This window comes from Rhodococcus sp. O3, assembly GCF_048897285.1.
Taxonomy (GTDB): Bacteria; Actinomycetota; Actinomycetes; order Mycobacteriales; family Mycobacteriaceae; genus Rhodococcus.
The window spans coordinates 1-46,707 of the sequence record NZ_JBMBTE010000038.1 but is presented as its reverse complement, the minus strand read 5'-3'; the positions used below and the strand labels follow the sequence as shown (position 1 = coordinate 46,707).

39 protein-coding genes are annotated in these 46,707 nt (G+C 68.4%); 21 read left to right on the top strand and 18 right to left on the bottom strand.

Features of this window, described 5'->3' with window-relative positions; genetic code table 11:
- Positions 1 to 51: 51 nt before the first annotated feature.
- The 7 genes from ACN675_RS13265 to ACN675_RS13235 form a co-directional block, all read right to left on the bottom strand.
- Positions 52 to 1,758, bottom strand: a complete 1,707-nt coding sequence (locus tag ACN675_RS13265) for a thiamine pyrophosphate-binding protein (RefSeq protein ID WP_420751279.1) — start codon at positions 1,756 to 1,758, stop codon at positions 52 to 54.
- On the bottom strand, positions 1,748 to 2,698 hold the full coding sequence (locus tag ACN675_RS13260) for an SDR family NAD(P)-dependent oxidoreductase (RefSeq protein ID WP_420751278.1): 951 nt from the start codon (positions 2,696 to 2,698) through the stop codon (positions 1,748 to 1,750). Before ACN675_RS13260 ends, ACN675_RS13265 begins: the two co-directional genes overlap by 11 nt.
- 39 nt (positions 2,699 to 2,737) lie before the next feature.
- Entirely contained in the window at positions 2,738 to 4,564 is a 1,827-nt protein-coding gene (locus ACN675_RS13255) for a flavin-containing monooxygenase (RefSeq protein WP_420751277.1), read from the bottom strand.
- Between the two features lie 33 nt (positions 4,565 to 4,597).
- Positions 4,598 to 5,977 carry an aromatic ring-hydroxylating oxygenase subunit alpha gene (locus ACN675_RS13250; RefSeq protein ID WP_420751276.1) on the bottom strand — a complete coding sequence of 460 codons (1,380 nt, stop codon included), beginning with the start codon at positions 5,975 to 5,977 and terminating at the stop codon, positions 4,598 to 4,600.
- A 29-nt stretch (positions 5,978 to 6,006) separates the two neighbouring features.
- Positions 6,007 to 6,852: an SDR family NAD(P)-dependent oxidoreductase gene (locus ACN675_RS13245; RefSeq protein ID WP_420751275.1), complete on the bottom strand. Its 846-nt coding sequence runs from the start codon at positions 6,850 to 6,852 to the stop codon at positions 6,007 to 6,009.
- Positions 6,853 to 6,857: 5 nt separating this feature from the next.
- Complete coding sequence (locus tag ACN675_RS13240; protein ID WP_420751274.1) at positions 6,858 to 8,390, bottom strand: SMP-30/gluconolactonase/LRE family protein; 1,533 nt, start codon at positions 8,388 to 8,390, stop codon at positions 6,858 to 6,860.
- Positions 8,391 to 8,805: 415 nt separating this feature from the next.
- Entirely contained in the window at positions 8,806 to 9,477 is a 672-nt protein-coding gene (locus ACN675_RS13235; protein WP_420751273.1) for a FadR/GntR family transcriptional regulator, read from the bottom strand.
- A 190-nt stretch (positions 9,478 to 9,667) separates the two neighbouring features.
- Here ACN675_RS13235 and ACN675_RS13230 point away from each other — a divergent pair, with 190 nt between their 5' ends.
- Positions 9,668 to 11,491 (top strand): 2-isopropylmalate synthase, encoded by a 1,824-nt coding sequence (locus tag ACN675_RS13230; protein ID WP_420751272.1) that lies wholly within the window; start codon positions 9,668 to 9,670, stop codon positions 11,489 to 11,491.
- Positions 11,492 to 11,581: 90 nt separating this feature from the next.
- Here the strand turns inward: ACN675_RS13230 and ACN675_RS13225 are convergent, their stop codons facing one another.
- The gene (locus ACN675_RS13225; RefSeq protein ID WP_420751271.1) at positions 11,582 to 12,376 is read right to left on the bottom strand and encodes a FadR/GntR family transcriptional regulator; all 795 of its coding nucleotides are present in this window, start codon (positions 12,374 to 12,376) and stop codon (positions 11,582 to 11,584) included.
- A gap of 121 nt (positions 12,377 to 12,497) precedes the next feature.
- Between ACN675_RS13225 and ACN675_RS13220 the strand changes: the two genes are divergently transcribed.
- From ACN675_RS13220 to ACN675_RS13200, 5 genes are read left to right on the top strand one after another with little or no spacing between them, the layout of a single operon-like run.
- Entirely contained in the window at positions 12,498 to 13,670 is a 1,173-nt protein-coding gene (locus tag ACN675_RS13220; protein WP_420751270.1) for an acyl-CoA dehydrogenase family protein, read from the top strand.
- Entirely contained in the window at positions 13,667 to 14,620 is a 954-nt protein-coding gene (locus ACN675_RS13215) for an acyl-CoA dehydrogenase family protein (RefSeq protein ID WP_420751269.1), read from the top strand. Before ACN675_RS13220 ends, ACN675_RS13215 begins: the two co-directional genes overlap by 4 nt.
- Positions 14,617 to 15,426 (top strand): enoyl-CoA hydratase/isomerase family protein, encoded by an 810-nt coding sequence (locus ACN675_RS13210; RefSeq protein WP_420751268.1) that lies wholly within the window; start codon positions 14,617 to 14,619, stop codon positions 15,424 to 15,426. Before ACN675_RS13215 ends, ACN675_RS13210 begins: the two co-directional genes overlap by 4 nt.
- Positions 15,423 to 16,619, top strand: a complete 1,197-nt coding sequence (locus ACN675_RS13205; RefSeq protein ID WP_420751267.1) for an acyl-CoA dehydrogenase family protein — start codon at positions 15,423 to 15,425, stop codon at positions 16,617 to 16,619. Before ACN675_RS13210 ends, ACN675_RS13205 begins: the two co-directional genes overlap by 4 nt.
- Positions 16,616 to 17,734, top strand: a complete 1,119-nt coding sequence (locus ACN675_RS13200; protein WP_420751266.1) for an acyl-CoA dehydrogenase family protein — start codon at positions 16,616 to 16,618, stop codon at positions 17,732 to 17,734. The genes ACN675_RS13205 and ACN675_RS13200 overlap by 4 nt, the downstream gene beginning before the upstream one ends.
- Here ACN675_RS13200 and ACN675_RS13195 read toward each other — a convergent pair.
- The 5 genes from ACN675_RS13195 to ACN675_RS13175 all read right to left on the bottom strand — a co-directional run bounded on the left by ACN675_RS13195 (position 17,685) and on the right by ACN675_RS13175 (position 24,245).
- A complete protein-coding gene (locus ACN675_RS13195; protein ID WP_420751265.1) occupies positions 17,685 to 19,391 on the bottom strand; it encodes a class I adenylate-forming enzyme family protein in 1,707 nt (568 codons plus the stop codon). The genes ACN675_RS13200 and ACN675_RS13195 overlap by 50 nt on opposite strands.
- A complete protein-coding gene (locus ACN675_RS13190; protein WP_420751264.1) occupies positions 19,388 to 20,614 on the bottom strand; it encodes an FAS1-like dehydratase domain-containing protein in 1,227 nt (408 codons plus the stop codon). The genes ACN675_RS13195 and ACN675_RS13190 overlap by 4 nt, the downstream gene beginning before the upstream one ends.
- Positions 20,615 to 20,627: 13 nt before the next feature.
- Complete coding sequence (locus ACN675_RS13185; RefSeq protein WP_420751263.1) at positions 20,628 to 21,611, bottom strand: MDR family oxidoreductase; 984 nt, start codon at positions 21,609 to 21,611, stop codon at positions 20,628 to 20,630.
- Between the two features lie 194 nt (positions 21,612 to 21,805).
- Positions 21,806 to 22,552 (bottom strand): SDR family NAD(P)-dependent oxidoreductase, encoded by a 747-nt coding sequence (locus tag ACN675_RS13180; protein WP_420751281.1) that lies wholly within the window; start codon positions 22,550 to 22,552, stop codon positions 21,806 to 21,808.
- An 88-nt stretch (positions 22,553 to 22,640) separates the two neighbouring features.
- Positions 22,641 to 24,245 carry a class I adenylate-forming enzyme family protein gene (locus ACN675_RS13175; RefSeq protein ID WP_420751262.1) on the bottom strand — a complete coding sequence of 535 codons (1,605 nt, stop codon included), beginning with the start codon at positions 24,243 to 24,245 and terminating at the stop codon, positions 22,641 to 22,643.
- A 142-nt stretch (positions 24,246 to 24,387) separates the two neighbouring features.
- On the opposite strand from ACN675_RS13175, the gene ACN675_RS13170 reads away from it, so the two are divergent.
- The 5 genes from ACN675_RS13170 (at position 24,388) to ACN675_RS13150 (ending at position 29,441) form a co-directional block, all read left to right on the top strand.
- A complete protein-coding gene (locus tag ACN675_RS13170; protein ID WP_420751261.1) occupies positions 24,388 to 25,557 on the top strand; it encodes a CaiB/BaiF CoA transferase family protein in 1,170 nt (389 codons plus the stop codon).
- On the top strand, positions 25,554 to 26,840 hold the full coding sequence (locus ACN675_RS13165; RefSeq protein ID WP_420751260.1) for an acetyl-CoA hydrolase/transferase family protein: 1,287 nt from the start codon (positions 25,554 to 25,556) through the stop codon (positions 26,838 to 26,840). The genes ACN675_RS13170 and ACN675_RS13165 overlap by 4 nt, the downstream gene beginning before the upstream one ends.
- A gap of 16 nt (positions 26,841 to 26,856) precedes the next feature.
- A complete protein-coding gene (locus ACN675_RS13160; protein ID WP_420751259.1) occupies positions 26,857 to 27,624 on the top strand; it encodes an enoyl-CoA hydratase/isomerase family protein in 768 nt (255 codons plus the stop codon).
- Positions 27,625 to 27,774: 150 nt separating this feature from the next.
- Positions 27,775 to 28,908: a carboxylate-amine ligase gene (locus tag ACN675_RS13155; protein WP_420751258.1), complete on the top strand. Its 1,134-nt coding sequence runs from the start codon at positions 27,775 to 27,777 to the stop codon at positions 28,906 to 28,908.
- A gap of 98 nt (positions 28,909 to 29,006) precedes the next feature.
- Positions 29,007 to 29,441 carry an HD domain-containing protein gene (locus ACN675_RS13150; protein WP_420751257.1) on the top strand — a complete coding sequence of 145 codons (435 nt, stop codon included), beginning with the start codon at positions 29,007 to 29,009 and terminating at the stop codon, positions 29,439 to 29,441.
- 66 nt (positions 29,442 to 29,507) lie between these two features.
- Here the strand turns inward: ACN675_RS13150 and ACN675_RS13145 are convergent, their stop codons facing one another.
- Entirely contained in the window at positions 29,508 to 29,753 is a 246-nt protein-coding gene (locus ACN675_RS13145) for a DUF2631 domain-containing protein (RefSeq protein WP_420751256.1), read from the bottom strand.
- Positions 29,754 to 29,900: 147 nt separating this feature from the next.
- On the opposite strand from ACN675_RS13145, the gene dxr reads away from it, so the two are divergent.
- The 5 genes from dxr (at position 29,901) to ACN675_RS13120 (ending at position 36,392) form a co-directional block, all read left to right on the top strand.
- Positions 29,901 to 31,064 (top strand): 1-deoxy-D-xylulose-5-phosphate reductoisomerase, encoded by a 1,164-nt coding sequence (gene dxr, locus ACN675_RS13140; RefSeq protein WP_420751255.1) that lies wholly within the window; start codon positions 29,901 to 29,903, stop codon positions 31,062 to 31,064.
- A gap of 15 nt (positions 31,065 to 31,079) precedes the next feature.
- Positions 31,080 to 32,300 carry a M50 family metallopeptidase gene (locus ACN675_RS13135; RefSeq protein ID WP_420751254.1) on the top strand — a complete coding sequence of 407 codons (1,221 nt, stop codon included), beginning with the start codon at positions 31,080 to 31,082 and terminating at the stop codon, positions 32,298 to 32,300.
- A gap of 45 nt (positions 32,301 to 32,345) precedes the next feature.
- Entirely contained in the window at positions 32,346 to 33,500 is a 1,155-nt protein-coding gene (gene ispG, locus ACN675_RS13130) for a flavodoxin-dependent (E)-4-hydroxy-3-methylbut-2-enyl-diphosphate synthase (RefSeq protein ID WP_420751253.1), read from the top strand.
- Positions 33,501 to 33,593: 93 nt separating this feature from the next.
- Positions 33,594 to 34,430 carry a GNAT family N-acetyltransferase gene (locus tag ACN675_RS13125; protein ID WP_420751252.1) on the top strand — a complete coding sequence of 279 codons (837 nt, stop codon included), beginning with the start codon at positions 33,594 to 33,596 and terminating at the stop codon, positions 34,428 to 34,430.
- Between the two features lie 123 nt (positions 34,431 to 34,553).
- Positions 34,554 to 36,392: a penicillin-binding transpeptidase domain-containing protein gene (locus ACN675_RS13120; protein WP_420751251.1), complete on the top strand. Its 1,839-nt coding sequence runs from the start codon at positions 34,554 to 34,556 to the stop codon at positions 36,390 to 36,392.
- Positions 36,393 to 36,414: 22 nt separating this feature from the next.
- On the opposite strand, the gene ACN675_RS13115 is transcribed toward ACN675_RS13120, so the two are convergent.
- Together ACN675_RS13115 and ACN675_RS13110 are read right to left on the bottom strand one after the other, a co-directional pair.
- Positions 36,415 to 37,755, bottom strand: a complete 1,341-nt coding sequence (locus tag ACN675_RS13115) for an APC family permease (protein WP_420751280.1) — start codon at positions 37,753 to 37,755, stop codon at positions 36,415 to 36,417.
- A 72-nt stretch (positions 37,756 to 37,827) separates the two neighbouring features.
- On the bottom strand, positions 37,828 to 38,700 hold the full coding sequence (locus tag ACN675_RS13110) for a LuxR C-terminal-related transcriptional regulator (RefSeq protein WP_420751250.1): 873 nt from the start codon (positions 38,698 to 38,700) through the stop codon (positions 37,828 to 37,830).
- A 157-nt stretch (positions 38,701 to 38,857) separates the two neighbouring features.
- Between ACN675_RS13110 and ACN675_RS13105 the strand changes: the two genes are divergently transcribed.
- From ACN675_RS13105 to ACN675_RS13095, 3 genes are all read left to right on the top strand, one after another.
- Positions 38,858 to 40,483 (top strand): AMP-binding protein, encoded by a 1,626-nt coding sequence (locus ACN675_RS13105; protein ID WP_420751249.1) that lies wholly within the window; start codon positions 38,858 to 38,860, stop codon positions 40,481 to 40,483.
- Between the two features lie 67 nt (positions 40,484 to 40,550).
- Positions 40,551 to 41,408 (top strand): type I methionyl aminopeptidase, encoded by an 858-nt coding sequence (map, locus tag ACN675_RS13100; RefSeq protein ID WP_420751248.1) that lies wholly within the window; start codon positions 40,551 to 40,553, stop codon positions 41,406 to 41,408.
- A gap of 27 nt (positions 41,409 to 41,435) precedes the next feature.
- Positions 41,436 to 42,002, top strand: a complete 567-nt coding sequence (locus ACN675_RS13095; protein ID WP_420751247.1) for an alpha/beta fold hydrolase — start codon at positions 41,436 to 41,438, stop codon at positions 42,000 to 42,002.
- Positions 42,003 to 42,048: 46 nt separating this feature from the next.
- Here the strand turns inward: ACN675_RS13095 and mtr are convergent, their stop codons facing one another.
- On the bottom strand, positions 42,049 to 43,422 hold the full coding sequence (mtr, locus tag ACN675_RS13090; protein ID WP_420751246.1) for a mycothione reductase: 1,374 nt from the start codon (positions 43,420 to 43,422) through the stop codon (positions 42,049 to 42,051).
- A complete protein-coding gene (locus tag ACN675_RS13085; protein ID WP_420751245.1) occupies positions 43,419 to 44,465 on the bottom strand; it encodes an alpha/beta hydrolase in 1,047 nt (348 codons plus the stop codon). The genes mtr and ACN675_RS13085 overlap by 4 nt, the downstream gene beginning before the upstream one ends.
- Positions 44,466 to 44,705: 240 nt before the next feature.
- Here ACN675_RS13085 and mqo point away from each other — a divergent pair, with 240 nt between their 5' ends.
- Positions 44,706 to 46,235 carry a malate dehydrogenase (quinone) gene (gene mqo, locus ACN675_RS13080; RefSeq protein WP_420751244.1) on the top strand — a complete coding sequence of 510 codons (1,530 nt, stop codon included), beginning with the start codon at positions 44,706 to 44,708 and terminating at the stop codon, positions 46,233 to 46,235.
- 91 nt (positions 46,236 to 46,326) lie between these two features.
- Positions 46,327 to 46,707 (top strand): precorrin-2 dehydrogenase/sirohydrochlorin ferrochelatase family protein (locus ACN675_RS13075; RefSeq protein WP_420751243.1); only part of this gene is annotated, 381 nt, incomplete at its 3' end.

The following is a 46,707-nucleotide window of genomic DNA, read 5'->3' as shown; positions in this document are numbered from 1 at the left end:
CGGCGGTGTTCGAAGTGACGTGGTTCGGGATGTCGTGGTTCGAGCCGGTTGTCACTGTTGTCCTTCGGCGTACCAGGTGCGGAACTCGTCGTAGCTCGGCATTTCCTCGGAGTTCGCCTTCGGATCGATCGCGACGTGGACGACACCGGGTTTGCCGCTCGCGTAGGCCCGCTTGATCGCGGGTGCGATGTCTTCGTCCTTCTCGACGTATTCGCCGTAGCAGCCGAAGCCCTCGGCGATCTTGTCGAAGCGGGTCTCGGTGCTCCAGTGCACACCGGTCTCGAGCGAGCCGTGCCCGTAGGTGCGTTTGTACACGCCGACCTCGAGGCCCCACGCGTAGTCGACCGCGACGACGCACACCAGCGGAAGGTTCAGTCGCGCTGCGGTTTCCAGCTCGGCGATGTGGAACTGGAACGACGAGTCGCCGGTGATGAGCATCATCGGCCGCTTGCCCCCGTCGGCGACACCCGCGCCGACCGCGTACGGCAGGCCGGTGCCCAGGTGGCCGAAGTTCTGGTTCCACATCACGTCGTGCGGTTTGGCCTGCGAGTACGTCCAGCCGAAGATCGTGGTGGCGCCGCCGTCGCGGACCATGATGCCGTCCTTCGGGAAGTCCTTGGTGGCCTCGACGATCAGGCGCGCCGGATGCACCGGGGTCCGTCCGGACGGCGCCGTCTCGGCCAGCTCGGCGAGGCGCTCTGCGTCCTCCCTGATCCAGCGGGCCAGCTCGGGCGTCGCGGTGCGCGGGGTGTCCTTCAGTGCGTCGACGAGCTGCGGGACCACCGCCCGCAGGTCACCGACGAGGGGGACGTCGATGGGCCGGTTCACGCCGATCGCGGCCGGATCCTGCTCGACGTAGAGCCACTTGCGGTTCGCCTCGTTCGCGAGCCAGTGCCGTCCGCGTCCGAAGTGGACCGGCTCACCGAGTTCGGTGCCGATCGCCAGACACAGGTCCGATTCGACGACGGCCTCGATCGCCGACGGCGAGAACCCGTACGGGAAGGTGTGATCCTCGAGCCCTTCGATGTACGACGTGCCGCCGGACGTCTGGATCACCGGGCACGCCATCAATTCGGCGAGACGGCGTACCGACTCACCGGCGCGGGCGGTGTGCACGCCGTGCCCGACGAGCAGCACCGGCTGCTTCGCCGCCCGGATCAGCTCCGAGGCCTCGGCGACACGGTCGGCGCCCGCGGTCTGGCCCACCAGCCGGTACCGTTCGGGCGGCAGAACCGGGGGAACGTCGAGCTCCTCCTGGATGATGTGCGACGGGTACTCGATGTACACCGGGCCCGGTGTCCCCGACAGCGCCTTGCGCAGACCCTCGCGGATGACTTCGTCGGTCTGGTCGGCGTATTCGATACTGGCGCTGTACTTGACGGAATTCTCGATCAACGCTTCCTGCTGCACGAACTGGATGCGGCCCCTGCGCACCCGTTGTTCGGTGATGCGGGCGCGCTGCCCGCCGAGGAAGACGACGGGGGAGTTCTCGACCTTGGCGCACATGACGGCGCCCGCCAGGTTCGCGATGCCGGGGCCGAGCGTGCCGATGCACACCGCGGCCTTGCCCGTCATGCGGGAGACGGCTTCTGCCATGAATCCCGCGGACTCCTCGTGGTGCGGAGCCACGACGTTCCAGCCGCGTTCCTCGGCCGTATGGAACAGGTGAACGAAGTTCGGGTCCGGAATCCCGAAGATGGTGTTGATGCCTTCGGCTTCGAACAGGTCCAGGATGCGTTCGTAGACCTTAACCGACATGCGTGTTTCCCTTCTGTACGGCAGCGCCGGGGTCGACACCGTTGGCTGTCGCAAAGCTTCTGATGATGTGGTCGACGTGACCCGACCGGGTCGGCAGGATCCACGGATCACCCGTGTCGCGGATCGGGTCGATCTGCTCACCGACCTCCTCGATCGTCCACGACGGCCGGTACACGCCGGGTGTCTCGGCGACGAATGCCCGGGCGATCCGGCCTGCGATCGACACCAGCATTTCCCCTGTGATCGAGCAGGATTCGTGTGCGAGCCAGCCGACGGCGGGCGCCGCCAACTCCGGATCCATCGGAGGATACTGCGAGGTGTCCAGACCTTCGGCCAGTCGCGTGAGGGCCGCCGGCACGATGACGTTGGACTTGACGCCGTGCTCGGCACCTTCGATCGCGGCCACGTTGGACAACCCGATGATGCCGCCCTTGGCCGCGGCGTAGTTGGCCACCCGATGGTTGCCGTACAGGCCGCCGATCGACGACGTCAACACGATCCGCCCGTAGCCGGCCTCGCACATCAGCGGGAATGCCGGGCGCACTACGTGGAACGCGCCGCGCAGGTGCACGTCGAGCACGGCGTCGAAATCCTCGTAGGTCATCTCCGCGAGCGGCGCGTACCTGTTGTTGCCGGCGTTGTGGATCAGGACGTCGATGCGGCCGTACCGATCGACGGCCGCATCGACGATCGCCTTGCCGCCCTCGGCCGTCGCGACGGAATCGGTGGAGGCGACGGCCTCGCCTCCGGCCGCGACGATCTCGCGCACGACGTCGTCGGCGGGACGGTCGTCGGTGCTCTCACCGCTGATCGCCGCACCGGTGTCGTTGACGACTACCTTCGCGCCCAGCGACGCGAGCAACAGCGCATACGCACGCCCCAGTCCGCGACCGGCGCCGGTGATCACTGCGACGCGGCCGTCGAATCGCAGATCAGGCACCGAACGCTCCTCTCGCGGAGGGTATGTCGAGTCGGCCGGTCACTGCTCGAACACCAGGCCTTCCAGCGCACCTGTGCCGCGCCAGTTCTCGAGCAGCTCGGTGAGTTCGTAGAAGCCGCCCCAGAACGGATCGCCGAGGAAGGACCGTCCGTTCGGTTCGCCCTCGCTGTTGTAGTAGCCGGGAGTGCACTCCGTCGTGAACTTGCTGTTGTCGACCGAGTACTGACGGATGGTCTGAACCCATCCCTCCTCGGCTTCCGCGGTCGGCTCGACGAGCGTGACACCACGGGTCTGCGCCTCTTTGATGATGTACGCGATGTGGTCGGCCTGCTGCTCGAACATCAGCGTCGTGGCCGCGGTGACACCGCCCTGGACGAATCCGGTTGCGAAGTGGTTCGGGAAGCCGTGCGCCATGATCCCGTGCAGTGTGCGGAATCCCTTGCCCCAGTGATCGTAGAGCGACGTTCCCTCACGTCCCGTGAACGGTGCGATGGCGAACTGGCGCTCGAGGGCCGTGGTGATCTCGAATCCGCTGGCGAAGACGATGCAGTCGAATTCGTGCTCGACACCGTTCGCGATGATGCCCTTCTCGGTGATCCGCTCGACCCCCTTGGTCTCGGAGACATCGATCAGGGTTACGTTCGGCCGGTTGAAGGTGGGCAGGTATTCGTCGTTGAAGACCGGCCGTTTGCACATGTTTCGGTAGTACGGCTTCAGTTTCTCCGCCGTTTCCGGGTCCTCGACGATCGACTCGACACGCTGACGCAACCGCTCCATCGCCTTGTAGTCCTCGATCTCCTTGAGTTCGAGAAACTTGGCGGGATCGGCGAGCGCGCCCCAGCCGTTGGTCTCGTTGAGCTTCGCGGCCAGGTTACGTGCGACCTCGGTCCAGCCGTCGCAGATGAGGTCGGGCTCGCCCGGGTTGTAGAACGCGAACGCGGCGTTGTGGAAGTTGCGCTGCCGCTCCGCTCGCCAGCCCGGCTTCAGGCTCTTCACCCATTCCGGATCCGTCGGGTAGTTGGCACGTTCGAAGATGTACGACGGAGTCCGCTGGAAGACCGTGAGGTGCTTCGCCCCGCGCGCCAAGTGCGGAATTGCTTGGACTGCACTCGAACCCGTGCCGATGACAGCTATCCGCTTGTCGCCGATCCTGTCGAGTCCACCGTGCAGGTCGCCGCCGGTGTACTCGTAGTCCCAGCGGGCGGTGTGGAAGGTGTGCCCCTTGAAGTCCCCGATGCCGGGGATCCCGGGGAGTTTCGGGCGATTGTACGGACCCTGGCACATCACGACGAACCGGGCGGCGATCTCGTCGCCGCGATTGGTGCCGATACGCCATCGCCTGATCTCCTCGTCCCATTCCAGCGACCGGATCAGGGTGTGGAAGATCGCGTGCTCGTAGAACCCGAAGTGGTTTCCGATGCGCTGAGCGTGCTCGAAGCACTCGTCGCCCTTGGAGAACTTCTCCTTCGGCATGTAACCCGTCTCCTCGAGGAGAGGGAGGTAACAGTAAGCGTCCGAATCGATCTGGATTCCCGGATAACGGTTCCAGTACCAGACGCCACCGAAGTCGCCGCCGAGTTCGATGATCCTGAAGTCCTCGACGCCGGCTTCCTTCAGCTGGTGGGCGGCGATCAGGCCGCTGAACCCGCCGCCGAGGATCACGACTTCGATTTCCCCGACGATCGGATCGCGGGGTTCGACCGGAAGATGGGGGTCTCCCGTGTAGAACTCTTCGAACTCGCCGTCCGCCTCGAGATACTGCTGCTGGCCGTCGGAACGAAGGCGCTTGTCGCGCTCGAGGAGATACTTCCGGTGCAGTGCTTCCTGATCGACCTCGGGTGTCTGCGAAGGGGCGCAGGGTTCCATGTGAATGTCCTCGGTTGGTGGGGAAATCGGTGGTCAGGCGAGGTCGCGGGGTGCGCCGGTGCCCATGTAGGTGGCGAGATTGTGGTGCAGGTTGACGACGCTGCGTTCGCGATACGGGTTGGGTTTCGGGCCCGAGAAGCCACGGGTCTTCATGCCCTGCTGGACGGCGGCCATGTTGGAGAAGTCCTGGGGCAGCACCGTGCGCCAGCCCGGATCGTCGGCGGGGGTGTACTCCCATTCGGTCTTGGGTTCCTCGCCGGCCGGAAACAGTTCGTACACAGCGGCTTCGAAGATGCACTTGTCGGGGTCGTAGCCGTAGGGGCGTGCGCTGTAGCAGAGCATGTTGTTGACCGCGTGCCCGATCTGGAAGTTCGGGAAGATCTGCCAGGCGGTTCCGCTCTTCGCGACCGCCTGCGGGTCGACCGTCGGCCAGATCACCCCGCGCGCCTCGTCGTCGCGGCGTGCCGAATCGAGCCAGTGCCGCAGCACCTGGTCCGGGGGAGTGCCCTCGGGGAGTTCGTCGAGCAGGCGTTGTGCGGCGTCGACGAGGGTGCGGGTGGTGTTGGTGTTCGCGTTCTCCCAGGTGAAGTTCTGTAGCTCGATCGTGGCCTTGCGGGCGTCGGGGCCGTTGCCCACGCGCAGCTTCGCCTGCTGTTCGTCCATGCCCTTGGGGGCGTCGTAGCCGATGTTGCTGTGCTTGCCCTGCGCCCGTGACCACCCGAGGAAATTGCCGAAGTTCATGAACTCCGGGTGGGTGTACGGCACGTGGTAGGTCTCCATGAAGGCTTCGAGCGCGACCTTCCAGTTGCATTCGAACACAAGCCATTTGCGCCAACGGTAGCGCATGTTGTGAAGCTGGAACGGTTCGAGCAGCGAGGCCGCCGGTTCCAGGTAGTCGCGTAGAGGTTCACAGTCGGGATCCATGTTGATCCAGATCCAGCCGCCCCACGTGTCGACCTTGACGTCGACCAGTCGCGACCGCTCGTCGGTGAGCGTGCCCTTCCAGTCGTCCCGCTCGGCCGCGAACGTGTTGTTGCCGTCGAGGTCGTAACGCCAGCCGTGGAATCCGCACACGAACTGCCTGGCACAGCCGCGCGCCTCGTGGGCACCGTCCGGGGTGTCGACGAGTTTGCGTCCGCGGTGCGAGCACACGTTGTGGTACGCGCGGAGGGTGTCGGGGCCGGTGCGAACGACGATGATCGAGTCGTCGAGGATGTCGTAGGTGAGGAAATCGCCGACCTTGACGAGTTCCTCGACGCGGCCCACCTGCTGCCACACCTTGGCCCACAACCGGTCGCCTTCGGCGCGGGCGTAGTCCTCGGACAGGTACGCCTCGACACCGATCGTGAGAGGCGTCGAGAGTGGTTCGGCTGCTTCGGAGGTGTCCTGGATGTTGTCGACTGTGTCGGTCATGTGAGCCTTCTCCTGGTGAAACGTGCGTGTCAGCGGGTGATGGCGGCGCGGAAGGATTCGTCCTTGAGGAAGAGTGAGGTGTGGTCGGCGCCCATGTGCGTCCACTTGAGATTCAGGCCGCCGTCGACGAGGAGCGTCTGCCCGGTGATGTAGCTCGACAGGTCCGAGAGCAGGAACAGGATCGCCCCGGCCTGTTCCTCGGGGCGGCCGCGCCGGCCCATCGCGATGGCGCGCCGGTCGCGTTCGGGGTCCTCGTCGACGTAGGTGCCGGACGCCGGTGTCGCGGTCACGCCGGGAGCGATGGCGTTGACGCGGATGCCGTCGACGGCCAGTTCCACGGCCATCGTGCGGGTCGCGGCCACCAGGGCGGCCTTCGCGGTGCCGTATCCGATGTGGAACGGTGCGGTGTTCATGCCGCTGATCGACGAGATCGAGACGATCGAACCGGGGTTGCCCTGCGACTTGATCTCGGCGGCGACGGCCTGGCTCATGAAGAACATCGTTTCGAGGTTCTGGGTGAACAGTGCACGCCAGTCCTCGCGGGTGACGCGGGTGGCCGGCATCCACGTGGCGGGTGCCGCGCCCCCGGCGACGTTGACGAGCCCGTACAGGTCGCCGTCCGTCCGGCGAGCCGTCTCGACCACCGCGGCGATGCCCTCGTCGGTGGAGGCATCCGCAGCGAGGGGAACCACCCGGAGTCCTTCGGAGACAAGGGGTTCGATGTGCTTGTTGAGATTCTCCTCCGAGCGGCTCACCGCGATCACGGTGGCTCCCGCTTCGGCGACACTCCGGGTGACCGAGGTTCCGATACCACCACCGGCGGCGCCGGAGACGACGACGATGCGCCCGTCGAGACCGAGAAGTTCGTTGCTCACCGCACTCACCGGACCTTGCGGATCGCGAGGACGCTGCCTTCTGCGTCGGCCGACACGTAGAGGGTGCCGTCCGGTCCGGCGGCGATACCCGCGAAGGGGCCCTGCGGTCCGGAGAACGGGGGCAGGCCGAGGAGCGGCTTCGGCGTCACCCCTGCGGGCGCGCCGACCGGAAGGTTCCGCGCGACGACCTGCTGAGCCTTGGTTTCGAGGTCGACGCCGATGAGGGTCTTCGCATCCACGTCGACGATGAACAGCGTGCCGTCGTGGACGACGATGCCCTCCGGTCGTTCGAGGCCGTCGATCAGGGTGTCGACACCGGAAGCGGTGATCGACAGGATCCGTCCGGCGCCGGCTTCGGAGACCAGGGCCGTGCCGTTCGACGCGAAGGCGACGCCGATCGGCTCGTTCAGGCCGTCGGCGACGGCCCGGGCTTCACCGGCCGCGACGGCATAGACCTTTCCCGCGCCCAGGTCCGCGGTGACGACGGTTCCGCTGTGGGACACCGCGACTCCGTAGAGCGCTTCGAGCCCGTCGGCGAGGACCTCGCTCTCGGCGGCCGCCGGGTTGTATCGGGAGACGATTCCGTCGCCGGTGACGATGAACTCGCCGTTGCCGACGGCGGTCACCCCGCGGATGTAGCCGGGCCAGCCGGGGCTGAACAGCATTCCGAGAGTGCGGGTCCCGCCGCCCGGTTCGAGTGCGAGCAGGAAGGTGCCGTCGGCGATGTAGACGGTTCCGTCCGGTCCGACGGTCAGGTCCAGTGGCCAGGTCAAGCCGTCCGACAGTGCCTCGCGGGTCTCACCGCCGGCGAGGATTTCGGTGACCTTGCCCGTGAAGCTCGACACGAACAGCCGGTCGCCGAGGAAGGTGAGGTTGTCGAGTCCGGGATTCAGCTGGGCCAGGACCGTGCGGTCGCCGTTGCGCGGGTTGATCCGCAGTACCTGGCCGGAGGCGACCTGGGTGGAGACGATGAAGCCTTCGGAGTCGAACTTCACCGCGTCCGGGACGCCGAGATCGCCGGCGACGCGTTCGGGCTCGCCACCGTCGGGGTCGATGCGCCAGATGTCGTTCGTGCCGAGCAGCGGGTAGTAGAGCTTGCCGTCCGGCCCGACCTCCATGCCGTTGGGCATCGGGAGTTCGTCGAGGAGAACCTTGGGCGCGCCGCCGGCCGGGTTCAGCTCCATGAGGCGGCCCCCGACCCGGCACTCGTTCACGAACAGCCGGTCCTGGTGGATCGTGATGCCGTTCGCGCCGGGCAGGTCGTGGCGCAGCAGGCGGGTGCTGCCGTCGGCGCCGCGGATGCTGACCCGCCCGTCGTAGTACTCGGTGATGTACATGTCGCCGCGGCTGTCGAACGCGACGTCGTCGGGGGCGACGATGTCGCTGCCCTTGGGGCTGATCGTTTCGAGTGCACCGGTCCCGGGGTCGAACGCGCTGATCTGGCTGCCTGCGACCTGCGCGACGTAGATACGGCCGTCCGGGCCGCTACGGAGACCGTTCGCGCCGAACAGTCGGCTCGGCGGAGTGAGTCGTTCCATGGCCCATCCGTCGGTGAGCCTTGTCGATGTTCCGGTGTAGCGCGCCCCTGCTGTCAAGATCGGGTCCCCTCCCGTGACGAGAATCTGATTCTCCGAAGTGCGGAACTCGGTGGTGCATTTCGTGTGAGTGTTGTCGCGACGGTGCGCTGCGTATCCCGGATCGAGTGACGCAGGCCACTTTCATCGAGGGCGAGTGTAGACACGAAACGGTGAGCTTTACAAGTATTACTATCCTTATAAGGATGAGGGGTCCGGTGAGGGTGTCGAGTGCGCGGTGACCGAATCCGGTCGAGCCGGGGAGCGGGTGATTACGTGCAGAAAGCACACCGTGCTCCGGTCGCGGGATCGGCAACCGGAGGTGTCTTCGTGGTGATCGGGTACGGCTCGGAAGCCGACGAGGTTTCGGTGGGGGCTGTTACCGGATGAGCTTCGTTGTGAGTGAGGTCAAGTGGTCGCGCGTGATCGTGGCAGCGGTCGTCCGGTCGCGGCGTGCGATGGCGTCGTAGAGGCGTTCATGGGTGGCGTGATCGGCGTCGTCCCCGAATGTGCCGCGGGCGCGGAGCATCTCGATCATGGCCTGGCGGTTGCGGGGTGTGAAGCTGTCGAACAGGTCGAGAAGAATCGGGTTGTGAGCGGCGATCACGACGCCGCGGTGGAAGGCGATGTCCGTGTCGACGTGTTCTTCGATCCCCGCGCGGTGGGTTTCGCGTTCTCGCAGTGCTTTTTTCAGCGTGCGGAGTTCGGTGGTCGTGCGACGGTCCGCGGCGAGGGCCGCGGCTTCGACTTCGATGGCGATGCGGGCTTCTATGACCGTGCGGACGTCGGCTCGAGCGACGGTCCGCGTCCAGTCCTCGGGGGCGTCGAGGGCGACGACGAACACGCCGGCGCCTTGCCGGGTGGCGAGGATGCCGCGGCCGGCGAGTTGGCGGATCGCCTCGCGGACGGTGGAGCGGCCGACGCCGAGTTGCGGGGCCAGGGTCGTCTCGCCGGGCAGCTTCGCGCCGAGGGGCCATTCTCCGGAGCGGATGCGCTCGAGCAGCACTTCGGCAGCCTGATCGGCGAGAGGTTCGCGGCGGACGAGGGTCATGATCCCATCATCGCAGAACTCCCGACCCCTCTACTTGTCTGAGGAGTTGTGCTACTGTTCCCGACGTGCGCTCCTTCGCATTCCTTCTCCTTCGCCGCCACGGCGGGGTTTAGCCGGACCGGCTCCCCGTCGTGGAGTCGAACATGCGCCGGTCCCCGTCCACGACGATCGACGAAGGACCTCTTTCCGGATGAGCACCAGCATGTTCTCTCGCATCTCCACTCCTGCCGGCCCGATTCCCGCCGATGCCCCCGGCTGGAACAGGCAACGGCACTCCCGCATGCCCTCGCACCGATACTGCGACGTGTTCTCGCGTGTCGCGGTGCCCCTGACGCAGCGGCAGTGGCCGATGAATCGGCTCACCGCGGCGCCGTTGTGGGTGCCGGTGGATCTACGGGACGGCAACCAGGCGCTGGCCGAGCCGATGGACCCCGAGCGCAAGCGCCGCTTCTTCGAGTTGATGGTTGCGATGGGCTACAAGGAGATCGAAGTCGGCTACCCGTCCGCCTCCCAGACGGACTTCGACTTCGTGCGGCTGGTCGCCGCAACCGACATCGCCCCGCCCGATGTCACCATCGTGGTTTTCACGCCCGCCCGTCGTGACCTGATCGAGCGGACGGTGGAATCCGTCCGCGGCATCGGCAACGAGGTCGTCATCCACATGTACACCGCCACCGCCCCGGTCTGGCGTGACGTCGTGCTCGACCGCGACCGCACAGCGCTGAAGGAACTGATCCTGGCCGGCGGGCGTGACGTGCTGGAACTGGCCGGTGATCTGCCGAATGTGCGATTCGAGTTCTCGCCCGAGGTCTTCAACCTCACCGAACCCGACTATGCGCTCGAAGTGTGCGACGCGATGACCGAGCTGTGGGACGCGACCTCCGAGCGGCCGGTGGTCGTGAATCTTCCGGCGACGGTGGAGATCGCAACCCCGAATGTGTATGCCGACCAGATCGAATACATGCACGAGAACCTCGCCCGCCGCGACGCGGTGATCCTGTCCGTGCATCCGCACAACGATCGTGGCACCGGGATCGCCTGCGCCGAACTCGCCGTCCTCGCAGGAGCTCAGCGGGTCGAGGGTTGCGTTTTCGGCAACGGGGAACGCACCGGCAATGTCGACATCGCGACCCTCGCTCTGAACCTGCACGCGCAGGGCATCGACCCGATGATCGACTTCTCCGACATCGACGAGATCCGCCGCACCGTCGAGTACTGCAATCGCATCGAGATCCACCCGCGACATCCGTACGTCGGAGACCTGGTGCACACCGCCTTCAGCGGCACCCACCAAGACGCGATCAAGAAGGGTTTCGCGGAGCATCAGGCTCGCGCCGCCGCCGAGGGGCGGCCCGAGTCCGAGATCGAGTGGCGGGTGCCGTACCTGCCGATCGACCCCACCGACATCGGCCGTAGCTACGACGCGGTGATCCGGGTCAACTCACAGTCCGGCAAAGGCGGAATCGCCTATCTGCTCGAAAGCGAATACGGCATCGAACTGCCGCGCCGGCTCCAGACCGAATTCGCCCGCCACGTGCAACAACACACCGACGCCACCGGCGGTGAAATTACTCCGGTCGAGCTGTGGGGAATCTTCGAAGCCGCGTACCTCACGCAGTCGGACGTACCCGGCGCCCCGGCGCTGCTCGGCTTCGACGTGACCGGCACCGTCACCACGATCACGCTGGGTATCGGCGACACCGAAAACCGCAGCGTGCACGAGGGTGTGGGTCCTGTCGAAGCGTTGACCGCCGCGCTGGCCCGGCACGACATCCATATCGAAGTGCTCGGCCTCCACCAGAGCAGCATCGGTACCGGGAACGGCACCGACGCCTTCACGCTGGTCGAATGCCGCAGCCGCGAGGGCACGGGTTGGGCCGCAGGACGCCATCGCTCCGTGCTCACCTCGAGTCTTCAGGCGATCATTCGCGCCGCACGCGATGGGTCGCGGCGACCGCAGCAGCACGGTGAGCCGATAGTTCCGGCATCCGCGCAGGTCGTGGCCTCGGGATGAGGCGTGGGTCGACGGCACAGTCACCGTCGACCCGCGCCGGGTCGGAAGACGGTTGGCCGGGGTGCTGTGAGCACCGTCCGGGTGATCGCTCTAGATCCGGGGGCGCTGACCCGCCTGCCGGGCCATCGCGGACGACGCGTTCACGACGCCGTCGTCGAAGCGATCGAGAAGAATCGCCTGGGTCGCGGCCAGGTGTGCGCGGGCGATGCGTTCGGCCTCGCTGTCGCGGCCGGCCGCGATCTCGTCGACGATCCGGCGATGGATCCGCACCGCCTCCCGCGCGTCCTCCTCGGAGGGGTACTCGCCGCGGCGGGTGAGCACCTCGGCCCAGGCGACCTCCTGCGCCGACCACAGCGCCACCAGGCTGCTCACCACGTATCGCACCGTCACGTTGGGTGTGAAGGAGACGACGAGATCGTGGAATTCGCGGGCGATCCGGGTGAAGGCGACGCCGTCGTCGACCACCTCGGCGCTCGCGTTCACGTTGGCCTCGAGGGCCGGAACGACGACCTCTGCGCGGTCCGGGCGGCGCGCCAGTTCCGCCGCGCACATCGGTTCGAGTTTCTGCAGGCCGGCAGCGAGATCGCCGAGGGTGACGCGGGCGCCCTGGAGTGCCAGGCCGAGGTGGTAGGCGGCCGAGAATTCGTCCGGCCGGTGCACCTCGGCACCGCCGACGTTGCCGCGACGCACCGTGACCAGCCCTTCGGTCTCGAGGATGCGCAGTGCTTCCCGGATCGAGGGGTAACTGACGCCGAAGTCCTTGACCAGCTGGTCCTGCGTGGGGAGGCGATAGTTGTCGTCCGAGAGGATGTGGTCGCGAAGCTCGGCGGCGACCGTTTCCGCTATGCGCCGCTGGGGAACTCGGCCGCGCCGCGGGGTCGTCACGAAGTGCGCCTTTCATCCATGCGCGTCAGTCTATCCGTAGGTCGAGTCATACTTCCAATTATTGACAGTCTTATAACATCAAGTATTGCTATCCTTATTAGGATTGACGTAGTGTCCGCTCATGGACTTCACGATGGGCGGGGAGGCCCCGGAGTTGCGGCGCGAACTCCGTAGGCTGGTGCAGGACCATGTTCCCGAGCACTTCCTCGGAGCGTTCACCGACGATCCGGCCGATCTCGAAGCGGCCCAAGCATTCTGCCGGCTCCTCGCCGAGCGCGGGCTGCTGTGCGCGGCCTGGCCGGAGGAATTCGGCGGGCGTGGAGCCACGATCTGGGAACAGACCGTCGTTCGCGAGGAGATGTGGGCGCACCACGAACCGCGCGGCGCGCAATACATGGGCGTGAACTGGGTCGGGCCCACCATCATGCGGCACGGAACCGCCCGCCAGCGGGACGAACACCTGCCGCCCATCGCGCGCGGCGAGGTGATCTGGTGCCAGGGCTTCAGTGAGCCCGAGGCCGGTTCCGATCTCGCGTCGCTGCGCACCGCAGCCCGCCGGGACGGCGACGGCTGGCTCGTTTCGGGCCAGAAGATCTGGACGTCCTACGCGACCATGGCGCAATGGTGCTTCCTGCTGGCCCGAACCTCGACCGGGGAGCGGAAACAACAGGGGCTCACAGTCTTTCTCGTCCCCATGTCCGCACCGGGAATCGAGGTCCGGCCCATCCGGTCCATGCTCGGACCGCACCACCTCAACGAAGTCTTCTTCGACGACGTGCGCGTCACCGAGGCGGACGTGCTCGGCGAGGTCGACGACGGCTGGTCCGTCGTGCAGGAGGTCCTGTCCTACGAGCGGGTGGGAATCGCCCGGTACGCGCGCTGTGAGCGACTGTTGCAAGCGGCACCCTCCGTGCTCGGCGACCGCTGGGACGACGTACCCGTCGAGCTCCGGGCTCGCTGGGCGCGCATGCTCACCCACTGCCGGCGTGCGCGTCTGCTCGCGTACCGCGTGGTGTCGCTGCAGGAGGACGGCACCGTCCGGCCCGGCGACGCCGCGGCCTACCGGATCGCGGTCACGACTCTCGATCAGGGCAGCGCCGAGGTGCTCACCGAGATCGCCGTGTACGCGACACCCCCCGACGGCCGCGCGGAAGAATTCGACAATGCGACGGCCCTGTGGTTCCGCCGGGCGGTGGAGGACCACTGGCGGTACTCCCAGGCCGCGACGGTCGCATCCGGCAGCATCGAGATGCAGCGCATTCTTCTGGCCCGAGCCCTCCTGGCGGCATCATGAACATCGAATTGAGCACGGAAGCAACGGACTACGGGCAGGAGGCGCTGCGGGCACTCGAAGCGGCCGGTGGCGACGAGCTCGTCCGGCGCGTCGAGAACGACCCATCGCTCCGGCAGGACATCGTCGTGCCCGTGCTCGCCGAACTGGGCGCATGGGATCTCGATCCGCGCGGCGACGCCGACGAGCTCGAGGCCGCCGCCGCACTGTGCCGCAGCGTCGGGTACTGGGCGGTGCCCTATCCGGTCGCCGAGCGCCTGGCCCGTCCGGCGGATCTGGACGTCGACGGACTGGTCGTCGTCGCCGATTCGGATCCCAAGGCACCCATCGCGAACCTCGATCTGCGTTGGGTCGCAGTCGCACTCGACGGACGACGCAGTCGTGCGATCGCACGCCCACCGAGCACGCCGCCGCGCATGTCCGCGTTCGCGGCGCAGCTCGATCTGCTGCCGATCGACGACAACGGTCTCGGCGACCTCGCGCTCGCACTGACCCTGCCGTGCTGGACCCTGCTCGGCATGCTCGACCGGGCAATGGATCTCACGCGGACCCACATCCAGCTCCGCGAACAGTTCGGTGCTCCGCTCGCGCGCCTGCAGGGGGTGCAGTTCCAGCTCACCGAGGCCGAAGTCGAACGCAGCGGGCTCGACGTGCTCGCCAAGTACACGCTGTGGAGCATCCAGGCGGGTAACGCCGAGGCACTCGACGATGCGCTCGCGCTGCGGCTCGCGGCCGTCGAGGCAGCGCAGGTCGTCTTCCGCGTCGCTCACCAGCTGCACGGGGCCGGCGGCTTCTGCGACGAGACGACGGTGTCGTGGATCTCCCGCTACAGCATCCCCCTGCGACGCATCCCCTGGGGCCCGTCCGGCACGCTCGACGCCCTGACCCGCACCGTCGGCCGGCGCGGCCTGACCGGCCTGTTCAGTCCGACCGCCGAGGAGGCGCTGCTGTGACCTACGACCTCCCGGACGTGCTCACCGTCGAATCCGACGGACCCGTCCGGATCGTCACCGTCAACCGCCCGGACGAACTCAACGCGGTGAACAAGGAATTGCACTGGGCGCTCGCGCACGTGTGGCGCCGACTCGCGGCGGATCGGGACGCCGCCGTCGTCGTGCTCACCGGGGCGGGCCGGGCGTTCAGCGCCGGCGGCGACCTCGACTGGATCTCGTCGTTCCTCGACGACCCGGTCGCGCGCGACGAGAGCATCCGCGAGGGCGCCGAGATCATCGAGGAACTGCTGCGATTCCCGTTGCCGGTGATCGCCGCCGTCAACGGTCCCGCGGTCGGGCTCGGGGCCAGCATCGCGGTGCTGTGCGACATCGTGCTCATGTCCGAGCGCGCATTTCTGGCCGACCCGCACGTCGCCGTCGGGCTGGTCGCCGGTGACGGCGGCGCAGCCTTCTGGCCGCTGCTCACCCCGATCCTGCGGTCGCGGGAGTATCTGTACACCGGCGACCGCATCCCCGCGGCCACCGCCGTCGAACTCGGACTCGCCAGCCGCGTCACCGCACCCGACGACCTGCTTCCCGAGGCCCGGCTGCTCGCGGCGCGGCTCGCCGCGCAGCCGCCGCAGGCCTTGCAGGGCACCAAACGCATCGTCAACATGTACCTGTCCCAGGCACTGGCGGGGCCGATGCAGGCCGGCTTCGCCGCCGAGGTCCACACGATGCAGACGCCGGAGCATCGGGACCGGCTCCTGGCGTTACGGGAGAACACCGACCGGCAGAACGGCAGGCGGAAGGAGCCCGCGAGATGAGCCCGGCACCACCCGCGCTCGACGAGTTCCGCGCCGAGGTTCGTGCCTGGTGTCGCGATCACGTTCCCGCGCAGTGGCGCTCGGCGCAGACCGGCGTCTCCGACGACGAGTTCGTCGCCTTCCAGAAGGCATGGTTCCGGGAACTGCGCGACGCCGGATACGCCGTGCCGCACTGGCCGAAGGAATGGGGCGGCGGCATGTCCGTCGCCGAACAGGTGGTCCTCTACCAGGAACTGGCCGCCCACGACGCGCCGCGGCTCGTGCTGCCGTTCGTCTCCATCCACCACGCGGCCTCCACGCTGCTCGCCGCCGGCACCGACGACCAACGCCGGCGTCACCTGCCCGCGATCCTCGACGGCGAGATCTGGTGCCAGGGCTTCTCCGAACCCGGCGCCGGATCCGACATGGCAGCACTCTCGACGACGGCCCGCAGGGACGGTGACACCTACATCGTCGACGGGCAGAAACTGTGGGCGAGCGGCGCAGTGCACGCGGACTGGTGCCTGCTGCTGGCCCGCACCGACCCCGACGCACCGAAACGGCGCGGCATCTCCTACTTCCTGATGGACATGCGCACGCCCGGGGTCGAGGTCCGGCCGATCCGGCAGGCCACCGGCGAATCGCACTTCTGCGAGATCTTCCTCGACGGCGTCGCGGTACCCGAGGCCAACCGCGTCGGGCCGGAGAACGAGGGGTGGAAGGTCGCGCAGGAAACCCTCGGTGCCGAGCGCGGCATGACGATGCTCGAACTCGCGGAACGGCTCGGCACCGGCGGATTCCGCCGGCTCGTCGAGCTGTGCGCACGGCCCCGGCCCGACGGGAGCGTACCCCTGGACGATCCGGTCGTCGCCGATCGGCTGGCCGCACTCGAAACCGAGATCACCGGACTGCGCGCGCTGTGCGCCGATTTCGTCGCCGACGACCGGCCCGGTCCCGCGGACGCGTCCATCGTCAAGCTGTACTACAGCGAACTGCTGCAGCGCACCACCGATTTCGGTGCCGACGTCGCCGGTCTCGCCGCCCAGACCGAATTGCGCAAGCCGCTGTCGAGCAGCTGGGAATCGGGACCGTGGGTCCTCGATTTCATCGGCTCGTGGGAATGGACGATCCCGGGAGGGACCAGCGAGATCCAGCGCACCATCATCGGCGAACGCGCGCTGGGCCTGCCACGCGAACCGAGGAGCGCGACATGACCGGCACCCTCGATCTCACCGAGTTCCACGACGAACTCCGGACCGTCGCACGGAATGTGCTCGCCGCCGCGGATCGCGACAGCGCACCGCCCTGGACTCGCGTCTCCACCTCGGGATGGCTCGGACTCGAGGTCGACGAGGAATTCGACGGCGCCGGAGCGGGATTCGCGGAGACGGCCGTCGTCCTCCGCGAATACGGACGGGCCGCGGCCCGGGGCCCGCTCCCGGCTGTCGCTGCTCTCGCGGTGCCGGCCCTCGGACTCGTGGATCCCGGTTCGGTGCGGGACCGGCTGCTGCGCGAGGCCGTGGCAGGCGCGACCGTCCCGGTCCTCGTGCTCGGCGGCGAGACTCTCGGGGTGACGCCCTTCCGCCTCGACTCCGGCGTGGAGGGGCCGGTGCTGCACGGGGAGACCTCGTTCGTGCTCGACGCACCCGGCGCCGACCGGCTGCTCGTGCCGGCGACGAGATCCGACGGCACGGTCGTCCTCGTCGACGTGGATCCCGGCGCCGGTGGTGTCGAGGTCACGGACCAGCCGGTGCTCGATGCCACCCGTTCCTTCGGCCGGGTCGTCGCGGAGGGCGCCGTGGTCGCCGCCGACACCGTTCACGCGTTCCGCGACGGTGCCTCGGCCCTGCGGCATCTGGCCGACCGGGCGGCCGTCGCGGTCGCATGCGACAGCCTCGGCCTCGCCGAAGCCATGCTCGACACCACCGTCGCCTACGTCGGTGTACGCGAGCAGTTCGGACGCAGGATCGGTTCGTTCCAGGCCGTCAAGCACGCGTGTGCCGACATGCTCGTCTCGATCAGCGTGTCGCGGCGCCTCGTCGCTGCCGCGGTGCGGAACGTCGCGGAGGGCGCGCCGGACGCCGCGGTGTCGGTTTCGATGGCGAAATCGCACGTGTGCGCCGCGGCCGTCGACATCGCAGGCAAGGCCATGCAACTGCACGGCGGCATGGGCTACACCTGGGAGAGCGGCATCCACGTGTACCTCAAGCGCGCGACGCTGAACCGCTCGCTGTTCGGGTCGCCCACCGAGCACCGCCGTCGGCTGGCGCAACGCTACGTCAGCCCTGCAGGCGTGCGACCGCGAGCTTGCGGACCTCGTCGGTCTTGATCTTCGCGCTGCCGGTCAGCGAGATCTCGTCCTCGTCGAAGAACAGCACATGGCGCGGAACCTTGTAGCTCGCCAGCTGTTCCCGGAGGTGACTGCGGATCTTCTTCGCCTCGAGGTTCGCGTCGGCGTGCGGCACGATGCACGCGACGACGACTTCGCCGAGCGTCTCGTGCGGCACCCCGACCGTGCGGGCGACCTTGACTCCCGGGAGACCGATCAGCACCTCGTCAACCTCGAGCGGTGAGACGTTCGCGCCCCCGGTCTTGATGATGTCGTTGAGCCGGCCCTCCCAGAACAGCCGGCCCTCGTGGTCGAGGCGTCCTCCGTCACCGGTGTGGAAGAAGCCCTCGGCATCGAGCGTGTCGGACAACGGGATTCCGAGGTAACCGAGCATCAATGTCGGTCCCTTGACGCAGATCTCACCACTGGTCCCGACGGGGACCGGGACTCCGGACAGCGGTTCGACGACCTTGACGGTGACACCCGGCAAGGGCACCCCGCTGCTGCCGGCGGTCACCTCGTCGGGGGTGTTCGCCGGGTACGCCGTCGAGATCGTGAAGGTCTCGGTGTTGCCGTAGGCATGGCCGGGTTCGCGGTAGTCGACCGACACCGAGGGGTGACGTGCGATGGGAGTGCTGTTGTCCACGAACCGCATCGCGCTCAGGTCCGCCTCCGCCCAGTTCGGGGCGGCTTCGAGTTGTGCCCACTGGTGCGGCCACGCGACCGGGAAGTTCACCCGTTCGCGTTCCATGAGGTCGAGCGCTTCGGCGGCGTCGAACACGGACTGCAGGACGAGCGAGCCGCCCTTCGACAGGGTCGCACCGAGCGCCATCCCGAAGTTGCCCGACCAGAAGAAGCCGTTCGCCGACCAGCAGCGCACGTCGTCCGCGGGCTCGAAGCCGTACATCCGCCCGAACCGCCACGACTGGATGCTCACCCCCCGGTGGGCGCTGAGGATGCCTTTCGGCTTGCTCGTCGTGCCCGAGGAGAAGAACAGGACGGCGGTGTCGCTCGGTTTGACCGCCGCGGCCGTCGCCTCGACGACTCGCCTGGGCACGTCACGTCCCCCTGCGACGAACGTGTCCCACGACTCGATCGCCCCACCGCCGGGTGCCTCCCCGACCGTGGCGAGATACCGCAGGTGCGGATAGCGCGCCGACCGCAGATCGCCGGGGGAGGACCGGCCGATCTCCGGTTCGAGTTCGACGAGTGCCTCGGCCAGGTCCCGGTTCGCGACGGTGCGTTCGAACAGCAGCACCGAGACGCCCGAGGTCTCGATGAGGAAGTCGAGTTCGGCGGAGGTCGAGAACGTGCTGAGCGCGACCGCGACGCCGCCGGCGAGCGATGCGCCGAAGGTCGCCGCGATCCACTCGGGCCGGTTGGTCATCAATACCCCGACCCGGCCGTCCTTCCCGACTCCCAACGCGCGCAATGCCTTCGCGACCTCGATTGCGCGTTCCCAGAATTCGGCGTAGCTCCAGCGGGTGACACCGCCGGCTTCGTGCATCACGAGGGCCTCACGATCGGCGTACGCCGTGGTGACCTCGCGCAGGAACCCGGGCAGTGTCAAGGTACCGAGCCCGGGCTCCTCGGTGAGCGGTGGTCCCGAGACGATCGAAACCGGTTGTGCCGATACAGCATTCTCGACGGTCGTCATGTCGGCCCCCCTTGTGCTCGATTCGTTCGGTACGGCAGTTCGATCTCTGCGGTGCAATCGACCAGGACGGCGGAATCCTGGTTGGTCAGACGAAGTTTCACCTGGACGAGGGGCACACCCCACGGGGTGTCGGTCTGCTTGTCGATCACCTCGGCGTCGAAGTACGTGACGTCGCCCTCGAAAGCGGGACCGCGGAAGTCCGCCTTGGTGTGACGGACCATGCCGTCGTTGCCCGCCCAGTAGGACAGGTAGTCGGTGCACCAGGCGCCCATCGTCGCGCCGTAGCCGTAGGCGCGGGCCATTCCGACCTCACTGGCCTTGTCGGCGTCGATGTGCCCACGCGACGGCCCGACGTAGAGCCCGTCCCGCTTGCGCGGATCGATCCTGGCGCCTTCCTCGTCGAAGCCGAATCCCTCGACCCATCCCGGGTCCTGGTTGATCCACGGATCCTCGAGGCCGGCAGGTGCGGTCCACTGGAAGGTGCCCCAGATGTTGAACAGGAACGCGCGGTATTCGGTGGTGAACGTCGCGATGCTGTGCGGGCCGATCACCCGTCGCGGCAGGGTGTCTCCGACCTTGACCTCGTCGAAATGCGGTGAGACGCCGAGTCGGTTGGACAGGATCCACTCGTGGCGCAGTGATTCGATCTCGGTGAGCTCCTCGGCGGTCCACCGTTTGATCTCCCCGAGCTGGTTCTCGTACATGCCGCGCTCGGTCGCCTCGGACGAAAGGTACCGGATCGCGGTGGACCGCTCCTTCGCGACGAGCGCTCCGTGCTGGTTGCGGTGAACGGTGTCGCCGCGCGAGAACATCGTCGGACCGGCGAACTTGGTCTCCACCACCTTGTAGTCGTGGAAACGGCGATCCTGGAAGAGCTTGTCGCCGGGGCGGACCGGGGTGCCGTAGAACCACCATTCCTCGCCTCCGAAGATCAGGTGGCTGCCGGGAATGCGGCCCACGCAGGCGGGTTGCGCGCCGTGGCCGTAGTCGAGGGCCACCGCGATCGACTGCGGTGCGACGATGCCGCCGAACCGCGATTCCCGCGCGAACTCCTCGTCCCAGTGGAGCGGGTTCGGGTAGTCCATGGCCATCACCCAGCGCCGGATGTCGGAGCCGCTGCACGGATCCCACAGCTGGCCGCCGCCGACGGGCTTGCCGACGCGATGATCGACGTCGGACAGGTCGAGTTCGGTGACCTCGGCCGGATTCGATTTCTTGCTCACGTCTACTCCTTGATCATCGATTGACGTCGACGACGATGCGACCGCGCACGTTGCCGTCCATGAGCTTTCCGGCGGCACCGATCGCTTCCTCCAGCCCGACCTCGTGGGCGATCGCGTCGAGCGCGCTCGCGTCGAGATCGCGGGCCAGCCGGTCCCACGCGGCGGTGCGCCGGGGATGCGGGGCCATCACGCTGTCGATACCGAGGAGGGAGACGCCGCGCAGGATGAACGGTGCGACCGAGGCGGGGAAGTCCATGCCCTGTGCGAGACCGCATGCCGCAACCGCGCCGCCGTAGCGGGTCTGGGCGCACGCGTTGGCGAGGGTGTGGCTACCCGCGGTGTCGACGACGCCGGCCCAGCGTTCCTTCTGCAACGGTTTGCCCGCCGCGGACAGTTCGGCGCGATCGAGGACGGCCGTGGCACCCAGCGAGGTGAGATAGTCTGCCTCCGAGGTCTTTCCGGTCGCGGCGGTGACGCTGAACCCGGCCTTGGCGAGCAGAGCGATGGCGACGCTGCCGACGCCCCCGGTCGCGCCCGTCACCAGGATGTCGCCCTGATCGGGGGCGATCCCGAAGGCGACGAGAGCGTCGACGCACAGGCTCGCGGTGTAACCGGCGGTCCCGATCGCCATGGCCTGCCGTGTGGTGAACGCCTCGGGCAGCGGAACCAGCCAGTCGCCGTCGATCCGGGCACGCTGAGCCAGTCCGCCCCAATGGGTTTCGCCGACGCCCCAGCCGTTGAGCACCACGCGGTCACCCTTCGACCATCGTTCGTGCGAACTGTCGGCGACGACGCCTGCGATGTCGATCCCGGGCACCATGGGGAACTTGCGTACGACCGGGGACCTACCGGTGATCGCGAGAGCGTCCTTGAAGTTGAGGGTCGAGTACTCCACGTCGACGGTGACGTTCCCGTCGGGCAGATCGGTGTCCTGCAGGCTCTTGCGCGTCACCGTCTGTCCGGTTTCGGGCTTCTCGATCACCAGTGCGGAAAACATCGTCGAAACAATTCCTTCCTCGAGCCGTCGAGCGATATCGGATGTGCATTCGTCGGACCGGGCGCCGTGTTCGGAAGCGGCGTCGCCGGAGCCTGTGCAGCGGACATTACGTCAATCCTTGTAAGGATGACAATACTTGAATCCTAGGGAGCCGATGGCGATATCAGCAGCGTGACCGAACGTGGGGATCGGCCTCAGCGCGCGGTCCAGCCGCCGTCGACGACGATCGTCTGGCCCGTGACGTAGCTGCCCGCGTCGCCGGCGAGCCACACGACCGCACCGACGATGTCGTCCGCGATGCCCTCCTTCGGGAGCGGCGTGTTGCGGCGCAGATACTCGGTGGCCCGATCGCTCTCGTAGAGCGGACCGGTGATCTCGCTGCGGAAGAAGCCGGGCGCCACGGTGTTCACCCGGATCGAGTGCCGTGCCCACTGCACTGCGAGTTCGGAGGTCAGACCCGACAGGCCGAGCTTGCTCGCGGCATAGGACGCCTGCGGGATGCCCGGGACACCCACCCGGCCGCTGATGGACGAGATGTTGACGATCGATCCGCGACCGGCCGCCCGCATGTGCGGAAAAACGTCCTGCGCGAGGCGGAACGGGGCGAGCAGGTTCAGATCGAGCGTGCGCCGCATCGCGTCGAGCGGCTCGGACTCGGCGCGTTCCTCGGTGAACATGCTCCCCGCGGCGTTCACCAGGATCTCCGGGTGTCCGAGGTGGTCGAGCACCGTCGGCACGACCTCGGCGACCCGGTCCAGGTCGGACAGATCGCAGGCCACGGGCAGGCCGTCGATCCGCTGTGCCAGGTCGGCGAGCCGGTCGCGACGCCGCGCGACGAGCGCGACCTTCGCGCCCAGCGACGCCAGGGACTCGGCCACGGCTGCGCCGAGACCGGAAGACGCCCCGGTTACGATCGCCACCCGCCCGTCCAAGCCGAACATCCTCGCGGCGGCGTCACCGATGGGCGCCACAGGGCTCTCCTCTCGATCGGGGCTCGATCCTCGCACGGATCGGGCGGCGGCGCGGGAGTTATTCACGGCCGGCATTGCGGTGTTCGGTGACACTGCGGTGTTCGGTGACACTGCGGTGTTCGGTGGCACTGCGGTGTTCGGTGGCACGGTGGGCGGCGACGAATTCGGCGAGACCCGCGCGCTGGATCTTGCCCATCGCATTGACCGGTAGCGCGTCGACGCGGGTCCAGAGCTCGGGAATCTTGTACGACGCGAGCTCGCGTCGGCACAACGCAGTGATCGCGTCGAAATCCGGTTCGGGGCGGTCACTTTCGACGACCGCTGCGACACGCTGGCCGAGCCGGTCGTCGGGGATCGGGTACACGGCGGCCTTGGTGATGTCCGGGTGGGTGGCGAGTACGCGTTCGACCTCGAGGGGGTAGACGTTGGCGCCGCCGCGGATGATGACGAGTTTCTTGCGGTCGAGGACGGTCAGCCACCCCTCGCCGTCGACGGTTCCGATGTCGCCGGTGGGGACGGGGCCGGACCCCGTTGGCCGGATGCGTCCGTTCTCCCAGTATCCGAGCATCGGCGTCCACGTGTGCGCCCACGGGCCCTCGCCGGTGCCGGCGAGTTTCAGTTCGCCGAGTTCACCGTGGGGAAGCCGGTGGCCGTCGTCGTCGTATGCGGCGACGTCGTACTGCGGTAGGACCCGCCCGCTGGTCCCGGGGCGCCAGTCGTCGCCGGCCGGATCGATGGACACGACCGTCGGCGCCTCGGTCAGTCCGTAGGTGACGCGGGGAACCAGTCCGTGCGTCTCGGCGAAAGCGCGGCGCAGTGAGTCGGGGGTGTCGCCGCCGCCGCTCCACACCTCGCGCAGCGACCCGAGGTCGATGTCCGGGCGACGGGCCAGGTCGAACAACTGTGCCGGAGCGCCGTTCCACACCGTGACCTTGCGGGTCGTGATCCATTCGGCGACACCGTCGAGGTCGCGGCGGTTCATCACGACCGCGCAGCCGCCGGCCTGGGCGGTGAGAAGGGTGGACAGAACCATCAGATTCAGGATCGTCAGCGGGAAGCTGTCGCCCTTGCGTAGATCCGGTCCCCAGCCGCGGCTGACGACGAGGGTCGCGCCGGGCAGCAGCAGATTGCGGTGGCTGTGGACGACTGCCTTCGGACTTCCGGAAGTGCCACTGGTGAAAGCGATTCCGGCGGGGGAGTCGAGACCGACGTCGACCGGGGGCGCGTCGTCGGTGCGGGTCAGCAGGTCGGACCACCGGTCGAGGCGCAGACACTCGGGGGTGTCCAGCGCGCAGTGGTCGCCGGCGAGCACGACCGTCGGCGCGCACAGCTCGTACAGGTTCCGCTGTTCGGCTTCCGCGAGCGCCTCGCCGATCCCCGCCCAGATCGCCCCGATGCGCATGGCGCCGTGGAACGCCGCGACGATGTCGAGGTCGTTGGGCAGGCACGCGGCGACACGGTCGCCGGGACGGACCCCGAGCGACCACAGGGCGCCGGCCGCGCGTCGCGCCTGTTCGTCGAGTTCCGCGTAGGTCCACACGCCCGAGGCGGCGTCGATGGCCGGGGCGTCCGGTCGTTCGGCGAGTGCGGTGTCGAGGACGGAAGCGATGGGGGCCTGCGGCCCCGTGTGCCTTTGTGGCGGCCCCGGGCGCCACAAAGGCACACGGGCAGTGGCCGTTGGATTCGTTTCCACCCCACAGTCATACCACTATCCTTGTAAGGATTCACCTGATAGTGTGACGCCGCCCGGGAGGGATTCGAACAGTGCGTCACCGATCCGACAGAACGCAGTGAGGGTGAGCAGGATGGAACACACAGGTCCGCTGTCCGGCGTGCGGGTCGTCGACCTTACGGCCATGGTGATGGGCCCGTACTGCACGCAGATCATGGCGGACATGGGTGCCGAGGTGATCAAGATCGAACCGCCCGCCGGGGACAACACCCGCTACATCTCCGCGGGACCCGAACCGGGCATGAGCGGGGTCTTCGTCAACGTGAACCGCGGCAAACGCAGCGTCGTGCTGGATCTGCGTGCCGACGAGGACCGTGCGGTGCTGCGCGAACTCGTCACCGGCGCCGACGTGTTCATCCATTCGATGCGCGCGAAGGCGATCGCGAAACTCGGCTTCGGCTACGACGAGGTCGCCGCGCTGAACCCGGCGATCGTCTACACCAACTGCTACGGCTACGGCCGCGGCGGAGCGGACGCCGATCTCACCGCCTACGACGACACGATCCAGGCGGAATGCGGACTGCTGTCCGCCCAGGAACAACTGACCGGTGACGCCGACTATGTCGGCACCATCATCGCCGACAAGGTTGCGGGCCTGACCGCCGTGTACGCCACGGTGATGGCGCTGTTCCATCGGGAACGGACCGGCGAGGGGCAGGAGGTCGAGGTCGGGATGTTCGAGACGATGGCGTCGTTCATGCTCGTCGAACACGCCAACGGCGCGATGTTCCACCCCGCCGTGGGGCCGGCGGTCTACCACCGCGCGGTCGCTCCCAACCGCAGGCCGTACCGGACCAAGGACGGCCGGATCTCGGCGCTGGTGTACAACGACAAACAATGGACCGCGTTCGTCGAGGCAGTGAAACCGGCGTGGGCGGGACCGCATTACGCGACGCTCGAGCAACGGGCCCGCAGCATCGACACCGTCTATGCGCGTCTCGGTGAGACCTTCCTCGAACGGACCACCGCCGAGTGGCTCGACCTCCTGCGCAGCCTCGACATCCCCGCTGCGCCGGTCCGCAGTCTCGACGAACTGTTCGACAACGCCCACCTCGACGACGTCGGCTTCTTCCAGGACGTCGAGACCCCGTACGGCCACGTCCGATTCCCCGGGCCCCCGACGTGGCTGTCCCGAACACCCGGCCGTGTCGCCGGAGCCGCACCCCGGCTCGGGGAACACACCCGTGAAGTGCTCGACGAACTGCGGGTCGCCGGCGCGCGAGCGAACGGCACCGACTCGTGATCGGGTCGAATTCACACCGCGGAACATGCACGCCCACCGCCGATCTCGCCGAATACCTGCGGCCGGGAGATCACATCGTCATCGGGCAGGCGTGCGGCGAACCGACCACCCTGATCGAAGCGCTGATCGAGCAGGGCCGCGACATCGGCGGACTCACGGTGTTCGTCGCCACGAGCTTCTCCGGGATCTTCGCGCCCGGCCGGACCGACAGCTTCGCGATGTCGAGCATGGGCGCAATCGGCGCGCTGCGGGCGCTGAGCAAGGCCCACGAACTCGATGTGATTCCCTGCCACGTCAGCAGGATCGGGCCGATGATCGAAGCCGGAACCATCCGGTGCGATGTCGCATTCGTTCAGGTCGCTCCCGCGGATGCGAACGGACACCACAGCTTCGGGCTCGTCAGCGACTACGTCCAGTCCGCTGTCGCGACGGCCCGGGTGGTGGTCGCCGAGATCAACGACCGGGTTCCCTTCACCCTCGGCGAATCTCTGCCGTCCTCGAAAATCGATTGCGCGGTGCATGTTTCACGACCGCCGGTCGAGGTCCCGCCGGCGGCGGTCGGGGAGGTCGACGCGTCCATCGCGCACCACGCCGCCGCCTACATCGAGGACGGATCGGTCATCCAGACCGGGGTCGGCGCCGTGCCCGACGCAATCCTGCGGCTCCTGCACGACCGGGTGGATCTCGGTGTGCATTCCGGCATGATCGGCGACGGGCTCGTCGATCTCATCGAATCGGGTGCGATCACCAACGCGCGCAAGCGAATCGACCGGGGCATCTCGATCACCGGAGCGCTGATCGGAACCGCGCGGCTCTATGGATTCGCCCATCGCAACCCGATGATCCGCATGTGCACCACGGCCTACACGCACGACGCGGGCGTCCTCGCGCAACTCGACGATCTCGTCACGATCAACTCGGCGATGGAGATCGATCTGACCGGGCAGGTCAACGCCGAACAGAGTGGCGCGTCGTATTTCGGCGGCACCGGCGGGCAGGTCGACTTCGTGCGGGCCGGCGCGCGGTCACCCGGTGGACACGCGATCACGGCACTACCCGCGACCGCGAAAGGCGGCACGGTCAGCCGGATCACCGCGGCACTGTCCGGTCCGGTGACCACCGCGCGCTCCGACGTCGACGTCGTCGTCACCGAATTCGGCGCGGCGGAACTGCGGGGCCGCACCCTGCGTGAACGCGCGCGGCGACTGGTCGCGATCGCGCACCCGGACTTCCGGGAGGACCTGGAGCGGCAGGCCCACATCATCGAGCAGCGAGGTTTCTAGTGAGCGAGGACCGCGGATGAGCGAGGCCGTACTGTTCGATGCCCGCGACGACGGCATCGCGGTCGTCACGCTGAACCGGCCCGAGACCCGCAACTGCCTGACCTCGGAGATCCGCCGGGGGCTCTACGACGCGTGGGAGCGCTTCGAACACGACCCGGACCTGCGTGTCGCGGTTCTGACCGGGGCGGGGGAGAAGGCGTTCTGTGCGGGTGGTGACCTGAAGGAAATGGTCGAGACCGGCATGCGGGTGCCGCCGCGCGATCTGATTCCCGTCCCGTACGACACCGTCGAACTGTCGAAGCCGACGATCGCCGCGGTCAACGGTGCCGCGTTCGCCGGTGGCTGGCTGATCGCCCAGAGTTGCGACCTGTGTGTGGCGAGCACGACCGCGACCTTCGCCGTCACCGAGGTCAAGGTGGGGCGCAGTTCCCCGTGGGCGTCGCCGCTGATCCACATGATCCCGCAGCGCATCATGATGGAGATCCTGCTCACCGGAAAGCCGATCACCGCGCAGCGCGCGTACGAGATCGGCCTGGTCAACAGAATTGCCGAACCGGCCGATCTGCTCGCATCGGCGCTCGAGCTGGCAGGGGAGATCATCGCGGGTGCCCCGCTGTCGGTCCGTGCGGCGCGTGAGACCGTGATGATCTCCACGGAGATGGGACGGTCGGCTGCGTTGCGGGCGGCCCGGCACGCGTCGGAATCCTGCTACAACAGTCACGACGCGCAGGAGGGGCCGCGCGCGTTCGCGGAGAAGCGAGCTCCACAGTGGCGGGGCCACTAGAGGGCAGCAGTGGCGGGGCCGCTGATTCCGGTGCGACGTGGGTACACACTGACGACCGGAGTGTTGCGGCTCCGGTTCCGTCCCGGGCCGGTGGCGGACGTGACAGCCTGAATGCAACGGCCGAGAACGCTGGCCGGGGCAGGAGCGACGATGACCTCATCCCCATCCCCCGTTGCCGACCCCCCGGCCGAAGGGTCGGGTCCGACCATCGGGGTGGAGGAGGAATTCGTCCTCGCCGATCCCGAGACCGGGGCACCGTGGCTCGACAACGTCGCCGTCGCCGCCGCCGGGCGCGAACTCGGCATCGACCTGCAACTGGAACTGTCCCGATGCCAGATCGAAACCGCCACACCGGTGTGCGCGAGCATCGAGGAGTTGCGGACGCAACTGCGGCGGACGAGATCTCGTGCCGCCGCGGCCGCCGCGTGCGCGGGCGCGGTACTGCTGGCCACCGCGGTACCCCCGGCCGGCCCGCCGCCGCGCCTGATCACCGACCAGGAGCGATATCACAGCCTGCTCGGCAACTTCGGGCTGCTCGGCGAGCAGGTCATCTGTGGCTGTCACGTCCACGTCGCCATCCCCGACCGGGACACGGGGGTACAGGTCAGCAATCATCTGCGGCCCTGGTTGCCGGTCCTGCTGGCGCTGACCGCGAACTCGCCCGTCGCAGCCGGGCGCGACACCGGCTACGCCAGCTGGCGTCATGTGCTGTGGATGCGGTGGCCCAACGCCGGGCCGCCGCCCGTTTTCGAATCCGCGGAGCACTACGACGCGGTGATCGCGACCATGCTCGAGCGCGAGGTCATCCTCGACAAGGCGATGCTCTACTGGGACATGCGTCTGTCGGCGCATCTGCCCACGATCGAGATCCGTATCGGCGACACCCAGGCCACCGTGGACGAGGCGGTCCTGCTCGCGACCTTGGTGCGCGGCCTGGTCGTCACCGCACTCGATCCCACCCGGCAGGGACGACAGGAGCTCGACGTGGAGCCGGAGGTTCTGCGCGCCGCATACTGGCGGGCCGCGCGGGACGGCGTCACGGGGCGCGCGGTCGATACCGTGTCCGGGCGCCTCGTGCCCGCAGCGCACCCGATCTTCCGGCTCCTCGAGCATGTTCGGCCCGCTCTCGAACGCACCGGCGACTTCTGCGCCGCCCGGGAGGCCGTGCAGCGCGTCCTGGCCACCGGGAACGGTGCCGCCCGGCAACGAGCGACTCTCGAGGCCGGCACACTCGCCGACGTCGTCCGGCTCGTGACCTGCGCACCCGAGCCGGACATGTCGTGAAACACCTGTCGGACCCTGCTGGTAACTCTGGATCGACGCGGTGGCTCCGGTGCGTGTCGGGCGCCGCGGCCGGTCACGATCACACTTCGGGGGAGTAGTTGGAATCTTCGATCACGCAGGCGGCGCAGCGGATCGCGACGGTCGCGCACGCCGGTCAGGTCGACAAGGCCGGGCGCCCGTACATCACGCATCCCGCCCGAGTAGCGGCCCGGGTGGCCGGCGACGATCATGCCGTCGCGGTTGCCTGGCTGCACGACGTCGTCGAGGACACGACGGTGACGCTCGCGGATCTCGGGGAGCAGTTCCCGGCAGAGGTCGTCGCCGCAGTCGACGCGTTGACCCGCCGGGACGGTGAGGAACCGGCCGAGTACTACGCGCGGGTGCGCCGGATCCCGCTGGCATTGACGGTCAAGCTCGCGGATCTCGCCGACAACAGCGACCCGCAGCGACTGGCCCGTCTGGACGATGCGACCCGTGAACGACTGGTGGCGAAGTACGCTCGCGCGCGCGCCGAGCTGACATCCTGCGGGTGATCCGTCCGTGGACGCGTCGAGCCCGTCCGGAACGTTCCGGACGGGCCCGACGAAATCTGTGCGGCTCTACCGCGGGCGGCGACGCCTGATGGCGTCGACCACGATGACGAGCACGAGGAGCACGGCGACACCGATGAGGTACAAGTCCTCGACGTGACCGGCGTGGTTGCCGATGAGCATGAACAGCAGGAAGATCGCGCCGATGATGCCCATGGTGCGGTACAGCTTGGGAGCTTCACCGCTCCAACCCCACTCCGCCGAGGGCACCTCGGCCGTGTCGACCTTGGTGGACTGCAACTCGGTACCGGCCACGGTTGTTCCTCCTGCTCGAAAGATCGCGCTGTTGGGCTAATCGTGACATACGACCGCCTGTCGTATGAAGTGGGGGCGGTGCCCGCGCGTCGCCGGCGGCCGTGACCGATTCAGGGACGGCTCAGGTGCATCAGGAACAATGGTCGCGTGGTCGACACTGAATCCCGCTCCCGCACCCGCGTCCTGCTGCTCGGCAGCACCGGATCGATCGGCACCCAGGCGCTCGAGGTCATCGACGCCAACCCCGACAAGTTCGAGGTCGTCGGCCTCGCCGCGGGCGGCGGCAACCTCGAGCTGCTCGCCGAGCAGATCCGCGCGACGGGTGTCTCCGAGGTCGCGATCGCGAACCCGGACGCCGCGGCGCGGCTCGCGTTGCCCGGAGTGACGGTCCGCAGCGGCCCGTCCGCCGTCACGGACCTCGTGCGCGAGACCGAAGCGGACGTCGTTCTCAATGCCCTCGTCGGCTCGCTCGGTCTCGAGCCGACGCTCGCGGCCCTCGCGACGGGGGCGCGGCTCGCGCTCGCGAACAAGGAGTCCCTCGTGGCCGGGGGCGCGCTCGTCACCGCCGCGGCCGCGCCCGGTCAGATCGTGCCCGTCGACTCCGAGCATTCGGCCCTGGCGCAGTGCCTGCGCGGCGGCACCACCGGTGAGGTTGCCCGTCTGGTGCTCACGGCATCGGGTGGCCCGTTCCGCGGGTGGAGCGCAGAGCAGCTCGAGGACGTCACGCCCGAGCAGGCCGGTGCGCATCCGACCTGGTCGATGGGGCCGATGAACACCCTCAACTCGGCGACCCTCGTCAACAAGGGACTCGAGCTCATCGAGGCGCACCTGCTGTTCGGCATCGGCTACGACCGCATCGACGTCACCGTGCATCCGCAGTCCATCGTGCATTCGATGGTGACGTTCGCCGACGGTTCGACCCTCGCGCAGGCGTCGCCGCCGTCGATGAAGCTGCCGATCGCGCTGGCCCTCGCGTGGCCGGACCGGGTGCCCGAGGCAGCTCCCGCTCTCGACTTCACCACGGCGTCGACCTGGGAGTTCGAGCCCGTCGACAACGTCGTCTTCCCGGCGATCGAACTCGCCCGCGCCGCGGGACGCGGCGGCGGCAGCCTCACCGCCGTGTACAACGCGGCGAACGAGATCGCCGCGGAGGCGTTCCTGGCGGGTGCGCTGCCGTTCCCCGGCATCGTCCGCACCGTCGAGTCAGTGCTGAACGACGCACACGAGTGGTCCGCCGAACCCGCTACCGTGGAAGACGTGCTCGCCGCCGACGGCTGGGCTCGGGACCGAGCCCGCGCGCTCGTGAAATAGGAGGAGCGGCTACAGATGATGTTCGTACTGGGCGTGGTGCTCTTCGCCCTCGGCATCACCGCCTCCGTCGCGCTGCACGAGGCCGGTCACATGTGGACCGCGCAGAAACTCGGCATGAAGGTGCGGCGGTACTACATCGGGTTCGGCCCGCGGATCTTCTCGTTCCGCCGCGGTGAGACCGAGTACGGCCTCAAGGCGCTGCCCGCAGGCGGATTCTGCGACATCGCCGGGATGACCGCGCTCGACGAGCTCGCACCCGACGAGTACGACCGCGCGATGTACAAGCAGAAAACCTGGAAACGCCTGGTCGTCATGTCCGGCGGCATCGCCATGAACTTCCTGATCGGCATCGTGCTGGTCTACGCCCTCGCCGTGTCGTCGGGTCTGCCGAACACGGAGACCCGCGCCGTGGTCGGCACCGTCGGGTGCGCGGCCCCGACCCAGGCCGGCGAGGAGGGCGGCTACGCGCCCGCCGAATGCGAAGGCGTCGGTCCGGCCCAGGCCGCGGGTATCCAGCCGGGCGACGTCATCGTCGCGGTCGGCGACACCCGCGTCGAGACGTTCGGTCAACTCGTTCAGGCCACCCAGCCGCTGTCCGGCACGGTCGACTTCACGGTCGAACGCGACGACGAGACCCTCACGTTCCCGGTCGCGATCCAGCAGGTGCAGCGCTGGGTTTACGAGAGCGACGACCCCGACGCCGAACCCGTCTCCCGGGAGGTCGGTGCCATCGGTGTCGGCGGGGAGCCGCGCGTTCTCGAATACACGCCGCTGTCGGCGGTCCCGGCGACGTTCGAGTTCACCGGGTATCTCGCGGCCCGCACCGCCGAGGCGCTCGTGCAGTTGCCGTCGAAGGTGTCGGACCTGTGGACCGCGGTGACCGGCGGGGAACGGGCCGTCGACACCCCCGTCAGCGTCGTCGGCGCCAGCGTCATCGGTGGTCAGTTCGCCGAAGCCGGCATCTGGCAGTCCTTCGTGCTGTTGCTCGCGCAGCTGAACTTCTTCCTCGGCGCGTTCAACCTGCTGCCGCTCCTGCCGCTCGACGGCGGGCACATGGCCGTCGCGATCTACGAGCGCCTCCGCAACTGGGTGCGGAACCTGCGGGGTCTCGCCGACGGACCGCCGGTGGACTACATGAAACTGCTTCCCCTCACCTACGTGGCCGTGGTCGTCGGCGGCGCCTACATGCTGCTGACGCTGACCGCGGACATCGTCAACCCCATCAAGCTGCTCTGACCTGCGCCGCTAGAATCGGCAGGTAGCGACGAAAGAAGGCGAAACGTGACCAGCCCCATCGGTTTGGGCATGCCCGAAGTACCCGCGGTCCTCGCACCGCGACGCAAGACCCGCCAGTTGATGGTCGGAAATGTCGGTGTCGGCAGCGACTACCCGGTGTCGGTGCAGTCGATGTGCACCACCAAGACGCACGACATCAACGCGACCCTCCAGCAGATCGCCGAACTCACCGCCTCCGGCTGCGACATCGTCCGTGTCGCGTGCCCGCGGCAGGAGGACGCCGACGCCCTGGCGACCATCGCGAAGAAGAGCAAGATCCCGGTCATCGCCGACATCCACTTCCAGCCGCGGTACATCTTCGCGGCGATCGACGCCGGTTGCGCCGCGGTGCGCGTCAACCCCGGCAACATCAAGGAGTTCGACGGCCGCGTCAAGGAGGTCGCGAAGGCCGCCGGGGACGCCGGCATCCCGATCCGGATCGGCGTCAACGCCGGTTCCCTCGACCCGCGGCTGCTGAAGAAGTACGGCAAGGCCACCCCCGAAGCGCTCGTCGAATCCGCGCTGTGGGAGGCGAGCCTGTTCGAGGAACACGGCTTCGGCGACATCAAGATCTCGGTCAAGCACAACGACCCGGTCGTGATGGTCGAGGCGTACCGGCAGCTCGCCGCGCAGTGCGACTACCCGCTGCACCTCGGCGTGACCGAAGCCGGACCGGCCTTCCAGGGCACGATCAAGTCCGCGGTCGCGTTCGGTGCGCTGCTCTCGGAGGGCATCGGCGACACCATCCGCGTGTCGCTGTCCGCGCCGCCCGCCGAGGAGATCAAGGTCGGTACGCAGATCCTGCAGTCGCTGAATCTGCGTCCCCGCAAGCTCGAGATCGTCTCGTGCCCGTCGTGCGGTCGCGCTCAGGTCGACGTCTACACCCTGGCCAACGAGGTGTCCGCCGGCCTGGAGGGCATGGAGGTGCCGCTGCGCGTCGCCGTGATGGGCTGTGTCGTCAACGGTCCGGGTGAAGCCCGCGAAGCCGACCTCGGAGTCGCCTCCGGCAACGGTAAGGGACAGATCTTCGTCAAGGGACAGGTCATCAAGACCGTCCCGGAGGCGCAGATCGTCGAAACCCTCATCGAGGAAGCGATGCGCATCGCCGAGGAGATGGAGGGCGACGCCGGGAGCGGCGCACCCACCGTTTCGGTCGGCTGAACCTTCCGACACTCCCGATTCGGGAGTGGGTTTCCGTAGGGCCGTAGCTCATGGCAATCTGGTCGGTATCGGCAGTCGACAGGTGGTGGGCACGTGCTCAAGCTTCTTGGGGTCCGGTCGCTCGGTGGACGGGACACCGCTGCGGTCTTGCGCGTCCTCGCCCGAGACCCGGTGGCGACGTGCATGGTCACCGGCCGTGTCGAGGAGTACGGCATCGCCGGCCGTTCGGTCGGCGGCGAGATGTGGAGCCGCGGCGGGGCGGAGACCTCGCTGTGCTTCTCCGGAGCCAACCTGATCCCGCTGCTCGGGGCTCCCGACGACCTGCAGGCATTCGCCGAACGTGCTGCGCGTGGACCCCGCCTGTGCTCGTCGGTCGTCGGACGCGCCGAACTCGCCATGCCCATGTGGGAACTGCTCGAGAACGCGTGGGGACCCGCCCGTGAGGTGCGCGCCGAACAGCCGCTGCTCGTCCTGGACCGTGAACCGCTCGTGACGCCCGATCCGCTCGTCCGCCGGGTGCGGCCCGAGGAGATCGACGCCTACCTGCCCGCCGCGGTGGCCATGTTCATCGAAGAGGTCGGAATCGACCCGCGTGCGGGCGACGGGGGCGTGAGCTACCGCCGTCGCGTCGCCAGCCTCATCGCGACCGGCCGCGCCTGGGCGCGGTTCGAGAACGGCGAGGTCGTGTTCAAGGCCGAGGTGGGATCGCAGTCGTCGACGGTCGGTCAGATCCAGGGCGTCTGGGTGAGTCCGGCCATGCGTAACGCCGGAATCGGATCGGCCGGCACCGCGGCGGTCGCCGCTGCGATCACCGCGGGCGGCAGGTTGCCGAGCCTGTACGTCAACAGCTTCAACGTGCGGGCCCGCGCCGCGTACGCACGCATCGGCTTCCGGCAGGTCGCCACGTTCTCCACCGTCCTGCTCGACTGAACTCTGCTCGACCGAACGACGCTGCTCGACCGAACGGCTCCGCTCGTCCGAACGACGGAGACGCCCACCACGTCCGTTGCGCCTCCCCGATGTCCGGGCATCGGGCTCCTACGATGACGGGCGATGAAAGCCAGCTCAGTTCCCCGGGCGACCTCGCCCGCCCGCCACCGTGTCCTCGTCCGGATCGTGGCGGCCTCGCTCGCCGCGGTCGCGGTCCTCGGCGGCGTCGTGGCCTGCACACCGAAACCCGCCGGACCGGAGTCGGCGGCCCAGGCGTTCCTTTCGGCATTCTCCGAGCAGGACTTCGCGACCGCCGCCGACCACACCGACCGGCCCGAGGACGCCGAAGCAGCTCTCGTCGAGACGTGGGACGGACTGCAGGCCGAATCGCTGAGCGCCGAGACTACGGGCGTGCAGATCCACGGCGAGGCCGCGACCGTCAGCTACGCCTACGAGTGGCACCTGCCGAAGGACCGGATCTGGCAGTACACCGGGACGATGCAGATGGGACGCAGCGGCGACGACTGGATCGTGCGGTGGACCCGCTCGAACCTGCACCCGCAGCTCGGCGACCGCCAGACGATGCACCTGCGCACCAAGGCCGCACCCCGGGCGCGCGTCAACGAACACTCGGGCGGGGACGTGCTGGTGCCCGGGACCGTGTACTCCATCGCGTTCGACGCGTCCGCGAACAGGGATGTCCTCGGTGCTGCCCGCGCCCTGTCCGCCGCGCTGACGCGGTTCGACAAGTCCCTCACCGCCCAGTCCATCGCCGAATCCGCGACCGCGGCGAGCGGCCCGCTCGCCGTCATCCGGCTCGTCGCGGACGACTACGCGACCGTCTCCGATGCGCTCGACGCGATCCCCGGGGTCAGCGTCGTCGAACAGGCCGATCTCGTCGCCACCGACCGGAACTTCGCCCCCGACCTGCTCGGCCAGATCAAGAAGACGGTGATCGACGAGGTCGACGGTGTCGCAGGCTGGAGTGTCGTCGTGATGAACCAGTACGGCGTCGACGTCGGTGTCCTCACCGAGACGGCTCCGCAGCCGGCGCCGTCGTTCTCCATCAGCCTGGACCGGCCGATCCAGCTGGCCGCACAGGCCGCCGTCGACGCCCGCGTCGAGCAGGCGATGACGGTCGTGATCGAGGCCTCCACCGGCGCGGTCCTCGCCGTCGCCCAGAACAAGGCAGCTGATCGGGACGGACCGGTCGCGATCGCGGGACACTACCCACCCGGATCCACGTTCAAGATCATCACTTCGGGTGCGGCGATCTCCAACGGTCTCGCCACCCCCGAGACGATGGTGCCGTGCCCGGGCCGGATCACCATCGGGGAACGCAGCGTCCCCAACTACAACGAGTTCGAACTCGGCACGGTGTCGATGGCGACGGCGTTCGCCCGGTCCTGCAACACGTCCTTCGCGAAGCTGGCCTCCGAGATGCCCGCCGACGCGCTCACGAACGCCGCCGCCGCGTTCGGCATCGGACCCGAGTACGACGTTGTCGGGCTGCCGGTGTTCTCGGGATCGGTACCGCCCGCGGAGAACGTCGTGCAGCGGGCCGAGGACGGTTTCGGGCAGGGCAAGGTGGTCGTCAGCCCGTTCGCAATGGCGCTCGCCGCCGCGACCGTCGCGGCCGGCCGGACCCCGGTCCCGTATCTGATCAAGGGACGCGAGACGACGGTCGAGGGAGACCGTCCGGTGATCACCCCGGAGATGGTCGACGGGCTGCGCGGCATGATGCGGCTGGTGATCACCAGCGGCACCGCCGACCGCATCCGGGACCAGGGCGAGGTCTACGGCAAGACCGGTGAGGCCGAGGTCGAGGGTGGGTCGCACGCGTGGTTCGTGGGCTACCGCGGGGACCTCGCGTTCGCCACGCTCGTCGTCCGGGGAGGCAGCTCCGACAACGCCGTCGCCGTCACCCGGGACATGTTCGCGGCGCTGCCCGAGGGTTACTGACCCGCCCGGGCCTCGCTGCGGCTCACTTCTCGACCAGGTGTTCCGGGTCGATCGTGGGGCCGTGGCCACCCCTGCGCTTGGCCAGGAACCAGGTGATCAGCCACAGCACGGCCCCGAGACCGAGCAGGACCGCCGCGATCCGGTACTGCGCCACGGGGCGGTCCACCAGCGGTGACACGAGGAAGATGCAGCTCGCGGCGCCGAGCACGGGGAGGACCGTCGGCGTCCGGAAGTGCGGGTGGTCGATCGGTCGGCGACGCAGCACCAGCACGGTGAGGTTGACGATCGCGAAGACGATCAGCAACAACAGCGCGGTCGTGCCGCCCAGTTCCGGCACCTCGCCGACGAAGGTGATCAACCCGAACGCCAGCAGCGTCGTGAAGACGATCGCGACGTAGGGCGTGCGCCGCGTCGGGTGCACCCTGCCGAGCGCCGCGGGCAGCACGCCTTCGCGGGCGATCCCGTAGACCAGCCGACTGGCCATGAGCATGTTGATCAGGGCCGTGTTCGCCACCGCGAACATCGTGATGAACGCGAAGATCCCCACCGGGAACGCCGGCGCACCCGCCTCGACCACCTTCAGCAGGGGAGTGTCCCCGGTGCCGAGCTCGACGGCCGGTACCAGCGCGATCGCGGTGATGGAGACCAGCACGTAGATCAGGCCGGTGATCCCGAGTCCCAGGAGCAGCACCCGGGGGAAGATCCGGATCGGGTTCTTGCACTCCTCGGCCATGTTCACCGAGTCCTCGAAACCGACCATCGCGAAGAACGCGAGTGCGGTGCCGGCGACGACCGCGCCGAAGACCGAGCGGTCGCCGGTGTCGACCTCGAGCACCCGCGAGAAGTCGCCTTCGCCGATCCCGAGCGCCCACATCCCGATCAGGATGATGATGAGCAGCCCGGACAGCTCCACGCACGTGAGGACGATGTTCGTCTTGACGCTCTCACCGACGCCGCGCAGGTTGATCAGCGCCACCACCAGCATGAACGTCAGGCCCAACGCCGTGATGCCGATGCCCTCACCGAAATCGAGATCGAACGCCTCGACGAAGTTCGCCGAGAACGCCCGCGCCGCCGTCGACGCCGAGGTGATGCCCGACGCCATGACCGTGAAGGTGACCATGTACGTCAGGAAGTGGATCCCGAACGCCTTGTGCGTGTACAGCGCGGCGCCCGCGGCCTGCGGGTACTTGGTGACCAGTTCCAGGTAGCTGAACGCCGTGATCACCGCGACGACGAACGCGAGCACGAACGGCAGCCACACGGCGCCGCCCACCTCGTTCGCGACCCTGCCGGTCAGCGCGTAGATGCCGGTGCCGAGGATGTCACCGACGATGAAGAGCAGCAGGAGTCCCGGCCCCATGACCCGTTTCAGCTGCGGAGACGACGCCGTGTCCGACACAGGGAATCCTCTCCGACCCCGAAACGGGACTGTTCAGGGCAGCAGCGACAGCCGCCGGGCGACGACGACCGCCTCGTGCCGGGTGTGCACGTCGAGCTTGCCCATCGCGCTGCGCAGATAGCTCTTCACGGTCTCCGGAGTCACCGAGAGGCGTTGCGCGATCTCGACGTTGGTGCAGCCCAGCGCCACGTGGGAGAGCACGTCGGTCTCGCGCGGGGACAGCACGACCGCGGTCGCCGGTGCCGGCGCCGGAGTGGTGGTGCCACCGCACGCCCCGGCGAGCCGGTCCGACAGCGCCCGCAGCTGCTGCCGCAGACCGGCGTCGCCGACCGTCTGGGCGAGACTACGCAGTTCGGCGTGTACTTCCCGGACCTCCGCCGTCGCCAGCGGATCGCGGTCCACGGGGCTCATCCGCGCCATCAGCGCGAGCCGCCGGTCGACCTCGTCGCGCACCGTGATCTCGTCGGAGAGACGCCGCGCCGCCTGCACGAACGCGCCCACCGCGCGATCACCCAGCGGCGCACACTCGCGGATGGCCCCGTACAGCACCGCCCGCGCGGCCCCGCCGACGAGCACCGGCACCGCGAGGATCGAGCGCAGACCTTCGCCGAGCACCGGACGATCGAAGTGGTGGGTGATCGACGACGACCGCCCGTAGTCCGCGACCGTGAGCGGCCTGGCCCGGTCCACGACCAGTCCACCGAGCCCGGCCTTCGGCGGCACGATCACTCCCTCGAGCCCGTTGGTGCGGGTACCGAGGAACTCGCTCAGCTGCAGATGGCCGTTGCGGACCTCCCCGGCGAACACGACGGAGACCTGCGCGTCGGCGGCGGTGCGGCGCAACTCGGCGCGCAGCGCGTCGCCGTCGCGGGGACGGAGGAGAGACGAGGGACCGGAAGCCGGCACGATCACCCACCCCTTTCCGGGGGTATCGAGAAGTTTCTGTGACTCGGATCATAGAGGTGGCGGTACGTTCGGGTGACGCGCATCCCCGTGACGTGCCGCCCAGACGCCCCTGTGACTGCAGACAACCCTGTGAACGCTCGACGAGGAGGACGGATCGATGGCTGCCGACTTCGCTGCCCGTGTCCGCGAACTGCTGGACCGCTACGACACCGCGGACGGATGCGCTGCGAACCTGTTGTGCGACGACCATCCCGCCGACGCGGTCGCGTTCACCGTCGTGGATTCCGATCTCTCCTCGACCGACCTGACGTACGGGTACCTGCGCGAGCAGTCGACCCGCTTCGCGGCCGCGCTGAACGACCTCGGTGTCGAACCCGGCGACCATGTCGCGACGCTGATGGGCAAGTCCGCCGACCTGGTCGTCGCGCTGCTCGGCATCTGGCGGCGCGGAGCCGTGCACGTGCCGCTGTTCACCGCGTTCGCGTCGCCCGCCATCGCGTTCCGGCTGCAGGCCAGCGGCGCGAAGGTCGTCGTCGCCGATGCCGACCAGCTCGGCAAGCTGGCGCCCAGCGAGGACATCCCGGCGGACGCACCGTGGCAGATCGTCGTCGCGGGGGACTCCGGCGACGCCGGGATCGGGCTGCACTTCGCGGACCTGCTCGCCGCCCACACCGGCGACGATCCGCGCGGTGCCGCGGTCGCGGTCGGTGGCTCCGGTGGCCTCGTGCAGCTGTTCACCTCCGGCACCACGGGAACCCCGAAGGGCGTGCCGGTTCCGGTGCGGGCGCTCGCCTCGTTCCACGCGTACATGGATTTCGGCCTCGACGTGCGCCCCGACGACGTGTTCTGGAACGCCGCGGACCCGGGCTGGGCGTACGGGCTGTACTACGCGCTGCTCGGTCCCATGGCTGCCGGCCGGCGCAGCATCCTGCTGCACGCCGGGTTCTCGCCGGCGCTGACCTGGCAGGTGATGGAGAAGTTCGGCGTCACCAACTTCGCCGCCGCCCCCACGGTGTACCGCAGCCTGCGTGCCGACTCCGGTCAGAGCCCGCAGATCCCACTGCGCCGCGCGTCGTCGGCCGGTGAGCCGCTGACCCCGGACGTGCTGACCTGGTCCGAGCACAAGTTCGGTGTCGTCGTCCACGACCAGTACGGGCAGACCGAGCACGGCATGTTCGTCGTCAACGCGTGGGCGGACGGCCTGCGCGAGGACGTGCCGCCGCTGTCGATGGGCAAGCCGTTGCCGGGCTGGTCGGTTGCGGTGCTGAAGGAGGACAGCGACGAACTCGCGGACACGAACGAGGTCGGCCGCGTCGCGATCGACACCGAGGCCAGCCCGCTGCTGTGGTTCACGGGCTACGTCGACGCTCCGGAGAAGACCGCCGAACGGTTCAGCGAGGACGGTCGCTGGTACCTGACCGGCGATGCCGGCCGCGTCGACGAGAACGGCTTCTACTTCTTCTCCTCCCGCGACGACGACGTGATCATCATGGCGGGCTACCGGATCGGGCCGTTCGACGTGGAGAGCGTGCTCGTGATGCACGAGCAGGTGGTCGAGGCAGCGGTCGTCGGTATGCCCGACGAGCTCCGCGGCGAGGTGCTCGAGGCGTTCGTGGTGCTGCGGGAGGGTGTCGAGGGCACCGACGAACTCGAGGCCGAGTTGCAGCAGCTGGTGAAGAAGAAGTTCGCCGCGCACGCCTACCCGCGGGCGGTGCACTTCGTGCCGCATCTGCCGAAGACCCCCAGCGGCAAGGTCCAGCGCTTCCTGCTCCGTCAGCGTTGAGTGCCGCGTCCCGCGGGTGATGCCTCGACGGCATCACCCGCGGGCCGGTGGGCATATCCTGGTCGTCATGTCTGTGCGCACAGCTCTCGTCCCCGGCACGCCCACCCCGATCCGTTCGGTTCCCAAGCTCATCGAACGCCCCGAGTACGTGTGGAAGCCGACCGCCGAGGAAGGCAACGAGCCGTGGGTGCAGACCCCTGAGACCATCGAGAAGATGCGCGAGGCGTGCCGGATCGCGGCGCAGGCGCTCGCCGTGGCCGGCGAGGCCGTCGCCCCCGGTGTGACCACCGACGAACTCGACCGCATCGCCCACGAGTACATGTGCGACCACGGCGCCTACCCGTCGACCCTCGGCTACCGGGGGTTCACCAAGTCCTGCTGCACGTCGCTCAACGAGGTGATCTGCCACGGCATCCCCGACTCGACGGTGATCGAGGACGGCGACATCGTCAACATCGACGTCACCGCCTACATCCACGGGGTGCACGGTGACACCAACGCGACGTTCCTGGCCGGTGACGTCTCGGAGGAACACCGCCTGCTCGTCGAACGCACCCGTGAGGCGACCCGGCGGGCCATCAAGGCCGTCGCGCCCGGCCGCGCCCTGAATGTCATCGGCCGGGTCATCGAGGCATACGCCAATCGGTTCGGATACGGCGTCGTCCGCGACTTCACCGGCCACGGCATCGGCGAGACCTTCCACAACGGCCTGGTCATCCTGCACTACGACCAGCCGTCCGTGGACACGGTCATCGAGCCCGGCATGGTCTTCACCATCGAACCGATGATCAACCTCGGCACGCCCGACTACGAGATCTGGGACGACGGCTGGACGGTCGTCACCAAGGACCGCAAGTGGACCGCGCAGTTCGAGCACACCATCGTCGTCACCGACAGCGGATGCGAGATCCTCACGCTGCCGTGACCGTGTGATCGCGTACCGTTCTGCGGCATGGAATCGACTGACGTGAGCACCGCGAGCGGCACCGTCCGGGTACGGATCGACGGACCCGAGAGCAGGCACACCGTGCTGCTGCTGCCGGGAGCGGGGGAGAGCGCGGACGTGTTCGACGCGGTGTGCGAACGCCTGCACAATTCCGACCTGCGGACGGTCGTCCCGGAAAGCCTCGACAACCTCGATGCGGCCGGGATATTCGCGCTGCTCGACGAACTGAAGCTGCCGTGGGTGCACCTGGCCGGCAGCGGTGCCGGCGCGGAACTCGCGTGGTCGGTCGCGGCCGGCAGATTCGGCCGGTTCGCGAGTCTCGTCGTCGCCGACCGCGGGCACCCGGCCGTTCCCGACGCCGACGGCACCGTGCGCGACGCGTCGGCCCCTGCAGCCGAGGTGCCCACCACCGTCGTGGTCGGCAGCGGCGCGCGGCGCGCCGAGGCCGACGCATCCATGCGCTACGTCACCGGGGAGTTCCGGGTCGTCGAACTCGACGGCATCGAGAACATCCCGGCTCAGGCCCCGGCCGAGTTCGCCTCCGCGATCGCCCTGCGTACCGGCAGCTGGTAGCGGACACCGGCGGCGCCGTCCCGACCGGAGGGCGCCGCCGGCTGTCTCACAGTCCGAGCAGCGCGTTCTCCACGACCTCCGGCAACGCCGGATGGATCCAGTACTGGCCGGTCGCCATCTCCCGGGCGGTCAGACCGAAACTCATCGCCTGGATCAGCGGCTGGATCACCGTCGACGCCTGCGCACCCATGACGTGCGCGCCGAGCAGCAGACCGGTCGACCTGTCGGCGATCAGCTTGCAGATGCCCTCGGTGTCCTCCATCGCCCAGCCGTACGCGACGTCCCCGTAGTTCTGGATCTTCACGGAGATGTCGTATCCCTGCGCGCGGGCCTGCTCCTCGGTAAGCCCGACCTCGGCGATCTGGGGGTCGGTGAACACCGCCGCCGGCACGAACCGGTGATCGGTGCGCCGCAGCGCCGACGTGTCGTCGCCCCACGCATCCTGCAGCAGGTTGTGCTGCACCACCCGCATCTCGTGATTGGCGACGTGCTTGAGCTGGTAGGGCGACGACACGTCGCCGAGCGCGAACACACCGCGCGCGGTGGTGCGCTGGAACTCGTCGACGACGATGCGGCCTTGCTCGTCCAGTTCCAGGCCACCGGCGGCTGCGTCGAGCCGGTCGCCGTTGGGCTGCCGTCCCACCGCGACCAGCAGCGCGTCACCCGCGACGACCGTGCCGTCGGAGAGCACGACCTCCACACCGTCGCCGACGGGGCGGAACTCCTTGGCCGGATTCGACAGGTGCACGTCCCATTTCTCTTGCGCGATCCGCGTGAACCGCTCGGCGATGTCCGTGTCGAGGTGACGCAGGAGCCGGCTGCTGCGCGCGAGGATCGACACCCGCACCCCGAGCGCGGAGAACACGTGCGCGAACTCCATCGCGATGAACCCGGAGCCGAGGATCACCATCGACTCAGGCAGCTTCGGCAGCCGCATCACGTCGTCGTTGGTGTGGTACTTGACGCCGCTGTCGAGGACCTCCTGCGGAATGATCGGGCGGGATCCGGCCGCGACGACGACCTGATCGGCAGTGATCGTCTCGCCCGTGCCGGTGTCGAGGGTGCGCTCGCCGACGAACCGCGCGTGCCCGCCGTACACCGTGACGTTCGCGCAGTCCTCGCGCCGGTACCGTTCACCGCCGGCCGCGATCGGGTCGATCCGGCCGAACACCCGGTCGACGATGTCGTTCCAGCGCACGCCGTCGACACTTGCGTCCACGCCGTATTTCGCGGCGGTGCGGACGGTGTGCGCGACCTCGGCCGCGTACACGTACATCTTCGTCGGGATGCAGCCGACGTTGAGGCAGGTGCCACCGAAGGTGCCCTCCTCGAGGATCGCCACCTTCTTGCCGTCGTAGCGTTCGTCGAGGATCGAATTGCCCGATCCCGTGCCGATGATCGCGAGGTCGTAATGGGTCACGCGGGGTCTCCTGCGGTTCGTGTCTGCACGTTGCCGGCGGCGGTGCGGATGTCGGCGGTGTGGTCGTTGCTGTCGTGGTTGTCCAACCCCTCCAGCCACCGGTCCAATTCCCGGAACGAGGCGGCGAGCGGACCGGGGGTGGACAGGAACACGTCGTGGCGGGCTCCCTCGATCGGCACGATCGTGGTGCGGTCGCCCAGGCAACCCGCCCAGCGCGCGATCTGCCGCACGTCGAGGACCGCGTCGACGGTGTCGATCGCGGGGTCGTACTTCGGTGCGGACCGGCTCGCCGTGGACCGGAGGATCAGCGACGGCACCCCGATGTCGAGGCCGCGATGCAGTTGCGCGTGCCCGCGCCGGACCGCCCGAAGCCAGCCGAACGTGAGCGGGAATCCGGTCAGCGGCTTCCAGTCGAGGTTGTAGTTCCAGCCTCCTGAACGCAGGCTCATCCCGTACGTGTCGAGCTTCTTCAGTGGGACGACGTCCTTGGGCCGGATCCGCCCGAGGAGGTCGATCGCGAGGGTGCCGACGTTGCGCAGATAGGACGGTCCCTGCAGGTCGAACCAGGGGCTGTTGAGGACGACCCCGCGGATTCCGGCGCCCGCGGTACCGCCTGGACGCTTGTTCAGCCGGTCCAGCCACAGCGGCAACACCAGCCCGCCCGTCGAATGCGCGACCAGCAGCACCTCCTCGCCGGTCTCGGCCCGCACGATCCGCAACGCCTCCTCGAGCTCGGCGTCGTAGTACGAGAGGTCGGTGACGAAGTGCGGAGTGTGGCCTGGGGCGCGTGAACGGCCGCATTTGCGCAGGTCCAGCGCGAAGAACCGGTACCCCTGCGCCGCGAAGTGCTCCGCGAGATGCTGCTGGAAGAAGTAGTCGGTGAAGCCGTGCACGTAGAGCACCGCGCGGTGCGGAGCGTCGCCGACGGGCTGATAGCGGACCAGGGTCGCGCTGATTTCACCTTCCCCGTCGGGATCGGTGCCGAGGGGGAGAACGAGCTGCTGATAGCCGTCACCGAGGATGTCGGGCTGCCAAGTAGTCACTATCACACTGTATTGGTGTTCATGCCGGATCGTGGTCGGGGCACAATTGGGGGGAAGGAAACGCCGAGCGACGTGCGGGTAACCTATTCGTCGCAGTCGGCGCGGCTGTGGTGGTTCCCAGATCCGGTTCGTGATCGAACGGAAGTGGAGCGGGACCACGGACGTGCACGGGACACCCTCGCGACGCGATCCCTGCGGATTCTGCGGCGCGTGCGAACAGACAAGGAAGTCGATCCTCCAGTGTCAGACAACGTGTTAGAGGCGAAGACCGATGTAGTGCTCATCGGCGCGGGCATCATGAGCGCTACCCTCGGTGCGCTGCTCCGCCAGTTGCAGCCCGACTGGTCGATCACCGCTTTCGAGCGGCTCGACGCCGCTGCCGCGGAGAGCAGCGACCCCTGGAACAACGCCGGTACCGGCCACTCCGCGCTGTGTGAGCTGAACTACACCCCGGCCAAGGCCGACGGCACCGTCGACATCACCAAGGCGATCAACGTCAACGAGCAGTTCCAGGTCTCGCGCCAGTTCTGGGCCTACGCCGTCGACAACGGGATCCTGTCCGACCCCAAGGACTTCATCAACCCGATTCCGCACGTCAGCTTCGTGCACGGCGCCGACGACGTGAAGTACCTGCGCGCCCGCTACGACGCACTGGCCGGCCACCCTCTGTTCGCGGGTATGGAGTACTCCGAGAGCCCCGAGCTGTTCTCCGAGCGTCTCCCGCTCATGGCCGCGGGCCGTGACTTCTCCGACCCGGTGGCCCTCAACTGGACCTCGACCGGCACGGACGTCGACTTCGGTGCCCTCACCAAGCAGCTCATCAACAACGTCGCCGCCTCCGGCGGCACCGTGTTCTTCGGTCACGAGGTGACCAACCTGTCGAAGCAGTCCGACGGCAGCTGGATCGTCAAGGTCCGCAACCGCCGGACCGGCGAGAGCCGCAAGGTCAACGCCAAGTTCGTCTTCGTCGGCGCCGGCGGCGGCGCCCTGCACCTGCTGCAGAAGTCGGGGATCAGCGAAGCCAAGGGCTTCGGCGGCTTCCCCGTCTCCGGTGCGTTCCTCCGCTGCACCAACCCCGACGTCATCGCGCAGCACAGCGCGAAGGTGTACGGCAAAGCCGCCGTGGGTGCGCCCCCGATGTCGGTTCCGCACCTCGACACCCGCGTCATCGGCGGCAAGCAGGGCCTGCTGTTCGGCCCCTACGCCGGCTGGTCGCCGAAGTTCCTCAAGCAGGGCGGCGTCCTGGACCTGCCGAAGTCGGTCAAGCCCAACAACATCATGTCGATGCTCGGCGTCGGCGCCACCGAACTCGGCCTGGTCAAGTACCTGGTCGGCGAGCTCACGCAGTCGCCCCGCGACCGGATCGTCACGCTCTCCGAGTTCGCGCCCAACGCCAAGCTCGAGGACTGGGAGCTGATCGTCGCCGGTCAGCGCGTCCAGGTCATCCGGCGCAAGGGCATCGGTGGCGTCCTCGAGTTCGGCACCGCCGTGGTCAACGCCGGCGACGGCACCATCGCCGGTCTGCTCGGTGCCTCCCCGGGCGCCTCGACCGCTGTGCCGGCGATGCTCGACGTTCTCGAGCGCTGCTTCCCGAAGCAGTGGACCGGCTGGCAGGGCAAGCTCCGCGAGATGGTGCCGTCCCTAGGCACCAAGCTGTCCGACGATCAGGCGCTGTTCGACAAGGTGTGGCAGTGGAGCACCAAGTCGCTGCAGCTGGACGTCACCTCCGTGGCGGAGACCACCGCCCCGATCGAGCCCGCGTCGGTCTGATCCGACCGTCACGACCCGACCCCGTCACAGGCCGGTCCGCACGCCGCGGACCGGCCTGTGTCACGAGGCCAACCAGAAGTGGGGAACCCCGGTGTCTACCAATCGCGCAGACGAGTCGTCCACCAACGGTGCAGACGAGTCCAGCTACCTCGTCGGCCTGAATCTGTCCGGTCGCCGGGTCGTCGTGGTCGGCGGCGGCTCCGTCGCCCAGCGGCGGCTCGGGCTGCTCGTCGCCTCGGGCGCCGCGGTGCACGTCGTCACCCGTGCGGCGACGCCCGCCGTCGAGAGCATGGCCACCGCCGGCCACATCACCCTGGAACTGCGCGACTACCGCGACGGTGATCTCGAAGGCGCCTGGTACGCCATGGCCTGCACGAACGAGCCCGAGACGAACGCGGCGGTCGTCGCCGAAGCCGAACGCAACCGCATCTTCTGCGTGCGTGCCGACAACGCCCGCCGCGGCAGCGCCGTC

Bases quoted from the DNA above. Each gene is read 5' to 3' on its own strand.
- ACN675_RS13115 (WP_420751280.1), bottom strand. From the start codon at position 37,755: ATGGGGCCGGGACTCCTGCTGCTCTTCATCGTCGGTGACATCCTCGGC.
- ACN675_RS13180 (WP_420751281.1), bottom strand. From the start codon at position 22,552: ATGTTCGGCTTGGACGGGCGGGTGGCGATCGTAACCGGGGCGTCTTCC.
- ACN675_RS13105 (WP_420751249.1), top strand. From the start codon at position 38,858: ATGGCTGCCGACTTCGCTGCCCGTGTCCGCGAACTGCTGGACCGCTAC.
- ACN675_RS13200 (WP_420751266.1), top strand. From the start codon at position 16,616: ATGACCGGCACCCTCGATCTCACCGAGTTCCACGACGAACTCCGGACC.
- ACN675_RS13215 (WP_420751269.1), top strand. From the start codon at position 13,667: ATGAACATCGAATTGAGCACGGAAGCAACGGACTACGGGCAGGAGGCG.
- ACN675_RS13255 (WP_420751277.1), bottom strand. From the start codon at position 4,564: ATGGAACCCTGCGCCCCTTCGCAGACACCCGAGGTCGATCAGGAAGCA.
- ACN675_RS13135 (WP_420751254.1), top strand. From the start codon at position 31,080: ATGATGTTCGTACTGGGCGTGGTGCTCTTCGCCCTCGGCATCACCGCC.
- ACN675_RS13265 (WP_420751279.1), bottom strand. From the start codon at position 1,758: ATGTCGGTTAAGGTCTACGAACGCATCCTGGACCTGTTCGAAGCCGAA.
- ACN675_RS13155 (WP_420751258.1), top strand. From the start codon at position 27,775: ATGACCTCATCCCCATCCCCCGTTGCCGACCCCCCGGCCGAAGGGTCG.
- ACN675_RS13205 (WP_420751267.1), top strand. From the start codon at position 15,423: ATGAGCCCGGCACCACCCGCGCTCGACGAGTTCCGCGCCGAGGTTCGT.
- ACN675_RS13250 (WP_420751276.1), bottom strand. From the start codon at position 5,977: ATGACCGACACAGTCGACAACATCCAGGACACCTCCGAAGCAGCCGAA.
- ACN675_RS13240 (WP_420751274.1), bottom strand. From the start codon at position 8,390: ATGGAACGACTCACTCCGCCGAGCCGACTGTTCGGCGCGAACGGTCTC.
- ACN675_RS13095 (WP_420751247.1), top strand. From the start codon at position 41,436: ATGGAATCGACTGACGTGAGCACCGCGAGCGGCACCGTCCGGGTACGG.
- ACN675_RS13230 (WP_420751272.1), top strand. From the start codon at position 9,668: ATGAGCACCAGCATGTTCTCTCGCATCTCCACTCCTGCCGGCCCGATT.
- map (WP_420751248.1), top strand. From the start codon at position 40,551: ATGTCTGTGCGCACAGCTCTCGTCCCCGGCACGCCCACCCCGATCCGT.
- ACN675_RS13185 (WP_420751263.1), bottom strand. From the start codon at position 21,611: ATGTTTTCCGCACTGGTGATCGAGAAGCCCGAAACCGGACAGACGGTG.
- ACN675_RS13195 (WP_420751265.1), bottom strand. From the start codon at position 19,391: ATGACGACCGTCGAGAATGCTGTATCGGCACAACCGGTTTCGATCGTC.
- ACN675_RS13220 (WP_420751270.1), top strand. From the start codon at position 12,498: ATGGACTTCACGATGGGCGGGGAGGCCCCGGAGTTGCGGCGCGAACTC.
- ACN675_RS13160 (WP_420751259.1), top strand. From the start codon at position 26,857: ATGAGCGAGGCCGTACTGTTCGATGCCCGCGACGACGGCATCGCGGTC.
- ACN675_RS13235 (WP_420751273.1), bottom strand. From the start codon at position 9,477: ATGACCCTCGTCCGCCGCGAACCTCTCGCCGATCAGGCTGCCGAAGTG.
- ACN675_RS13120 (WP_420751251.1), top strand. From the start codon at position 34,554: ATGAAAGCCAGCTCAGTTCCCCGGGCGACCTCGCCCGCCCGCCACCGT.
- ACN675_RS13170 (WP_420751261.1), top strand. From the start codon at position 24,388: ATGGAACACACAGGTCCGCTGTCCGGCGTGCGGGTCGTCGACCTTACG.